At 56.5% G+C, this 57671-nt stretch carries 52 protein-coding genes (2 of these 52 cut by a window edge); 31 read left to right on the top strand and 21 right to left on the bottom strand.

All coding sequences use genetic code 11. The features are described 5' to 3' along the window. Positions 1 to 415, top strand: the 3' portion of a protein-coding gene (locus ACR0LL_RS12950; RefSeq protein WP_480483884.1) for a hypothetical protein. It extends 416 nt beyond the left edge of the window; 415 of the gene's 831 nt are visible here — the last part of the coding sequence; the start codon falls outside the window, past its left edge; its stop codon occupies positions 413 to 415. Then, entirely contained in the window at positions 412 to 1440 is a 1029-nt protein-coding gene (locus tag ACR0LL_RS12955; RefSeq protein WP_480587320.1) for an endonuclease/exonuclease/phosphatase family protein, read from the top strand. The genes ACR0LL_RS12950 and ACR0LL_RS12955 overlap by 4 nt, the downstream gene beginning before the upstream one ends. Here the strand turns inward: ACR0LL_RS12955 and ACR0LL_RS12960 are convergent. Next, positions 1437 to 2339 (bottom strand): Rossmann-fold NAD(P)-binding domain-containing protein, encoded by a 903-nt coding sequence (locus ACR0LL_RS12960; RefSeq protein ID WP_480587323.1) that lies wholly within the window; start codon positions 2337 to 2339, stop codon positions 1437 to 1439. The genes ACR0LL_RS12955 and ACR0LL_RS12960 overlap by 4 nt on opposite strands. A gap of 84 nt (positions 2340 to 2423) precedes the next feature. On the opposite strand from ACR0LL_RS12960, the gene ACR0LL_RS12965 reads away from it, so the two are divergent. Then, complete coding sequence (locus tag ACR0LL_RS12965; RefSeq protein ID WP_480587326.1) at positions 2424 to 3317, top strand: LysR family transcriptional regulator; 894 nt, start codon at positions 2424 to 2426, stop codon at positions 3315 to 3317. A 3-nt stretch (positions 3318 to 3320) separates the two neighbouring features. On the opposite strand, the gene ACR0LL_RS12970 is transcribed toward ACR0LL_RS12965, so the two are convergent. Beyond that, complete coding sequence (locus ACR0LL_RS12970; RefSeq protein ID WP_480587328.1) at positions 3321 to 3848, bottom strand: redoxin domain-containing protein; 528 nt, start codon at positions 3846 to 3848, stop codon at positions 3321 to 3323. 91 nt (positions 3849 to 3939) lie between these two features. On the opposite strand from ACR0LL_RS12970, the gene leuB reads away from it, so the two are divergent. Next, positions 3940 to 5043 (top strand): 3-isopropylmalate dehydrogenase, encoded by a 1104-nt coding sequence (gene leuB, locus ACR0LL_RS12975; RefSeq protein ID WP_209507247.1) that lies wholly within the window; start codon positions 3940 to 3942, stop codon positions 5041 to 5043. Positions 5044 to 5118: 75 nt separating this feature from the next. Here leuB and ACR0LL_RS12980 read toward each other — a convergent pair whose 3' ends face one another. After that, the gene (locus ACR0LL_RS12980; RefSeq protein ID WP_480587331.1) at positions 5119 to 7293 is read right to left on the bottom strand and encodes a transglycosylase domain-containing protein; all 2175 of its coding nucleotides are present in this window, start codon (positions 7291 to 7293) and stop codon (positions 5119 to 5121) included. Positions 7294 to 7552: 259 nt separating this feature from the next. On the opposite strand from ACR0LL_RS12980, the gene ACR0LL_RS12985 reads away from it, so the two are divergent. Continuing rightward, positions 7553 to 7891 (top strand): P-II family nitrogen regulator, encoded by a 339-nt coding sequence (locus ACR0LL_RS12985; protein ID WP_209507249.1) that lies wholly within the window; start codon positions 7553 to 7555, stop codon positions 7889 to 7891. Between the two features lie 33 nt (positions 7892 to 7924). Further along, complete coding sequence (locus tag ACR0LL_RS12990) at positions 7925 to 9250, top strand: ammonium transporter (RefSeq protein ID WP_480587333.1); 1326 nt, start codon at positions 7925 to 7927, stop codon at positions 9248 to 9250. A gap of 73 nt (positions 9251 to 9323) precedes the next feature. On the opposite strand, the gene ACR0LL_RS12995 is transcribed toward ACR0LL_RS12990, so the two are convergent. From ACR0LL_RS12995 to ACR0LL_RS13010, 4 genes are all read right to left on the bottom strand, one after another. Continuing rightward, positions 9324 to 10508 (bottom strand): amino acid aminotransferase, encoded by a 1185-nt coding sequence (locus ACR0LL_RS12995; RefSeq protein ID WP_480587336.1) that lies wholly within the window; start codon positions 10506 to 10508, stop codon positions 9324 to 9326. Next, entirely contained in the window at positions 10508 to 11362 is an 855-nt protein-coding gene (sseA, locus tag ACR0LL_RS13000; RefSeq protein ID WP_480488175.1) for a 3-mercaptopyruvate sulfurtransferase, read from the bottom strand. The genes ACR0LL_RS12995 and sseA overlap by 1 nt, the downstream gene beginning before the upstream one ends. 93 nt (positions 11363 to 11455) lie before the next feature. Then, entirely contained in the window at positions 11456 to 11725 is a 270-nt protein-coding gene (locus ACR0LL_RS13005) for a CBU_0592 family membrane protein (protein ID WP_480587339.1), read from the bottom strand. Beyond that, on the bottom strand, positions 11722 to 12285 hold the full coding sequence (locus tag ACR0LL_RS13010; protein WP_480587342.1) for a helix-turn-helix domain-containing protein: 564 nt from the start codon (positions 12283 to 12285) through the stop codon (positions 11722 to 11724). The genes ACR0LL_RS13005 and ACR0LL_RS13010 overlap by 4 nt, the downstream gene beginning before the upstream one ends. A 108-nt stretch (positions 12286 to 12393) precedes the next feature. On the opposite strand from ACR0LL_RS13010, the gene ilvD reads away from it, so the two are divergent. Continuing rightward, positions 12394 to 14226, top strand: a complete 1833-nt coding sequence (gene ilvD / locus ACR0LL_RS13015; RefSeq protein ID WP_480587345.1) for a dihydroxy-acid dehydratase — start codon at positions 12394 to 12396, stop codon at positions 14224 to 14226. 127 nt (positions 14227 to 14353) lie between these two features. Here the strand turns inward: ilvD and ACR0LL_RS13020 are convergent, their stop codons facing one another. Next, positions 14354 to 15172, bottom strand: coding sequence for a sulfotransferase family protein (locus ACR0LL_RS13020; protein ID WP_267364226.1), 819 nt, complete (start codon positions 15170 to 15172; stop codon positions 14354 to 14356). Between the two features lie 143 nt (positions 15173 to 15315). On the opposite strand from ACR0LL_RS13020, the gene ACR0LL_RS13025 reads away from it, so the two are divergent. Next, positions 15316 to 16893, top strand: coding sequence for a DUF5928 domain-containing protein (locus ACR0LL_RS13025; protein ID WP_480587348.1), 1578 nt, complete (start codon positions 15316 to 15318; stop codon positions 16891 to 16893). Between the two features lie 316 nt (positions 16894 to 17209). Further along, positions 17210 to 20809 (top strand): flavoprotein, encoded by a 3600-nt coding sequence (locus ACR0LL_RS13030; RefSeq protein WP_480587351.1) that lies wholly within the window; start codon positions 17210 to 17212, stop codon positions 20807 to 20809. Here ACR0LL_RS13030 and ACR0LL_RS13035 read toward each other — a convergent pair. The 3 genes from ACR0LL_RS13035 to ACR0LL_RS13045 all read right to left on the bottom strand — a co-directional run bounded on the left by ACR0LL_RS13035 (position 20806) and on the right by ACR0LL_RS13045 (position 26267). Beyond that, positions 20806 to 21969, bottom strand: a complete 1164-nt coding sequence (locus ACR0LL_RS13035; RefSeq protein ID WP_480587354.1) for a hypothetical protein — start codon at positions 21967 to 21969, stop codon at positions 20806 to 20808. The genes ACR0LL_RS13030 and ACR0LL_RS13035 overlap by 4 nt on opposite strands. Further along, entirely contained in the window at positions 21966 to 25265 is a 3300-nt protein-coding gene (locus ACR0LL_RS13040) for an ATP-binding protein (RefSeq protein WP_480587357.1), read from the bottom strand. Before ACR0LL_RS13040 ends, ACR0LL_RS13035 begins: the two co-directional genes overlap by 4 nt. A 96-nt stretch (positions 25266 to 25361) precedes the next feature. Beyond that, positions 25362 to 26267, bottom strand: a complete 906-nt coding sequence (locus tag ACR0LL_RS13045; RefSeq protein WP_480587360.1) for a LysR family transcriptional regulator — start codon at positions 26265 to 26267, stop codon at positions 25362 to 25364. A gap of 103 nt (positions 26268 to 26370) precedes the next feature. On the opposite strand from ACR0LL_RS13045, the gene ACR0LL_RS13050 reads away from it, so the two are divergent. The 5 genes from ACR0LL_RS13050 to ACR0LL_RS13070 are packed head-to-tail and all read left to right on the top strand — an operon-like array spanning position 26371 to position 32137. Then, on the top strand, positions 26371 to 27813 hold the full coding sequence (locus ACR0LL_RS13050; protein WP_480587363.1) for an aldehyde dehydrogenase family protein: 1443 nt from the start codon (positions 26371 to 26373) through the stop codon (positions 27811 to 27813). Beyond that, entirely contained in the window at positions 27813 to 28787 is a 975-nt protein-coding gene (locus tag ACR0LL_RS13055) for a membrane dipeptidase (protein WP_480587366.1), read from the top strand. The genes ACR0LL_RS13050 and ACR0LL_RS13055 overlap by 1 nt, the downstream gene beginning before the upstream one ends. 4 nt (positions 28788 to 28791) lie before the next feature. Further along, positions 28792 to 30480 carry a hypothetical protein gene (locus tag ACR0LL_RS13060; RefSeq protein ID WP_480587369.1) on the top strand — a complete coding sequence of 563 codons (1689 nt, stop codon included), beginning with the start codon at positions 28792 to 28794 and terminating at the stop codon, positions 30478 to 30480. Further along, positions 30477 to 31106: a DUF3726 domain-containing protein gene (locus ACR0LL_RS13065; protein ID WP_480587372.1), complete on the top strand. Its 630-nt coding sequence runs from the start codon at positions 30477 to 30479 to the stop codon at positions 31104 to 31106. The genes ACR0LL_RS13060 and ACR0LL_RS13065 overlap by 4 nt, the downstream gene beginning before the upstream one ends. 11 nt (positions 31107 to 31117) lie before the next feature. Next, the gene (locus ACR0LL_RS13070; RefSeq protein ID WP_480587375.1) at positions 31118 to 32137 is read left to right on the top strand and encodes an Ldh family oxidoreductase; all 1020 of its coding nucleotides are present in this window, start codon (positions 31118 to 31120) and stop codon (positions 32135 to 32137) included. A 41-nt stretch (positions 32138 to 32178) separates the two neighbouring features. Here the strand turns inward: ACR0LL_RS13070 and ACR0LL_RS13075 are convergent, their stop codons facing one another. Next, entirely contained in the window at positions 32179 to 33486 is a 1308-nt protein-coding gene (locus tag ACR0LL_RS13075) for an aminotransferase class I/II-fold pyridoxal phosphate-dependent enzyme (protein ID WP_480587377.1), read from the bottom strand. Positions 33487 to 33582: 96 nt separating this feature from the next. Here ACR0LL_RS13075 and ACR0LL_RS13080 point away from each other — a divergent pair, with 96 nt between their 5' ends. Next, positions 33583 to 34461, top strand: coding sequence for a LysR family transcriptional regulator (locus ACR0LL_RS13080; protein WP_480587380.1), 879 nt, complete (start codon positions 33583 to 33585; stop codon positions 34459 to 34461). 261 nt (positions 34462 to 34722) lie between these two features. On the opposite strand, the gene ACR0LL_RS13085 is transcribed toward ACR0LL_RS13080, so the two are convergent. The 4 genes from ACR0LL_RS13085 to ACR0LL_RS13100 all read right to left on the bottom strand — a co-directional run bounded on the left by ACR0LL_RS13085 (position 34723) and on the right by ACR0LL_RS13100 (position 40108). Then, positions 34723 to 35151, bottom strand: a complete 429-nt coding sequence (locus ACR0LL_RS13085) for a phasin family protein (RefSeq protein WP_480587383.1) — start codon at positions 35149 to 35151, stop codon at positions 34723 to 34725. Between the two features lie 143 nt (positions 35152 to 35294). Further along, entirely contained in the window at positions 35295 to 36419 is a 1125-nt protein-coding gene (locus tag ACR0LL_RS13090) for an ABC transporter permease (RefSeq protein WP_480587386.1), read from the bottom strand. Next, positions 36420 to 39116, bottom strand: a complete 2697-nt coding sequence (gene rbbA / locus ACR0LL_RS13095) for a ribosome-associated ATPase/putative transporter RbbA (RefSeq protein ID WP_480587389.1) — start codon at positions 39114 to 39116, stop codon at positions 36420 to 36422. After that, positions 39113 to 40108 (bottom strand): HlyD family secretion protein, encoded by a 996-nt coding sequence (locus tag ACR0LL_RS13100; protein ID WP_480587392.1) that lies wholly within the window; start codon positions 40106 to 40108, stop codon positions 39113 to 39115. The genes rbbA and ACR0LL_RS13100 overlap by 4 nt, the downstream gene beginning before the upstream one ends. 265 nt (positions 40109 to 40373) lie before the next feature. Between ACR0LL_RS13100 and ACR0LL_RS13105 the strand changes: the two genes are divergently transcribed. From ACR0LL_RS13105 to ACR0LL_RS13115, 3 genes are read left to right on the top strand one after another with little or no spacing between them, the layout of a single operon-like run. Continuing rightward, complete coding sequence (locus ACR0LL_RS13105; RefSeq protein WP_480587395.1) at positions 40374 to 40811, top strand: hypothetical protein; 438 nt, start codon at positions 40374 to 40376, stop codon at positions 40809 to 40811. After that, complete coding sequence (gene tnpB, locus ACR0LL_RS13110; protein WP_170779991.1) at positions 40808 to 41158, top strand: IS66 family insertion sequence element accessory protein TnpB; 351 nt, start codon at positions 40808 to 40810, stop codon at positions 41156 to 41158. Before ACR0LL_RS13105 ends, tnpB begins: the two co-directional genes overlap by 4 nt. 20 nt (positions 41159 to 41178) lie before the next feature. Continuing rightward, a complete protein-coding gene (locus ACR0LL_RS13115; protein ID WP_480587398.1) occupies positions 41179 to 41421 on the top strand; it encodes a hypothetical protein in 243 nt (80 codons plus the stop codon). A 415-nt stretch (positions 41422 to 41836) separates the two neighbouring features. On the opposite strand, the gene ACR0LL_RS13120 is transcribed toward ACR0LL_RS13115, so the two are convergent. Beyond that, a complete protein-coding gene (locus ACR0LL_RS13120) occupies positions 41837 to 42559 on the bottom strand; it encodes a DUF1989 domain-containing protein (protein WP_480587401.1) in 723 nt (240 codons plus the stop codon). A 252-nt stretch (positions 42560 to 42811) separates the two neighbouring features. Between ACR0LL_RS13120 and ACR0LL_RS13125 the strand changes: the two genes are divergently transcribed. From ACR0LL_RS13125 to ACR0LL_RS13175, 11 genes are all read left to right on the top strand, one after another. Continuing rightward, on the top strand, positions 42812 to 43549 hold the full coding sequence (locus ACR0LL_RS13125; protein WP_050687546.1) for a BtpA/SgcQ family protein: 738 nt from the start codon (positions 42812 to 42814) through the stop codon (positions 43547 to 43549). A gap of 12 nt (positions 43550 to 43561) precedes the next feature. Beyond that, positions 43562 to 44182, top strand: coding sequence for a phosphoribosyltransferase family protein (locus ACR0LL_RS13130; protein WP_050687554.1), 621 nt, complete (start codon positions 43562 to 43564; stop codon positions 44180 to 44182). 52 nt (positions 44183 to 44234) lie between these two features. After that, positions 44235 to 45167: a ribose-phosphate pyrophosphokinase gene (locus ACR0LL_RS13135; RefSeq protein ID WP_050687556.1), complete on the top strand. Its 933-nt coding sequence runs from the start codon at positions 44235 to 44237 to the stop codon at positions 45165 to 45167. Between the two features lie 73 nt (positions 45168 to 45240). Then, a complete protein-coding gene (locus tag ACR0LL_RS13140) occupies positions 45241 to 46125 on the top strand; it encodes a LysR family transcriptional regulator (RefSeq protein ID WP_050687558.1) in 885 nt (294 codons plus the stop codon). Positions 46126 to 46272: 147 nt separating this feature from the next. Then, positions 46273 to 47412 carry an ABC transporter substrate-binding protein gene (locus ACR0LL_RS13145; RefSeq protein ID WP_050687560.1) on the top strand — a complete coding sequence of 380 codons (1140 nt, stop codon included), beginning with the start codon at positions 46273 to 46275 and terminating at the stop codon, positions 47410 to 47412. Between the two features lie 82 nt (positions 47413 to 47494). Further along, a complete protein-coding gene (locus ACR0LL_RS13150; protein WP_050687562.1) occupies positions 47495 to 48358 on the top strand; it encodes an ABC transporter permease in 864 nt (287 codons plus the stop codon). Further along, positions 48355 to 49155, top strand: a complete 801-nt coding sequence (locus tag ACR0LL_RS13155; RefSeq protein ID WP_050687564.1) for an ABC transporter permease — start codon at positions 48355 to 48357, stop codon at positions 49153 to 49155. Before ACR0LL_RS13150 ends, ACR0LL_RS13155 begins: the two co-directional genes overlap by 4 nt. Continuing rightward, entirely contained in the window at positions 49152 to 50237 is a 1086-nt protein-coding gene (locus ACR0LL_RS13160) for an ABC transporter ATP-binding protein (RefSeq protein WP_050687565.1), read from the top strand. The genes ACR0LL_RS13155 and ACR0LL_RS13160 overlap by 4 nt, the downstream gene beginning before the upstream one ends. 4 nt (positions 50238 to 50241) lie before the next feature. After that, positions 50242 to 51135 carry a polysaccharide deacetylase family protein gene (locus ACR0LL_RS13165; protein WP_050687567.1) on the top strand — a complete coding sequence of 298 codons (894 nt, stop codon included), beginning with the start codon at positions 50242 to 50244 and terminating at the stop codon, positions 51133 to 51135. Continuing rightward, positions 51132 to 51575: a nucleoside deaminase gene (locus ACR0LL_RS13170; protein WP_050687569.1), complete on the top strand. Its 444-nt coding sequence runs from the start codon at positions 51132 to 51134 to the stop codon at positions 51573 to 51575. Before ACR0LL_RS13165 ends, ACR0LL_RS13170 begins: the two co-directional genes overlap by 4 nt. A gap of 27 nt (positions 51576 to 51602) precedes the next feature. After that, positions 51603 to 52631 (top strand): GlxA family transcriptional regulator, encoded by a 1029-nt coding sequence (locus tag ACR0LL_RS13175; protein WP_050687621.1) that lies wholly within the window; start codon positions 51603 to 51605, stop codon positions 52629 to 52631. A 7-nt stretch (positions 52632 to 52638) separates the two neighbouring features. On the opposite strand, the gene ACR0LL_RS13180 is transcribed toward ACR0LL_RS13175, so the two are convergent. The 4 genes from ACR0LL_RS13180 to ACR0LL_RS13195 form a co-directional block, all read right to left on the bottom strand. Next, positions 52639 to 53592: an IS481 family transposase gene (locus ACR0LL_RS13180; protein WP_050687571.1), complete on the bottom strand. Its 954-nt coding sequence runs from the start codon at positions 53590 to 53592 to the stop codon at positions 52639 to 52641. A 135-nt stretch (positions 53593 to 53727) separates the two neighbouring features. Next, the gene (locus tag ACR0LL_RS13185; RefSeq protein WP_050687573.1) at positions 53728 to 54960 is read right to left on the bottom strand and encodes an aminopeptidase P family protein; all 1233 of its coding nucleotides are present in this window, start codon (positions 54958 to 54960) and stop codon (positions 53728 to 53730) included. Positions 54961 to 55429: 469 nt separating this feature from the next. Further along, on the bottom strand, positions 55430 to 56062 hold the full coding sequence (locus ACR0LL_RS13190; RefSeq protein WP_050687576.1) for a tyrosine-type recombinase/integrase: 633 nt from the start codon (positions 56060 to 56062) through the stop codon (positions 55430 to 55432). A 402-nt stretch (positions 56063 to 56464) separates the two neighbouring features. Continuing rightward, positions 56465 to 56926 carry a hypothetical protein gene (locus ACR0LL_RS13195; RefSeq protein ID WP_480587412.1) on the bottom strand — a complete coding sequence of 154 codons (462 nt, stop codon included), beginning with the start codon at positions 56924 to 56926 and terminating at the stop codon, positions 56465 to 56467. A gap of 197 nt (positions 56927 to 57123) precedes the next feature. On the opposite strand from ACR0LL_RS13195, the gene ACR0LL_RS13200 reads away from it, so the two are divergent. Both ACR0LL_RS13200 and tnpC read left to right on the top strand, forming a co-directional pair. Continuing rightward, positions 57124 to 57318, top strand: coding sequence for a helix-turn-helix domain-containing protein (locus tag ACR0LL_RS13200; protein ID WP_480587415.1), 195 nt, complete (start codon positions 57124 to 57126; stop codon positions 57316 to 57318). A 192-nt stretch (positions 57319 to 57510) separates the two neighbouring features. After that, on the top strand, positions 57511 to 57671 hold the start of the coding sequence (tnpC, locus tag ACR0LL_RS13205) for an IS66 family transposase (RefSeq protein WP_480587418.1). Its footprint extends 1501 nt past the window's final position; only the first 161 of its 1662 coding nucleotides appear in the window; its start codon is at positions 57511 to 57513; its stop codon lies beyond the right edge, outside the window.

Below are 57671 nucleotides of genomic sequence, written 5' to 3' on the forward strand. Positions count from 1 at the left end.
CACGGCCAGCGTAGCTTATGTCGCGGCATTGGTCACGATTGTCAGCTTTGCCTATGCGGTCAGGGTTCGGGGTTGGCCAACCGGGAATGGCGCCTTCAATGTTTGGACAAACCTGCCGCTGTTTGACCCTACCAAAGGGGGCGATGTCGTTACGCGCCTTCAACGGGATGGCCGCCTGAACATCTGTATCGGCATTCTGCTGCCATTCCTCATTCCGGCGATAATCAAGTTGATGAGCAGTGTGATCGCCCCGATCTCTCTCGGGAACCCACAGACCTTGATCTGGACCATGAGCGCATGGGCCTTCCTGCCCGCCAGCATGATCATGCGCGGCATGGCGACCCTTAGGATCGCGGGCTTGATCATGGAAAAACGCCGCGCTTATTCGACCAGCGAGTCAACACAGGCCGCATGATCCGCACCCTATGTCTGCTATTGCTGCCCTTTGCGGCACAGGCAGAGGTCGTGCGTATCGCCACCTATAATACCGGGCTCAGCGAAAAAGGTCCTGGCCTACTGCTTCGCGACATTCAACGCGATGACGCGCAGGTTCTGGCCGTTGTTGACGTTATTGCATCGGCACGCCCTGACATAATCGCCCTTCAGGGTATCGACTGGGACCTAAACAATACTGCTGTAATCGCCCTGACCAGGAAACTGCGCAACGCGGGGCTTGATTACGGATATTACCTTGCCGCACAACCCAATGCCGGGCTGGAAACCTCGCTTGATCTGGACGGTGATGGCAAGACCCAAGGCCCCGGCGACGCCCAAGGCTGGGGGCAGTTCACAGGTCAAGGTGGGCTGGCGGTGTTGTCGCGATACGAAATCATCACCGCTGAGGTTCAGGATTATTCCGAGCTGTTGTGGCGGAGTTTACCGGGCGCCACCCTGCCCGGCGTAAACGGGCACCCCTTCCCGTCTGACGCGGCACATCAGATACAACGCCTGTCTTCGACCGCACATTGGGTTGTACCGATCGAAACCCCTTATGGGCGGCTCAATCTCATGACCTTTCATGCGGCGCCACCCGTTTTCGATGGGCCCGAGGATCGAAACGGATTGCGCAACCAGGATGAGATCCGGCTCTGGTCCGTTTTACTGAACGGTGAACTGGGGCCAGTTCCCGAAGGTCCCTTCGTAATCGCCGGCGATGCCAACCTTGACCCAACGCGTGGAGAGGGCCGTAAACAGGCCATTCAGTCCCTTCTGGCCCATCCGCGTTTGCAAGACCCGCTGCCTAAAGACCCGTCAGGTTCGACCTCAACGGTCGCGTGGAAGGCCACGGGTGAAATGCGCGTGGATTATGTGTTGCCGTCGGCCGACCTGCGCATTTCGGATGCCGGTGTAACGTGGCCGGAAGAAGGCACCAAGCTATACGAATCCGCCCTGCGCGCCAGCAGGCACCGATTGGTCTGGATTGACGTCACCCTGCCCTAAGGCGTGACCGACTCTCCGTTCGCATAGGGCAAAGCCACAAGGGTGGGTGAGATCGCAGAACGCAATGCATCATCCAGATCTGTCTGATGCACAGAACCCAGCAACTCGGTCAGGTACGATCCGTCCAACTGATGTGGCACCTGCCACAGGTACCGCATTTCAATCAGGTGTGAGGACACGCGCCAGAATGGTCGCGCCAGCTGCAATGGCCACCATTGCATCGGCTTCACGGATATGTCCCGTCCGGTCACTCTCGTCAGAGACTGCGCGATCTCAGCTCCGGTCAGGGTGTAGCCAGCAAAAGGAACATCGCAGAACCGCGGCAGATCCTTTCGGATTTCACATAGCGCTACGGCAGCTTGGGCCAGATCAGGCAGATAGGCCCAGGCGTGCAGAGCTTCTGGATCTCCGGGATACACGAATTGATTGCGCGACAGATGCTTGATCATGACCTGATCGAACCAGTTTCCAGATGCCTCAGTGTCAATGAAATCGCCTGCTCGCAGAAGGATCGTTCTGACGGTTGAAGCGCGATACGCCTCCTCCATCTCGATCCGGATACGGCCAAGCGGATTGGTGGCCAAGTGCGGTGTAATCCCGGACCATGGGCCTTGCGTGCCCGCTCCAAAAACATAGACGTTTCCGGGAACCAGTACGGTGGCTCCGGTCTCGGACGCGGCGTCTATCACACGTCTGGTCAGGTCGGGCATTTCACGCAACCAATCAGGATAGAGCGGGTTCCACCCGTTTACGATTACATCCGCCCCTTTTGCCGCCAGGGAAAGAGAACCGGACCCGCGACGGAATGTCTGCACGTTCCAACCCGCATTCCGAAACGCCTTTGCAGCATTGCGCCCAAACCGGCCCGACGCGCCGAGTATCAGAGCAGTTTGTGTCATTGATGCCTCCTGTTTCAGACCAATCTATCCATTCAATGCACGTATGGAATTGCCGGGAAATGTAGAATGTGTATTCAATTATGAATGGATAAAGCACTGACACATGCGGATTGGTCTCTGATCCAAAGCTTTCTGGCCGTGGCCGAAACAGGATCCCTGTCTGCCGCTGCACGGCACCTTGATCGCAGCCAACCCACATTGGGGCGGCAAGTACAAAGCCTTGAGACCGAACTGGGCGTATCCTTGTTCGACCGCCACGCGCGCGGCCTGAAACTAAGCGTGGCAGGTTCCCAGCTCTTGCCGATGGCGCAGCAAATGCACAGCGCCATGACTGCCTTCAGCCTTGCCGCCGCAGGGCAGTCGCAGCAGCTTGAAGGCTCGGTCCGCATCACCGCTTCGGTCTTCGCGTCGCATCATCTGCTGCCTCCGATTCTGGCGAATATCCGAAGGCAGGAACCCGCCATTCAACTTGAGCTGGTCGCCACCGATACCACGGAAAACCTGTTATACCGCGAGGCAGATATTGCCGTTCGCATGTATCGCCCCGCGCAAATGGATATCATTTCGCGTTATCTGGGTGAGGTGCCGTTATGCTTCTGCGCGGCCACGACCTATCTCGACCGTAAGGGACGCCCCAAGACACCCGAGGAACTTTTTTCCCACGACCTTGTGGGGTTTGACGCCAATCAGGAAATCATCAAGGCCATGCGCGAAAAAGGATGGCCCGCAAGCCGCAACAGTTTTGCGACCCGCTGCGATCTGCAAAGCGCCTATTGGGAACTGATCCGCGCGGGATGCGGCATTGGCTTCAGTCAGGTCCAGATGGCCGAAGCCGACCCGGATGTCGAAATCTTGCCGCTGGATGTTGAAATCCCGGTTCTGCCCGTGTGGTTGGCTGCGCCGCAGGCCATGCGCCAGACCCCACGTATCCGCAGGGTCTGGGATTTGCTGGCAGAAGGGCTCAAAGCCAGCCTCTGAGGATCAAAGTGGGCCCGTATACGTTCCGCGCGCCGGGTAGTTATTGCCCAAAGTGAACTTCAGACCACCCGCGATATCCGACATCGACGGACGTCCAAAAGGCGTGGTCTGCTGCCACCCAAAATAAAGCGTCCGGTCAGGTGCGATGTAAAAATGTCCGGGCTCTGCGAACAGGTCTGGTTCGGCACTGCCTTCGCGCCTGGTCGAGATGTTCAGCCCCCAACCCTCCCGTGCCTCAGACAGGGGCAGGCTGTGGCCTACACGCAGGCGGGAAACATTGGCTTTTGCTGCGGTTTCAGCGGCACGTTCGGCAGTATCGGTGGTGATCATGATAACCTCGACACCCAGCGCCGCGAAATCGTCCAGCGCCGCCTCGGCCTCGGTCATCTGCCTGATGCAGATCGGGCAATGCGATCCGCGATATTGAATCACCAGCGTTCCGTTTTCGCCCTTGTTGGTCTCGAGGTCGAAACTGCCATGGGCGACAGTTTCAATTTTCAGCGCAGGAACCAGATTTCCGGGTGTCAGCATGTGTTTTCCTTGTGTTTTGACAGGTCTGTCTCATTGACCCGATGCTGCGCAGACGCTAGGGCCTGTGCAACAAAACGCAAGGAGACCCTTCATGCCCAACCCCTCGCTCCTCATCCTGCCCGGAGACGGAATTGGCCCAGAAGTTATGGCCGAAGTGCGCAGAATCATCGATTGGTTCGGTGCCAATCGTGGTCTTCAATTTGACGTGAGCGAGGACCTGGTGGGTGGTGCCGCCTATGACGCCCACGGCAAGCCTCTGTCCGATGAGACCATGGCAAAGGCGCAAGAGGTTGACGCGGTTCTTCTGGGCGCCGTCGGCGGTCCGAAATACGACGATCTGGATTTCAGCCTGAAACCCGAGCGTGGCCTGCTGCGCCTGCGTAAGGAAATGGACCTGTATTCGAACCTGCGCCCCGCGCAGTGTTTTGACGCGCTTGCCGATTTCTCTTCGCTGAAGAAAGACATCGTTGCCGGTCTCGACATCATGATCGTGCGCGAACTGACGTCGGGCGTCTATTTCGGTGAGCCGCGCGGTATCTTCGAGGAAGGCAACGAACGCGTCGGCATCAACACCCAGCGTTACACCGAATCCGAGATTGAACGCGCCGCGCGCTCGGCTTTTGAACTGGCAATGCGCCGCAACAAAAAGCTGTGCTCGATGGAAAAAGCCAACGTGATGGAATCGGGCATCCTGTGGCGCGAAGTCGTCACCCGCGTCGCTGCGGACTACCCCGAAGTTGAGCTGAGCCATATGTATGCCGACAACGGCGCGATGCAGCTTGTACGCGCACCGAAACAGTTTGATGTGATCCTGACCGACAACCTGTTCGGTGACATCCTGTCCGACTGCGCCGCGATGCTGACCGGGTCGCTGGGCATGTTGCCTTCGGCCTCTCTGGGCGCGCCGATGGCTAATGGTCGGCCCAAGGCAATGTATGAACCCGTCCATGGCTCGGCCCCGGATATCGCGGGTCAGGGCAAAGCCAACCCGATCGCCTGTATCCTCAGCTTTGCTATGGCCCTGCGCTACAGCTTTGATCAGGGCGAAGAAGCGGATCGTCTGGAGGCCGCGATCGAGAAAGTATTGGCCGATGGTGTACGCACCGGCGACCTGCTTGCAGATGAGGGCGTTCAGCCTGTATCAACCACTGAAATGGGCGACGCGATCCTTGCGGCCTTGGATGCCAGCGTCTGAAACACGAAACAGCGAAATGACAAAAGGCGGTGCCCGATGCACCGCCTTTTTTCGTTTTTTCCCTCAGAGAAGGCTCTAGTTTCCGCCAAAAATATTCTTCAGCAGATTGTTGATATCATCGGCAAAGCCTCCGCGCTTTCGACGCGGTTGTGGCTGTGCGACCTGAACCGGCGGCGCTGGTGCCATCATCGGCAAGGGTGTCGGTGTCATCCCTTCGGTGACACGCAGCATGGTTTCTCTCCAGATTTCCGCAGGCAAACCTCCGCCGGTCACACCAGATAGGGGCGTGTTGTCGTCATAGCCCATCCAAACACCGGTTACATAATCCGCAGTAAACCCGATGAACCACGCATCCCGCGCCGCCTGGGTCGTGCCTGTTTTGCCTGCCACCTGCCAGCCGGGCAACTTGGCCCGTCCACCTGTGCCCTCGGACACCACACGTTCCATCATCCATGTCAGCTGTTTGGCAGCCGCGTCGTTGATTACCCGTTCACCGATACCGGTTGTCGTAACCATGACAGGTGCTTCATCACCCAGTAGCTTCAACTCGGTCAGGCCATAAGGTTCAACGGCAGAGCCGCCGTTCAGAATACCTGCATAAGCCCCCGTCATCTCAATCAGCGTGCTTTCCGACGCGCCCAGCGCCAAGGCCGGACCTTGCGCCAGATCGCTGGCAATGCCGAAACCACTGGCCACGGTGCGGACGTTATCCAAACCCGAAATCTCGGCAACTTTCACCGCCGGAATATTCAGCGAGTTCTTCAACGCATCCGCCAGTGACACGCGCCCGTAGTACTTGTTGGTATAGTTCTTGGGGCACCATTGACCGGACCCGGGAATGTCCACGCAGTAAGGTTCATCCATCACCGTATCCAGCGGTGAATAGCCGAGTTCCAGCGCGGTGGCGTAGACAAAAGGTTTGAAGGACGAACCGGTTTGGCGCTTGGCGATGGTGGCCCGGTTAAACACCCCGGCAACCCGTGTTTCTCGGCCGCCGACCATGGCTCTTACCGCTCCGTCCGCGGACATGACCACGATGGCCGCCTGCGCCTTGGAGCCTTCGCGCACCTTTTCCTGAAAGATGAATTGCAAAGCCTCTTCCGCAGATCGCTGAATCCGCTGATCCAAAGTCGTCTGAATCACAACATCTTCGGTTGTGTTGTCGCCAAAATAACTGGGAAGTTCCGAAACAACCCAATCTGCGAAATAGCCGCCCGCTCGGGCAGCTGCAGCTTCAGACAGTTGCGCCGGGCGCGTACGCGCTTCGCTGGCTTGTGCGGCGGTCAGATATCCCTGATCCTCCATCAGACCGATCACCAGCCGCGCCCGATCCTGAGACCGTTGCAGGTTGTTGGTCGGTGCATAGCGTGTAGGCGCAACCAGCAGACCAGCCAGCATCGCGGCCTCTGCGGGCGAAACCTCGGCGGCAGATTTTCCAAAGTAGCGCTGGCTTGCGGCTTCGAACCCACGCGCGCCTGCGCCAAGAAAGGCGCGGTTCAGGTAGATCGTCAGGACCTCGTCCTTGGAGTATTTCACCTCCATTGCCAGCGCATAGACTGCCTCCTTGGCCTTGCGCCACAAGGAACCCTGACGGCAGTCGGCCTCATACGCGGCCTCGGAATCCCAATCGCTGGGATCATAGGGAACACCCAGACACAGCAGTTTCGCGGTCTGTTGCGTGATTGTCGATCCGCCATGCCCGGACAAAGGCCCGCGGCCTTCTTTCAGGTTGATGCTGACCGCGCTGGCGACACCACGCGGGCTGACCCCGAAATGCCGGTAAAATCGTTTGTCTTCGGTTGCGACAACCGCGTTTTTCAGATGTGGAGACACGGTATCGGCCGTGATCACGCCACCAAACTGATCGCCACGCCAGGCAAAGACCTTGCCGTCACGATCCAGCAAGGTCACAGAACCCCGCGCGCGCCCATCCAGCAAGGCATCCACATCCGGCAACGTGGCGTAGACGATACCCACCGCCAGCGCGAGCAGCATGGCCGAAATCGCACCGACACGCCAGGTCAGGCCCCAGATCAGCCGCCAGATCCACCGGAACAAACGGCGAAAGATACCACCGCCTTTGCCCCCTGATGACTTGCGGGTTTTCCTGCGTGTGGTTTTGCGCGTGGCCGTTTTGCGCGCCGTCGATTTCTTGCCCGCCGCGCTTTTGGTCGTCGCCGGTTTTCGGCGCTTTGAAGGGTACCGTCTATCCGCGACCAATGTCGGCTTGCGGCGCTTGGACTCAGTCATGCTCAAACTCTGCCCGGTTATACTTTTTGGTCACCATACCTCGACAACCGCAGTATGTAGAGGTCCGAATTTCCGGAATTTCCCCTCTCTATAGTGCTCAATTATTAGTCACAATGCCAAAGTTGTGCAAAAATTGTGCAACTTCGCATTATTTTCCGACAGGTTTTGGCCCCGAAAGCGTTTCTTACTGCGCCGCGGCGCGCTTTTTTTCTGCAGGTGCAAACAAGCCGGTCCCACCGGACAATCAGAGGGGAAAGACGTGAAACTGATCATTGCGACAATCAAGCCGTTCAAGCTGGAGGAGGTGCGCGAAGCACTGACCGAGGCTGGCGTGCGCGGCATGATGGTAACCGAGATCAAGGGCTTCGGCTCACAGTCCGGTCACACCGAAATCTATCGTGGTGCCGAATATGCGGTGAACTTCGTGCCCAAGATCAAGCTTGAGATCGTGGTGCCTGCGACAATGGCCGACCAGATCGTCGAGACCATCACCAAAACCGCCAAAACCGGCAAGATCGGTGACGGCAAGATTTTTGTCCTCGATGTCGAACAGGCGATGCGTGTGCGTACCGGGGAAACCAACGAGGACGCGCTGTAAGTGCGCCCACTCACAATCATTCGAGGACTTACAATGAACCTGATGAAATCTCTCATCCCTGCCGCCGCCATTGTTGCGCTGCCGCAGATGGGTCTTACGCAAGAGGCCGCCGCAACCGGCGAAGCGGCACAGCACACCCAGTATATCTTTACCACGCTGCTGTTTCTGATGGCGGGCTTTCTTGTTTTCTTCATGGCCGCAGGTTTCGCCATGCTGGAAGGCGGTCTGGTACGATCCAAAAACGTTGCCATGCAGATGATCAAGAACGTGGCATTGTTTTCATTTGCCGCAATCATGTACTGGCTGATCGGGTTCAACCTGATGTATCCCGGCGACGGTTGGTCCATCACGGGCTGGCTTGGCCCGTTCTTTTCGACCACAACGCTTGATGCGGTTGGTGTTGCACCAGAGGATGCGGCACTGGACTATGCTTCGGTCGGTTCGGACTTCTTCTTCCAGCTTGTGTTCGTGGCCGCGACCGCATCCATCGTTTCCGGCGCCGTGGCGGAACGGATCAAGCTTTGGCCCTTTCTGATCTTCGTCATCGTGCTGACAGGCATCATGTACCCGATTTCCGGTTCGTGGAAATGGGGTGGCGGCTGGCTGGATGCCAAGGGCTTCTCGGACTTTGCCGGTTCGACCATCGTACACTCGGTCGGTGGCTGGGCTGCGCTGGCAGGGGCCCTTATCCTGGGTCCGCGGATCGGCAAGTACAAAGATGGCAAAGTTCACCCAATGCCCGGCTCTAACCTGGCGCTGGCAACCCTGGGAACGTTCATCCTGTGGCTGGGTTGGTTCGGATTCAACGGCGGCTCGCAGCTGGCGATGGGAACAGTGGGCGATGTATCGGACGTGTCACGCATCTTTGCCAACACCAACATGGCGGCTGCTTCGGGCTCGGTTGCAGCGCTGATCCTGACTCAGGTTTTGTACAGGAAGCCCGACCTGACGATGGTGCTGAACGGCGCGCTGGCGGGTCTGGTCTCGATCACGGCCGAACCGCTGGCCCCAACCCTGTTCGGTGCCCTGTGGATCGGTGCCGTGGGTGGTATTATCGTGGTCTTCGCGGTCCCGATGCTGGACAAGTTCAAGATCGATGATGTTGTCGGTGCCATCCCGGTCCACCTGTTCTGTGGCATCTGGGGCACCATTGCCGTCGTCTTCTACGGTGACGCAAGCCTGGGCGCGCAGCTTCTGGGTATCGCTGCATACGGCGTTTTCACCTTTGTCGGCGCACTGATCCTGTGGACGATCCTGAAATCCACCGTCGGCATCCGTGTCAGCGAAGAGGATGAGATCAACGGCCTCGACATGGCGGAACTGGGAATGGAAGCATACCCCGAATTCTCGAAAGGCTAAGCCTTGCCGCCACCTGACAAAAAAAACCCGGGCGTTCGCGCCCGGGTTTCCGTTTCGAATGTCGCGTCGGCGTCTAAACCCCGACATCCACAATTGCTTTGGCCAAAATCGGCACAGTCGCTGCGTTCAGCCCGGCAATGTTTAGGCGACTGTCACCGACCATGTAGATACCGTGTTCAACGCGCAGTTTCTCGACCAGTTCCGGTGCCGCCCCAAGACGCGAGAACATGCCGCGGTGCTGGGCGATGAACCCAAACCGGTCGGATCCGGCCAGACACTGCAACTCGTCAGCCAATTGCTGGCGCAGGCCCAGCATGGACAGGCGAACCTCTTCCAGCTCAGTTGCCCAATCTGCCCGCAACGCCTCATCCATAAGAATGGTCGTCACCACACGCGCGCCGTGGTCCGGCGGGAAGGAGTAATTCTGGCGATTCAAAAACGCCAGAGTGGCCTGATTCAACGCCGTTTCAGCCGCGTTGTCACTGACGGCCATCAGCAACCCGGTGCGCTCGCGATAGACGCCGAAGTTTTTCGAACATGACGCCGCAATCAGACATTCCTTTACCGATGAGGCCACCAGCCGCACGCCTTGCGCATCCTCTTCCAGACCGTCACCAAAACCCTGATAGGCAATGTCGATCATCGCAACGAGGCCCAGTGCATTGATCAGGTTCACAACCTCCTGCCATTGCACCATGTTCAGATTGGCACCGGTCGGATTGTGACAGCAGCCATGCAGCAAAACCACGTCACCCGCTTTGGCGGTTTTCAGGTCTGCGATCATCCCATCGAAATCGACGCCCCGGGTCTCTTCATCGAAGTAACGATACTGAACGGTTTCCATCCCCAGGTAATTCAGGATCGACAGATGGTTGGGCCAGGTCGGGTTCGACACAAACACACGTGCCGAAGGGTTCGCCATCCGGATCAACTCGAACGCCTGACGGCAGGCGCCGGTGCCTCCGGGTGTCGCCACTGCGGCGATGTTGCCACGCGGCACCGAAGTACCGAAAATCAATCCGATCATCGCATCCGCATATGCCGGATCACCGGCCAGACCGGTATAGGCCTTGGTTTCCTGTTCTTCCCAGATACGCTGTTCGGCGGCTTTCACCGCGCGCATCACCGGCGTCACGCCTTCGGCATTCTTGTAGACACCAACACCCAGATCGATCTTCTGATCACGCGGGTCTTCGCGGTACATCTGCATCAGCGCCAGAATCTTGTCGGCGGGCTGCGGTTTCAGGTTCTCGAACATCAGTTCTCTCCGGTTGCGACGGGCAGGGTTGGGAAGGCACCCCATTCAGCCCAGGAGCCGTCATAAAGCGAGTGGTCTTTCTTGCCCATGCGTTCCAACGCAAGGCTGAGAATGGCGGCCGTGACACCCGAACCGCAAGAGGTGATAGCCGGTTTAGACAGATCGACGCCTGCAGCCTCGAATATGGCGCGGCAGTCCTCGGGCGACTTCATTGTTCCATTGGCGTTCAACAACTGCCCAAAGGGCACATTGCGCGAGCCCGGAATGTGGCCCGAACGCAGCCCTTCGCGCGGCTCGGGTGCGGTTCCGGCAAACCGGTCGGCCGAGCGGGCATCGATAATTTCGTGATCTGCCAGTTTGGCGGCGGCGGAAACTTGCGTGACATCGCGGACAAGCTGGTTTTGCACGCGAACAGTCATGTGACGGTCGCGAATGACCGGAGGCAGATCCTCGATCTCGCGCCCCTCGGCCTGCCACTTCGGCAACCCCCCATCCAGAACCGCGATGTTTTCCTGCCCCATCAGACGGAACAGCCACCAAACGCGCGCAGCAGACATCAGCCCGGCACCATCATAAACTACAACCTGATGACCATCACCGACACCCATGGCGCGCAGGCGCGACATGAATTTTTCGACCGGTGGCGCCATATGAGGCAGGTCGGAACGGTGATCTGATATCTCATCAATATCGAAGAACCGTGCTCCGGGGATATGCCCGGCATCATATTCGGCCTTGGCATCACGGTTTTGCGCGGGCAAATACCACGACCCGTCCAGAATCCGCAGATCCGGGTCTTTCATATGCGCGGCCAGCCATTCGGTGGATACGAGGGTTTTCGGATCGTCCTGCATCAAAGCCTCCCCTAAGCGAGCTTGGGGTTTCCCTATACCCCGTGGCATGGGCGTTCAAGGCTGGATAGCGCTAGCGCTTGCTAACCGCTGGATTTATCGCGCCTTACGCAGGCGGAAATGCTGGATGATGCCGATGAAGCTGATCACAATCCAAAACCCTTCGATCAGCATCGAGGCCAGATTGAAATTCTCAAGCAGCGAAAAGACGATCAGGACAGACCCCAGCAGGTTGATCACCGGAAAGGCCAGGTCATCGGAATTCATCATCCGCATCTGCGTCGCGAAATACGCCGCCACCACGATCAGCGCCCCAAATGAGCCGATGGCATCCACGATGGTAAGTGTGTCAAAGATAGCCGTCATATCTGGGCCGTGCCATTTTGAGGAGATTCAGTGTGTTGCGCATAGTGATGCATGTTTAGAAACGCGGCTCCTTGCGAACCGGCGCGATACCCGTGCGGCAGGTCCGCAGCAAAGCGCAAACCCTGCCCGGCCTGCAAAGGCACCCAATCCTCGCCACGCAGAATTTCCAAAGTACCGCTGAGGACAAATACTTCCTCGGTCACCCCGGCGGCATGAGCCGGGGATTCGTGGCTTTGGTTCGCGGCAAGGTTCACGTGAAAGGTCTCGGCTCCCAGTGCGGGATCGAAGGGAAAGACGATCTTGACCTCGATACTGCCGGGAAAGGTTACAGTCTGAAAGACCGATGGATCGCCTAGCGTTGTATCGATCAGCCCGCTGAGCGGTATCTGAAAGCCTTTGGCGATTTTCCAAAGCGTGGCGATCGTTGGGCTCGATTCGCCGCGCTCAATCTGACCTAGCATGGCTTTGCTGACCCCGGTCATCTCGGCGACTTTAGACAGGCTCAACCCCGAAGCTGTCCGTACATCCCGTAATTTCAGCGTAATGTCGTCCATAGCCATACCCGCGCCCTGCGATTTACCTTGTACGTTATAACGCACATGTGCTACGTGCGCTATAACGTACGAACCCCGAATTATGCAACCCGAGGCAACAGGGAAAACAGCATCATGCCAATGTACCGATCCAGAACCTCTACCCATGGCCGCAACATGGCTGGCGCACGTGGCCTTTGGCGGGCCACAGGTATGGGTGACGACGATTTCGGCAAACCGATCATCGCCATCGTCAACTCGTTCACGCAGTTTGTGCCGGGTCACGTGCATCTGAAGGACCTGGGCCAGATGGTCGCGCGCGAGATCGAAGCCGCAGGTGGCGTGGCGAAAGAGTTCAACACCATCGCCGTGGATGACGGCATCGCAATGGGCCATGACGGGATGCTGTATTCGCTGCCCTCGCGCGAAGTGATCGCGGATTCGGTCGAATATATGGTCAACGCCCATTGTGCGGATGCGATGGTCTGCATTTCGAACTGTGACAAGATCACTCCCGGCATGCTGATGGCCGCCATGCGCCTGAACATCCCGGCCATTTTCGTCTCGGGCGGTCCGATGGAAGCGGGCAAGATCGACATCGCCGATCTGGAGGCCAAGAAGATTGACCTTGTGGACGCTATGGTGGCCGCTGCGAACGACAAGTTCACTGACGAACAGGTTCAGCACATCGAGGAAAACGCCTGTCCCACATGTGGTTCGTGTTCGGGCATGTTCACCGCGAATTCGATGAATTGTCTGGCTGAGGCACTGGGTCTGGCCCTGCCGGGTAACGGCTCGACTCTGGCGACGCACGCAGACCGCAAAGAACTGTTCCTTGAAGCTGGCCGCCGCATCGTCGAGATCACCAAGCGCCATTACGATCTGGATGAAAAAGGCTTTCTGCCCCGTGAGATTGCCACCTTTGATGCGTTCGAAAATGCCATGAGCCTTGATATCGCCATGGGTGGATCGACCAACACGGTGCTGCACCTGCTGGCCATCGCGCATGAGGGTGAAGTTGACTTCACCATGGCCGATATGGACCGCCTCAGCCGTCGTGTTCCCTGCCTCTGCAAAGTCGCGCCCAACACCGAAAATGTGCATATGGAAGACGTCCACCGTGCCGGTGGTATCTTCTCGATCCTGGGTGAGCTCAGCCGCGCGGGCCTGCTGCACAACGAATGCAGCACGGTGCACTCGGCCACGATGGGCGAGGCGATTGCCAACTGGGACATCACCATCGCCAACAACCCCAAGGCACAGGAACTGTTCAAGGCCGCCCCCGGCGGTGTGCGCACCACACAGGCGTTCAGCCAGTCGAACCGGTTCAAGGAACTGGACACTGATCGCAAGGGCGGCGTGATCCGGTCCAAGGAACACGCGTTCAGTCAGGACGGTGGTCTGGCGGTTCTGTTCGGTAACATCGCCCGCGACGGCTGCATCGTGAAAACCGCTGGTGTGGATGCCAATATCCTGCAATTCACCGGCTCGGCTTACGTGTGCGAAAGCCAGGATCAGGCAGTCAGCGATATTCTCACTGGCAAGGTGAAAGAAGGCGACGTGGTGGTGATCCGCTATGAAGGCCCGCGCGGCGGTCCGGGGATGCAGGAAATGCTGTACCCGACATCCTATCTGAAATCGAAGGGTCTGGGCAAAGCCTGCGCCCTGCTAACCGACGGGCGATTTTCGGGCGGAACATCCGGTCTGTCGATCGGCCATGTCTCACCCGAGGCGGCTGAAGGCGGAGAGATTGGTCTGGTCCAGAATGGCGACACGATTGAAATCGACATCCCCAACCGCTCGATCAATCTGGCCGTCTCAGATGAAGAGCTTGCCGCCCGGCGCGAAGCACAGGACGCAAAAGGCTGGGTGCCTGCTGCGCCGCGCAAACGCAAGGTGTCTACCGCGCTGAAGGCCTATGCCAAACTGACCACCAGCGCGGCAAAAGGTGCCGTACGCCAAGTCTAAACTGACACATAACCGGTCTGCTGACGCGGCAGACCGGTAAGCCGATCATGCACAGGCGCTCTCGGGCCAACCAGAGCAGATGTTTCGCAAGAAACGTTGACAGTGGACGAGGCATCCAGCCTTAAGATCAATCGCCCAGCTTGGCGTGAATTTCGTCCAGATCGATTTCGCCGATCGGCATCTTGTTGGCCGGGTTTTCGAAATCGTATTTGAACAACTCGAAATCCTGCTTGTAGATCTCATAGACCAGATGCATCGAAAGGTCGTCGAAATAATCCTCGACCGGATGTGCGCGCTTGGGTCCATGGCCTTCGGATTCGTTGAACCGGGGTATTTCGGACAGCGAAATAGAGTGCTTCAGCTTGGTATTGTCCAAGACACCCTGCATCCCGTCGTTAAACGCTTCGGTCCAGAAGATCCGATCATAACGGCCACCGTTCACAATGAAGGTCGACACGTGACCAGACATGGCCGACCAGTGAATGTCCGGGTCCATCGGGCGTCGCCAGCGGATGGTATCCCGCGCAAACAGCAGGAACCGGCGAAAGCTGGCGATTTGGTCAAACTCTCCCTTGCCATCGTCACCGCCCACCTCGATCCCGTAATTGTAGATCAGCGTCGGCACCAGATTGCCACGATACCGTTTGCCGTTGCGCTGGATCCCGCAGATCTTGTCGAAAAACGAGCTCAGAATACGCGTGTATGGGTTGCGCACACAGGTAAAGGAATACGAGGCATGATCGCGCACATTTTTGGAAATCAGATCCTGGCTCTGATCAAAGGCCCATTTGTGCATGCCATCCTTGGCGTCATGAATGTCACCGTCAAAGAACTGGCCGTGATCCGAATAATACATGATCTGCCCAATGGTCGAGCAGGCGCATTTGGGCACGACGCGGTACACCATGCTTTCGCTCTCGGTCATCCAGGTACCGGGAAAACCCATCTGCTGTGCCTCCTACGCTGGTCTGGTCTCAAACCGATATGCCAGCTTTTGATAACAAGGAACCAAAATTATTCTGTTTATTCAATCGCTCATCCTCAGTATCACGGTTGAAACCGGGCAGAAACGGAAATTACCTAACCTCGATGGCGAAGATTGCTTATATATTGCTATGCCATAAGGACCCTGATGCAATCATTGCACAGGCTGAACAGCTGACCGCTGCGGGCGATTGCATGGCTATCCACTTTGACGCCCGTGCCAGCGCCGAAGCCTACGGGCGCATTCGTTCCGCGCTGGATCAAAATCCGAACGTGACCTTTGCCAAAAGGCGTATCAAATGCGGCTGGGGAGAATGGTCGCTGGTGCAGGCCACGCTGAACGCCTTGCAGGCCGCCGTCGAAACCTTCCCCCGCGCCACGCATTTTTACATGCTGTCCGGTGACTGCATGGCGATCAAAACGGCAGAATACACCCATCGTTTTCTGGATGATCACGACAAGGATTTCATCGAAAGCCACGACTTTTTCGAAAGCGACTGGATCAAGACCGGCATGAAAGAAGACCGGCTGATCTATCGCCATTATTTCAATGAACGCACCCAGCCGAAACAGTTCTACGCCGCATATGAAACGCAGAAGCGTTTCGGGCTGACGCGGCGAATTCCCGAAGACGTTCAAGTGATGATCGGCAGCCAATGGTGGTGTCTGCGCCGCCGAACGGTCGAGATGATTCTGGACTTCCTGCGACAGCGCAGGGACGTGATCCGGTTTTTTGCGACCACCTGGATACCCGATGAAACCTTCTTTCAAACGCTGGTACGCCATCTGATCCCGAAGGGTGAAATCGAAAACCGTACACCGACATTTCTGATGTTTTCGGATTATGGAATGCCCGTCACGTTCTACAACGATCACTATGACATGCTTCTGGGTCAGGACTATTTGTTTGCCCGCAAGATCAGCCCAGAGGCGCATGAGCTGAAAGAGCGTCTCGGCTCACTTTACGCGAGTGAGGGCATCGACTTTTCCATCTCGAACGAGGGGCGCAGTCTGTATGCGTTTCTGGCCGGCCGGGGGCGCATCGGGCGCCGGTTCGGGCAACGTTTCTGGGAGGCCGGAAGTGTTCTGGGCCCCGACCGAGAGCTGTTTGTGATCGTGTGCAAGAAGTGGCATGTCGCCAAAAGGCTGGTCGATCAGATCGCGTCTGAAACAGATATCCCCTGCGTCGAATACCTGTTTAACGAAGAGGAAACTCAACTGCCTGATCTGGGCGGTATTGAAACGACGCTGACCAAGCGCTCGCGCCATCGGCGGGCCGTTGTACGAATGCTTTTCGAAAGTTTCGGATCAAACCAGTTGGTTCTGTGCCTCGACCCGGCCAATCTGGACGTAGTTCAGGATTTCAGCGGTGATCAGGCCAAAACCCATGTGCTTGAGATCGAATGCGAATATTCGGACGAATACCTGATCGGACATGCGCGCCGCGTCGGCTTGGCGGGGGACAACAGCCCGGTCGAGACTGTTTCCCATCTGCTGCCGACACTTCGCAATGATCTGAGTTACGAGTCCCAACAAATCCGCGCCGCCGGTTTGGACAATTACCTGCGACTGCGGGAAACCGCCCAGCGCGCCGAAAACGTAGCTGTCATATCCGAATTTCTAGGGGTGGACGAAGAAAAGGCCAGCGCGGTTATGCGGCTGGACTACCTGTTCGCCGATTAAACGGAAGATCAGCTTGAAATCCGACAGCTTTTCGGCCCCCTTCGGTGCATAAGGTGCACCGCATATTTGCCTGCCGGAGCGGGCCGCCTAAACCCAACATCACTGCCATCGTGATTTTTATTCAAAAATCGGATACTGTGCAGCCAATTGGGCCAATTTGCTTATACTTTTTCTTTGGCAGGGCGGCTCTGGCCAGTGAAAGGCAAAAACAGACCCGCCCTTAACTCAGAATGACGGGTATCTGCACATCGCAAAACCCGAAAGCCCCGGCTGGCCGCACTTAGACATTTGAAACGCAACTCCGGGGGGAACAGTTGTGCTTATAGATCAAATTGAAACGTCCAGATCATATATCCCAAATGACGCAGACTGGAAGCTGATATACAAGGTTCTGCCGGGCGAGGCCAAGATTGCCGACCCGTCAGTTATTAACCCTCATTTCGAATGTATCGAGGTGACCGACAACACGGTTCTGCCAGCAAGCGGCATGTATGTTGTTCTGCGCGGTGTGGTTCAGTTGCGGCAGAATGGAAATCCTTTGGCCAGCGCGGATGTCGGTGACTATTTCTATGAAGAGCACCTTCAGATATCGGACATTCCCGTCAGCCTCGAAGCGCTTGCGCTGGACGGATCGCGGCTGGCTTTTCTGTCCAGCGAGAACTGGCGTCAGATACCAGAGGAAATCCGGCAACCCTGCTTCGCCACGATGTTCGGCGATCTGGTCAGTGTTCAATTGCAGAATTTCCAGCAGCCGATCAATTGTTGCAGCGTGACGGCTGCCGCCCTCAGCATGTCCGCGTTGGGCTTCAGTTGCGAAGTGAACGACATTTTCCGTGAATGCGCGCTGCCTTCGTCTTTCGTCGTCAATGACGGTATCTCACTGGGTGAGCTGTTTGACGTCGCGTGTACCTACATTCATTCGCAGGGCCTGCGGGACAGGGTTCAGGTTCAGGCCTATTTCATGGACGAGGACACGACAAACGTGCAGCTGTTGCTGGATGCGATTGACGAGTCCAACCGGCTGGGTGGTGACAACGATATTCTGGTGGCGAATTTTCAGGTCGGCGTCGCCCATGGCAAAGCGAATATGCCGGGCGGGCATTTTGCCGTCATCGCCAAGTGCAACCCAAGCACTGGGCTGGTGCACATGATGGACGTACATCCTGAAAAATACGGCAAGCTTTGGGTTACAACCGCAGACCGGCTTTGGAAGGCGATGTCGGACCGTGATGGAACCTCGATGCGGTCGCGTGGCATTTTGCGCTTCTCGGCGCGTGCCGCGGTCAAGACGCATCTGAAGACATTCAAGCAACGATGCAACTATGTCGACAGTACACTCTATCTGGCAAAAGACCCAAAGAAACGGCGCAACCTGTTCCGCCGCGCCACTCCGAACATGAACTCCTTGGGTGTTTTGGTGGAAAGCCTCGCCATTCACGGCGACGACAAGGTGGACGAAGACGAGCTGCTGCGGGCCACCGAAGCCTCTTTCACGGATGTTGTCTCACGGGTGGCCACGGCCGCGGACATGCACGACATGGCCCAGAAATACCTGAACGGGTCCGAAAACGTGCACTTGAGCAGTTCACTTCGCAGTTTCGGAACGCGCGAGGACACATCGATCGATACCCCCGAAGACTGGTTCAAGATGCAACTTCAGGGCCTGGACGCCATTACGGACCGTCACCTGATGATCAATATCGACTTTAATCGGGTCACCGGGATCGAAGCCATCCGCCCACCAGTAAACGTTTACCGGGAAACCGCGTTGCTCGAAGAATTCTGGTGCCTCTGTATCGCATATGATGAAGCAACCGACCTTGTGACGATCGTCGACATGAGCCCCGCAACGTCACAGGTCTGGCAAGCCCCTCGCGGCAACATCTTCCGCGGCCTGCGCGATCTGGAAAACCCGGCGTTGCTGGTGATCGAAACGGTTGAGCCGCCCGAAGACCCCGGAGATGTCGCCAGCATTATCCGGAACAACCCTATGGTTCTGTTTTATGAAGATGAAGACCCGTGGTCCTACATGCTCAGAAGTGTTCTTTCGAACATCGGTGCGACCAGCGTAAAGCAGGTGGATGTGGGCGGTCGCGACCCCAACGCGATAAAGATGCGACGTCAGCTGATATCTTTAGGTGAAAAACCCAAAGTTCCCTACCTGTTTTTCCAAGGCCAGTGCATCAGCAAAGGCGAAAAGCTGGAAGACATTGTGGACATGATCAAGGCGGGTCACCTTCAGGACCGCATGATCGAAGCGGGTCTTCCCGTTTCCAAGCTTGAAGAGACACCCAGCCTGAACAAGAACATGTTCGGCTATCCCAAAGGTGTGATGAACCAGGTAAGCAGCGGCAAACGCAACGTGCTGCTTTGTGCCTGCGGATCATCAGCGGCAGACAAGATACCCGAACTGGTTGAGCGCATCGTCGACGCCGGACACAATGTCAAACTGATCCCTTCCACTTCGGCCGAAAAGTTCTTTCGGGACTTCGGCGCTGAACGGATCGACGCCAAGATCACCCATAACGACTATTACCGCGACGATGATGAATGGAACTTCCGTTACATGGAATTCGACATGCCGGTGCGAGCGTCTCATCTGGCGCTATGCGACTGGGCCGATTGCGTGATCGTCGCTCCTATCACCTGCAACACCATGGGCAAAGTGGCAAACGGGATCGCCGATAACCTTCTGACCTCGGTCTTTGTGGCATGGCAGTACCAGAAGAAGCCCGTGATCCTGTGCCCGGCCTGTAACACGAATATGTGGAACAACATCACCACCCAGAACAATGTCGCAAGACTTAAGACACTGGGCATTGATTTCATAGGTCCCCGGGAAGGCCGGCTGTCAAACGGTCGGATGGGGATTGGCATGATGGCCACACCTGACCAGATCATGGAGGCACTGGGCGAGGCATTCGAAGAACTGGACGACCAAAAATACCGTGTGTGCAAATGGGCCCGAGAGGCTGCCGCCGCTGATGATATCAATGAATGGAAACGTGTGTTCCGCGCCATCGATGAAGGTGTCGTGGGCATCAATATCGTGGACGAGGCCCACGGCGATTCATTGCTGCATTATGCGGCTGGTGGCGAAGGAGAATTGAACGAAGGCGGTCACGATCTGGGCAAGCCAGACTATGAAGCGGCACAGGATTTGATTGACCGCGATATCGACGTCAATATCGTCAACGACCACGGTTTCACGGCATTGCATGTGGCTGTGATGAACAAAGCCCCAAGGATGGTCGACATCCTGTTGCGCGCCAAAGGCATGGATGCAACCTCATGCATTGAATTTGTTCAGGGCATGGATATCACACCCGAAATCCGGACCATGCTGGATGCTTGGGCGCGGGATCACAATCTTACGATAAAAGATGCGGAACAGGGACGTGACGAAACCTTTATTGCCGTTCAGGAACCCACCTATCTGTATTTCACATACGGCTCCCTGAAACAGGGGTTCCCGAACCATGAGGCTCACAGCCGGGTCTTGAATGACTTTGTCGGGCCTGCCCGCACGCGTCAACCAATGCCGCTGATCGTTCCAAATGAACCCTTCTGCGACAATCCGAATTGTGGCTTCCTGCACCGAATGGCGACCCTTGTCGATCAGCAGGGCATGGGCAAACAAGTAGGCGGAGAGGTTTACCGGGTGACGGAATCGGGCCTGCACGAACTGGACAAACTGGAAGGTTATCATGGTCCGGGCTCACCCAAGAACGTCTATATCCGCAAAAAGATCAACGTGATCGTGGATGGGGTGATGAAACCCGCTTACGCGTATGTGATTGCCGAGCCTGAAAAGTACATGCAAAACTGGCGTGACGGCAAATCCGAAGTCATCAGCGACTACACGCTGGATATGGCGCAGGGTGAACCCAAGCCCGGATTTGAGCCAGCAATCTAGTTTTCCGCTGTGGTGACTGGTGGCGGTTCCAGGCTTTCCTTGGAACTGAGATTATAGGCCGTGATCACCACCATACACAGCAGCACGAACGGCCAGAACCCGGCCTTGGGAATAAGGTTGTCCCGATAGTGGATAATTCGAAACGACGACTCTACGTCAGACGCAAACAGGTACGTATTGACCGAAACTGCCAGCAGCATGAAGTACATAAGGAAAAAGAACGACTCCATGTAAATCACGGGAGAGCCCGCGAACCCTTCGCGCAACTGCACATGGGCCAGCAGGATCACGAAAAACAGAACCGAGCAGGTTCCGATCACGCTGGAGGTGCTGAAGTCATGCCGATCGGCGAGCCCCTCACGGCGCGTGATGGTCATCAGCGCCCCGAACAGCAGCATTGTCACGACAAGCAGCGGGACCATGTGCACGATAAACGCGTTTGCGAAATTGCGTTTGATGACGAAGTTATAATGTAGCTCGGGCATGATGGTTTGATAGGCGTTCTGTGCGATGCCCAACGTCGTATCCAGGTTTGACAGCTTATAGTCGAAATATGTGTTCTCACGTTCCCACGTGCCCATCACGATCTGACTGTCGATGCCGAAAATATCATCCGGCCCGGTCGCGGTATAAGCCTCAAGGTCGGGAACCAGCGCAACATTGATGTCAAAAGATGCAGGCCAGAAGCGCACCCAGACCGTCTTGTGATCAAAGGGGTAACGGGTGTAGTCAAAGCTCTGACGAAGGGTTTGTTCAAAGTACCACCCGATCAGTAGGCCATCCTTTTGCGGTAGCCGATAGGCCTCTTCGATCAGACCATTTGCTGTATCGACCGCTTCGGGCAGAAGGAAACCGAACTCACCTTCGGCTGGGCGGATCCTGTCATGTTCACCGTCGATGTAGTGCTGCCAGATGTAGCCAGTGACCTGAACATCGCTGGCACCAAGAAAGCTGAACGATTTGATGAAGATCCCCGTTTTGACGCGGTAATCTGGTGCCGAGCCCAGCTCACCCAGAAAGGCATCCACTGATGCCTGATCCGGAAGCTGCGTTGGGTCGCCCTCAAAATGGTTCAAGTCGATCCAAAGCCTGAGCAACAGACCGGCCAGCCCAAGGGTCAACAAGCCAGAAATCAGCCACACCTTTCTTTCGACGCTCATTCAGCCTCCTGCCGTGTCACCTGATCAACCAGAAACCCCACTGAACCCAGAAGGGATTGCGTGATACCCATAGCGGTAAACTGCGTTGTCAGATCGGCGTACCCCCCGTGTTGTTTGGGCGGAGTGTTTTGCTGTCCGCTTTCAGCCAGCAGGCGTGTTTGACGAATGGACAGATCGACCATTGGCAAAGGCTCGGAGGTCGTGAAGGCTGCAAGCCCATCCGCATATTCAAGAGCTGAGTCCCAATCGCCGCGCGCCAGCATGACGGCGCAGGCGTCCGAGTAAAAATGCAAGTGGCTGTGCCCCACACATCCCTCGGCAATGATTTCAGACCCCAGGTTTAACAAGCGCATTTGCTCATCAGGGTTTGTCTCGGCCATTGCCAGAGCCGACAGAGCTTTGGGTCCTACAAAGTTCCGCCCATGTTCAAGCGCGATTTCAACCGCGCGACGACCGGCCGTACGCGCGCGGTCTGACTGTCCGGCATAAACCTGTGTTCGCGCCAGATGTTCAAGGGCCTGCGCCTCGAGTCTTTTTGCCCCGACGCGTTCCGCAATTTCAGCTGAAACACTGAAAGCGTCCAGCGCCTGATCGAGGTTGCCCAGAAAGGTCTCGGCCACGCCCAGGCAGGTCTGTGCAACGCATTCCGGAACAAAGGCAAAGTACTTTTGCGAGACTTCAATAGCCTCGATGGCATCCGCCTTGCCCTGTGCGACCTCCCCGGTGTAGCTGCGCGCCACGCTTAGATTGTGCAGATTGGCAGCCAGATCGCGGACCAGCCCTTTTTCGCGCGCCCGCTCAACAGCCTGCGTGTAAAAGCCTGTCGCTGTCTTCATGGTGGCTTTCATGAAGTTTGCATCACCAAATCCGCTTAGCGCCCCTACCTCAAGGCGGGCAGAGCCAAGTTTGCGGGCAAGCGTCAGGGCGCGTTCATTGGCGCTTAGCGCTTCCTTGTCCCGACCCAGTGGGAAATAGACATTACCGCGCACGTAGTTGATCTGAGCCACATCCCGCTCTGACCCGCAACGCTCGGCGGCGGATTCAGCCAGATCGAGCGCCTCTAGCGCGTCCTGATACAGGCTGGCTTGCCGCGCAGCCTGCGCAAGCCCGATATGCGCGCGGCTTATTTGCTCATCGGTTTCGGCAACACGGGCAGCTTCCCGAAATTCACGCAGTGCGTCGCCGGACAGACCCTGAAGCCTGTGCGTTTCAGCCCGTGCGCAAAGCAGATCGAACCGGACACCTGCAGGGGACGGCAGTTCCAGGGCACGTTCGATCAATGGGCTGGCATCGTCGAACCTGAAGGCCTGGATCAGTTTGTCCGCCGCTTCCAAATACGCCTGTGCGGCGTTATTCGCCCCTGCCCGGTCCAAATGTTGTGCGCACAAGGTCGCATCGCGATCCTCGAACCACTTGGCGGCCTGCCTGTGCAGGCGCGCACGCTCGGATTTGACCAACGTTGCATAGGATCCATCTCTGATCAGCGCGTGGGCAAACATGAGGTCAGGCCCCGCCTCTCGGACCAGCGCGGATCGGATCAGGTTGGTCGTATCCAGATGCCCTTCACCCAGAATAAAGTTCAGCACTTCTGCAGAGAACCGTTGCCCCAGTACCGATGCTGCCTGAATGGCGGAGCGGCTGGTTCGATCCAGTGCATCCAGTCGGGACTGAACGATCCCCTGAATACTGCCAGGCACGCTTTGCTGTGTAAGCACATCCGTATTGCGCAACAACTGCTCAAGAAACAGCGGATTGCCCCCGGCGCGTTTGACGCAGGTGTCCAGCAACTCGGGGTCGATGGCCGTGAATTCTTCGACCAACAGTCTGGCCTGTTCCTCGCCCATCGGCGCCAGTTCCATCTTGGATACCAGCGCGCCATCGGTTGCCATTTGCCAATCCCGGTCAATCGGGTCGCCTTCGGCCCGGCTGGTCATCATCAACACGCAAGGGATATCCCGCGTTGCCGCCGCAATATGAGAGCAGATCATCAGGGTCTCGGGCGAAGCCCAGTGGATGTCCTCGATCTGGATCAGCAGGGGGGCTTCCTGGCTGCAGGCCGACAGCAACTCTTCAATGACCTGCCGCCGTCCGCGCAGGCGGGTCTTGTTGTCCATCACCGCAAACACCTCGGCCAGTCCCGAATCCTGCTCCAGTTCAAGCAGCGCATTGAGGTGCGCGGCGTTCGGCGGGCTGACCCAGCCCCTGGCGATTGTCTCCCTGGCCGCTGCGGCACCCGTTTCCGCGCCGTCTGACGGGCCAAGACCCAGAATGCTGCGGGCGACCATCTGAATGGCCGAATGCCCTTCGCGCGCGCCGAAATCCATCACGACGCCGTTGTGGATCGTGTAGGACTGGCCGGATGCCAGTTCAGCGACTTGCTCGGACAAATGGGTTTTCCCGATCCCGGGCTCACCCAGAATCACATGGACTTCACCCTTGCCGTGGCGTTTGCATCGGTCGAATGTGGCCGAGAACACCGACAGCTCCCGCTCGCGCCCGATGAATTTGTGACGCCGTGTGCGAATGTTCCGGGCCAATCGATCCAGACGCCAAACTTCGACGGGATCATTCAGCCCTTTGATGGCCTTCACACCAATGGATTCGCCCACGAAAAGCGGCCCCAATGCGCGCTGAATGTCATGTGAAACCAGTGTCTCACCCCCAGCGGAAATATCCGTAAGGCGGGACGCCAGATTCACCCCATCCCCTGTAACGGTGTATTCCGTATGCGACTGACTTCCGGTCGTACTGGCAATGACCTGACCTGACGCAATACCGATGTGGCAGGAAAGCGGCGGCGACAAGGTCGGTAGAACTGCATGTATCTCGGCAGCAGCACGCGCCGCCCTTTCGGTGTCATTGGTATGCGAAATCGGCGCTCCAAAAACGGCCATGACCGCATCACCGATATGCTTGTCTATTCGACCACCATACTTTTCGACGACATTGTCCACTTTGCTGAAGAATTGATTCAGCAGCGCATGCAGATCTTCTGCATCCAGCTCGCTGGATAGTTTCGTGAATGCGGTCAGATCGGCAAACATCACTGTAACCTGTCGGCGCGCGGGCTCGAGCTGCGCGGCAGGTTCAGGCTCTACTGATGTTTGGCTGGCATCAATCTGTTCAATGGCGCGCAGTAGCCGCCGCCGATCACCGACGGCCGTCACCCCGATTTCGATCAAATCCTCGGCCGTCAAATCAGGCAGGATGGAGAAATCGATTTTGTTGTCTGCGAAGGCCTGCGCGTACTCGTTTAATCCAATTGCGCTCAGCCAGCCCCTCAGGTCCTGAGACATGTTGCCCCTCTGAAGTCCCCCGCTTCATCCTGGAACCTAGCATGTGCACCGCTTCGAGTCTGCTAGAACCAAATTAATTTGTGATTTTGAGCAGGGTTAATCCGGTACTCGTTCTTGTACCAAGCCAGCATTTCCAAAACCGCTCGTCAGGACATACGAACAGCACGTCTGGGTGATCTCGCGAAAGCGGGCTCTTTCCCGGCGGTAAAGATATACCTCTCGCTTGTCTGGCAAATCTGAAATCGGGCGAAAGGCGACCGCATCCGGGATGAATTGCGCGACGGTCTGCGGCAGGACCGTGATCCACTCGCCTGCCCTGACCGTTGTGATCAGCGAGTGCGTGTTGTGAATGGTGACCTCAGCCCGGTCCAGAATCTTTTTGAACGAGGAGGATTCAATAATGTCGCACAAGGCGTTTCGCACGAAGGGTGCCGCCATCAGGTCACAGATTTCGGGCGGTTTGGCCCGTGTCATAAGCGGATGATCGGATGCTGCAACCAGTCCAAAACGATCCTGAAAAAGCGGCTCGGCACTGACCCCATTCAGGGGATGATGGCCAGATGCAATGCCGATATCCGCCTTGTCCCCGGCGACGGCGTCCAGAACCTGTTGCGAATCCCCGTCTCGCAACTCGATCTTCAACCCCGGAAAGCGTGATGTCATATGTCCCAGCAAGGCGGGAAAGACCAAGGCCCCCACCGACGGCACGGATACGATACGGATCAACCCATGTTCCGCCTGCGCCGCCATTTCTATATTCTGAACAGTCTGATCAAAATCGCGCACCTGTTTGAGAGCAAGGTCCAGAACCTGCTGACCCAGCGGCGACAGGTGATTTTTCCGTTCACCTTCAAACAGTTTCTTGCCCAGATGATCTTCAAACTGCTTCAGCATCATTGAGACGGCGGATTGTGTCCGACCCAGACGGCTGGCAGCCTCGGCAAGGTTTCCGGTTTGGGCCACGGTACAAAAACACCGCAGCATCTCGACTTTCATCGCCATACTTCAAACTTTCTGAAGTTTCCTAAAGTTATTTGAGTTTGACTGATGTTAGCCGAAAGTTCCATCCTGACCCAAATCGAAATTTGCGAATTTGGGGCCTGACGTGACCAAACTGAACCTGATTGCCGGCGAATGGCTGGCGGGCGAAAGCGAAATTGAAAACCGCAATCCTTCGGATCTAAGCGATCTGGTTGGCATGTTCACACAGGCCAGCGCCGATCAGCTTGATGCGACGCTGGATCAGGCGCGCGTCGCGCAGGCCGAATGGGCTGCCTACGGGCTGGAGCGGAAACAGGCCGTCCTGAACGCCATCGGCAACGAGTTGATGGCCCGCGCCGAAGAGCTGGGTACATTGCTGAGCCGCGAAGAAGGCAAGCCGCTGGCCGAAGGCAAGGGTGAGGTTTACCGGGCCGGTCAGTTCTTCACATATTACGCCGCCGAGTGCCTGCGCCAGATCGGTGAGAACGCCGATTCCGTACGCCCCGATATCGAGGTGGATGTGCGCCGCGAAGCTGTTGGCGTTGTCGCAATCATCAGCCCGTGGAACTTCCCCACTGCAACGGCCTCGTGGAAGATTGCCCCGGCGCTGTGCTATGGCAACGCGGTTGTGTGGAAACCTGCCAACATCACCCCCGCCTCGGCTGTGGCCCTGACTGAAATCATCGAACGGCAGGATATTCCGAAAGGTCTGTTCAGCCTTGTGATGGGCTCGGGCCGTTCGGTCGGGCAACGTCTGGTGGAAAGCCCCAAGGTCAATGCGATTTCCTTCACCGGATCGGTGCCCGTGGGCAAAGGCATCGCCGCCGCAGCAATCCAGAACCTGTCCAAGGTTCAGATGGAAATGGGATCCAAAAACGCGCTGGCGGTGATGGACGACGCCGATCTGGATCTGGCAGTGACGCTGGCACTGGGCGGGGCCTTTGGCGGGACCGGTCAGAAATGCACCGCCTCGTCGCGGCTGGTGGTTCACGCGGGCATCCACGATGCCTTTGTCGAGAAACTGGTTGCCGGTGCGCAGGCAATGAAAGTGGGTCACGCACTGGAAGCAGGCGTGCAGATGGGTCCCGTTGTCAGCCAGCAGCAGTTGAATGAAAACCTCGCCTATGTCGATCTGGGCAAGTCCGAAGGGGCCGAGCTGGCCTGTGGCGGTCAGCGCCTGGAGATGCCTCATGACGGGTTCTACATGTCGCCGGGCGTGTTCCTGAACACCACCAACGACATGCGCATCAACCGCGAAGAAATGTTTGCGCCCCTGACATCCGTCATCAAGGTCGGCAGCTATGACGAGGCGCTGAGTGTGGTCAACGACACCAATTTCGGCCTGACCTCGGGCATCGTGACCAAATCGCTGGCCCGCGCCACCCATTTCCGCCGCAACGCGCGCACAGGCGTGGTGACGGTCAACCTGCCCACCGCTGGCACCGATTACCACGTGCCTTTCGGTGGCCGGGGCGACAGCTCGTATGGTCCACGCGAACAGGGTAAGGCAGCGGCTGAATTCTATACGACGGTCAAAACCGCCTATATCAGCGCAGGCCCGGTCTGATGCGGATCGATGGGCTGCAATACGCCAATTGGTCGGAAAAGATCTTTCGGCAATTGCGCGAAGGGCGCGTGGACGCGATCCACGTCACCATCTCCTATCATGAGAATTTCCGCGAAACGGTTCTGAATTTCGAGAAATGGAACCGTTGGTTCGAGCAATATCCGGATCTGATCATGAAAGGCCGGTGGGCCAGTGATATCGACACAGCCCGTGAAACAGGCCGGACCGCCGTGTTTTTCGGGTTTCAGAACCCGTCGCCCATCGAAGACGACATCGGGCTGGTTGAAATCCTGCACGATCTGGGCGCGCGGTTCATGCAACTGACCTATAACAACCAATCCCTGCTGGCGACCGGTTGTTATGAGGCCGAAGACACCGGCATCACCCGAATGGGCAAACAGGTGATCAAAGAGATGAACCGCGTGGGCCTTGTGGTGGACATGAGCCATTCGGCTGACCGGTCAACAATCGAGGCGGCTGAACTCTCAGACAGGCCCATCGCAATCACGCATGCCAATCCGCACGAATGGTCCCCGGCCTTGCGCAACAAGCGAGATGATGTCATCCGCGCCGTGACGGAAAACGGTGGGATTCTAGGTTTTTCGGTCTACCCTCACCACCTGAAGGACAAGTCTGACTGCACGCTGGGAAGCTTTTGCGAGATGATCGCCCGCACTGCGGACAAATACGGGGCCGAACATCTGGGGATCGGCACTGACCTGTGCCAGGATCAGCCTGACAGTATCGTTGAATGGATGCGTGTAGGGCGGTGGACAAAAGAAATCGACTATGGCGAAGGCTCGGCCTCGGCTCCAGGGTTTCCACCAATGCCGGGCTGGTTTCAGGACAACCGAGACTTTGGAAACATCGAACAAGGGTTACGCGCGACCGGCCTGAACGATGACGAAGTGGCCGGGATCATGGGCAGGAACTGGTATCGGTTCTTTGCCGAGAACTTCGTCCCACAAAGGTAGCCAAATGGAACCACACGCGCAGACAGAGATCGCCAGACGTGACCCCGCTACGGTCATGCGGCTGTCACGGCTGGGATCATTGCATCAATGCCGGCTCAGCTTTATGCGGCAACTGACACGCCGCATGGCCGATGAAAACTGGAGCTTTTCGCGACCTGCGTTCGAAATTGACGACAAAGGTGTCGGCCATGCGGTCTATACCGCACAAGGCCCCGATCGCGCCTATTCGCTGGTTGCATTTGCCCATGACCTGCCTGCCGATCAACGGTCAGACCGGGTTATTGCCGAAGCCTGGGACGCCACCTTTGCGCTGTTCGATGGTATCCCGACGCCAGAAGACATTGATCGGCTGTCGCGGAACGTACCGCTGCAAGAGGCAGGGCGTGTCAGCGAAACCGAATTGTCACTGTCACGCGCCAACCGTTCCGTGCGACTCTGGGCTCATGTGGTGGATCGTCTGGCTGCGGGCCAACAACCGGACCTGGAACAGATTTATCAGGTCGGCTATCTGATGAGGACCACGGCTGTTTACGGGTCGGGCAAATTCGGCGCTGCGGATCGTGAGAAAACGGCGGACCGGGATGAGGTCAGCGGTCCCTTCCAGATCGAAATGATGTCGGTGTACCTGACCCGGGTTTTTGTACGCGATCTGGTGCAATATATGGCGCAGACCAAAGGTGGGGATCAAACCGCCGAGCTTGATCCTGAAATCGCACGCTGGCTGGGCATCGGAAATTCCACGGGACTGGGAATGGCGCCGTTCATCGTGAACCATCCCGTTCTGTTCAACAACTGGATCATGGCGCGGGAAGAGGCCATCTCGCGCGTGCGGTCAATTAAGACAGCGACCGAAAAAGACGCGCGCGTCTTTCGCGACGTATTCGCGCGCAGCAAACAGTCAATCGCGTGGTGGCAATCCGAACATCCGATACAGGTGGAAAAACTCGCTGCGCTAAAGGACGACCTGAATTCGATCGACGTATTTCTGGCTACAGACGACCTGACACGAGACCATCCGTGGGATCGCATGATCCGATGGTCGGAAACCGCGCTCAGCGAAGAAGGCCAGGAGTTGCTGGCCTCGCTGATCCTTGAGCCTTACGGAGATGTCGTGGATGGGCTGTCCAGCTGCATGGCGGACACAAACACGGCTGCACAGGTTATTGATGGAACAATGCCGGTGTCAGGGGTGCGTACCTTGATCCGGAACAGTTTTGAGTGGGCGCTGGATCTTGATTGGAGTGATCCGAAAAACTGCGCGCGCGCCTGGTACGTTTCCGAAGAGAAACTTGAACCCCGACTGGGTGAACGGTTTGAAGAACCAATTGCGGACTATGAACAACCGCTCGCGCCCGCGCGTGATGCGGCGATGGCATTCAGGGCTCTGCAAGACTGGCCGGATGATGCGCCGATAGCAGAGTTTCTTTTGCGCCACCCCGAGCACCGCCACACCGTGCGCCGCGCCCAAATCAGCCGTATCGCGCCATATGGTGAGATCCATGACAACACAATCGGCGCGAAAGTGATGCCCATCGATATGTTGCGCGCAAAGCTGTCATTCTTTGGCGCGACGCATTTCGACCCTCGTTCAGATCGCTGGGTCCGCATCTGCATGTATGCCGGCGCCCCCTACCCTGATGAGCTAAATACCGTGAACGCAGATTTGTGGGTTTATCCGGAGGTTGCACAATGACTTTTTCATTGAACGAAGTCGAAGCAACCGCCAAACGCGCAACCCGCGGGGCCGGATATGCCTGGGGCGTGGCGGAAGAGGCTGCGAAGGCCACCCGTTGGCTAAGCGCGCAAGGGTTCGACGGGCCCGCTATTCTGGCCCAACTGCTCAAACGTGAATATGCGCCCTGTCTGGAACGCCACATTCCTGTGCTTCAGAACGGAGTATGGGTTGGCGAACAAGACCTGTGCCCCCTGATGACCGGAGCTGTGATATCGGATTCCCCGACCGTCCTGTCCCAAGGCACCATTGCGATTTCAAATCTCGCAGCACCGCTACTGTTGCTGCCCTTTGTCGCTGCGGGGGCCAAAAAGCTGGGAACGACAGTAGAAGTGGCCTTCGACGGGTATTCTGCGACAACTGATGGTGTTCATCTAAGCTGTGCAGACAGCAATTTGGACCGCGCTGATCATGTTGAGATTGCTGAGGGCGGCCACATTCAAAACGGTCGCCCCCTGCTAAGCCGTGCCGCCCCAAATGCAGAGGCGTGGCAGATCCTCAACTCCATGGCGCACCGTACATATGCCCCTGCAACTGAAGAATCCCGACTGCTTGGCGCTGGTTCCGGCCTGTCGGACAATGACTGAAGGATCATCAGATGACCGAAACCCAAACCCTGTCGCTTGCCGAAATCGAAAAGCTGTCCTTCACCGCGTTGGTTGCCGCTGGCACAAGTGAAGAAAACGCGCGCCCTCTGGCCGTGGCCACTGCGGCAACCGAAGCGGATGGGGTGGCCAGTCATGGTCTGGCTTATATCCCGATCTACTGTGAACACGTACAATGCGGTAAAGTCGACGGTCAGGCAGTACCGACGCTGGAAACCCCGCGCCCCGGCCTTATCCGCGTAGACGCTGCGACCGGGTTCGCACATGCAGCCATTGAAATGGGCTTTGATGCATTGATCCCGGCGGCTCGTGAACAGGGCATCGCGGCCCTTGCGATCACCAACAGCTACAATTGCGGTGTGTTGGGTTATCACACGTATCGACTGGCGCAGGCGGGTCTGGTTGGTCTTGGATTCACCAATGCACCTGCATCCATTGCACCTTCGGGTGGATCGAAGCCCGTTGTCGGCACCAACCCGTTCTCTGTTGCGGTACCGGGTCCAGACGGGCAACCCGCCTTGCTGATTGATCAGAGCGCCAGCACCATCGCCAAAAGCGAAGTGATGAAACACGCCAGAGAAGGCAAGGCCATCCCGGTCGGCTGGGCACTGGACCCGGACGGAAACCCGACAACAGACCCGAATGTCGGTCTGAAAGGAAGCATGGCCCCATCCGGCGGGTACAAAGGTGTGGGTATCGCTTTGCTGACTGAAATCATGGCGGCCGCTTTGACAGGATCTACTCTTGGGCTGCATGCCTCTCCGTTCTCAGGGACAGTCGGGGGTCCACCGAAAACCGGGCAGTTCTTCATCGCTATTGACCCAGTGGTTTCGTCAAATGGGCTTTTTTCAACCGCAATATCGGATCTGGTCGCGTCGATCAGAGATCAGGACGGCGCGCACCTGCCCGGAGATGGGCGCCGTGCATGTCGCCTTGCCGCAGGTCAAAAAGGTGTCGCCGTCAACACTGCTACATTGGCCAGGATTGACGCGATAATTCAGGAAAACAGTTAAGAGCAGCCACCAGACCGGGCGGATGTGGTGGCCGCTTGCGCCTAGTTCACGAAATGCAGCGTGTCGAATTCACTGCGCCAGGCAGAGACTTCCGAAGCGACAGGCGCGTCGTCCAGTCCTCGCGTGATCAAATCGGCGAGACGATCAGCATCTCGAGAGGTCATGCCCCAGCGAACCAATTCAGGAGTGCCAATCCGCAACCCATTCAAGTCCCCTTCAACCGGCTTGACAGGTAAACCGATGCCGCACGCAAGAAACCCGCTTTCGCGAAGCTTCTTCGATGCCGCCTGCCCTCCGCCATAGGGCTCTGCCAGAACCGCGAATTGATGCGAATTGGTGAAGCCTTCCGCACCCTCAAAGACGCGAACACCCTGCGCATCCAACGCTGCGGCCAGTGCTTTTGACAGTGCGATCATCTCGTTCGCGTACGCCTGACCAAAGTCTTTCCAATCCAGCATGGTAACCGCAAGCGCGGCCGTTTTGGCGGCATCGAAATTGGCCGTCATCCCGGGAAAAGCAATTGCATCCAATGATTTGGCAATGTCGACATCATTCGACACGATCAATCCACCTGCTGGTCCACCAAGGCTTTTATAAGTGCTCATGGTCATGAAATGCGCGCCCTCATTCAACGGGTTCGACCATGCACGCCCCGCGATTATCCCGCACTGATGCGCGGCATCGAACATGACTTTCGCTCCAACTTCGTCCGCAATGGCCCGCACCTCGGCAACAGGGTGTTCAAAAAGGTTCAGACTTCCGCCGATCGTGATCAGCTCGGGGCGCTCGGCCCGCGCCAGGTCGCGCAGTTGGTCCAGATCGACTGTGTAGCCATTTGTGTTAACCGGTGCCTCGATCGTGCGCAGCCCGAACAGCCCTGCACAGCCCGCAGTATGATGGGTCACATGGCCGCCGATCTTTGCGGGTGGCGCAATGATTGTATCCCCCGGCTTACAGGTCGCCATGAAGCCATAAAGATTTGCAATTGCGCCCGACGGCACACGAACCTCTGCAAATCGGGCATCAAAGACCTCTGCACAAAGCTCGGCCGCGATGACTTCGATTGCTTCGATTGCTTCCAGCCCCATTTCATATTTGTCACCGGGATAGCCCAGCGAAGGCCGCGACCCGATGCCCGACGACAAAAGCGCCTCGGCCTTGGGGTTCATGACATTGGTCGCGGGGTTGAGGTTGAAACACTCTTCCTCGTGAATACGGCGGTTTTCCTCTGCCAGATGCACGATCCGGTCCAATAGGTCGCCAGACGATGCCGATGCTGTCTTTGTCGCGATATTCTGAACCAATGTTTCGCTTGCGGTGGGCACCCAGTCTCTATGTGCAAGTGTCATCTGACATCCTCCTGTTTCGTCCACTGTGACTGCTGCTGCGTGACTTCGCAAAGCAGATTTGTTATTTCTTGGCGTAGAAAAACTTAGGCTATGGTGATGAGCGTTTCCCCAAAGCGTCCCAAAGGGCCCCCACTGAACGCAATGCGCGCTTTTGAGGCGGCGGCGCGCAACGTCAGCTTTGTCGCCGCGGCTGAAGAGTTGAACGTCACACCGGGTGCAATCTCGCAACACGTCAAAACGCTGGAAGGCTGGGCCGGTGCAGCACTTTTCCGGCGCAACGCGCAAGGCGTAGAACTCACGTCCGAGGGGCAGTCGCTTGTCGCTGAATTCACCAGGGCTTTTGACCAATTGGCCGACGCGGCCCGTGCGCTGCGCAACCTTAAACCCAATGCAGATTTTCAAATCGCTGCTTTACCGGCCATTGCTCAGCTCTGGCTTCCCAAAAGGCTGCGCCAGATCCGATCTCAATTTCCTGACATCAGTTTTTCCGTCACTGCGCTGGAAGCGCCGCCGAGCCTGGGGCGCGAACTGTTCGACCTGTCAATCTTCTTCGCTCCACCGGACGACACGGCCAATCAGGTGGTCGTATGCCCGGACGAGATCGTGCCGGTTTGCGCCCCGGCGCTTAAGGACCAAGTTTGCCGCGCAAACGGTTTTCTGGGCGTACCGTTGCTGCACGATCTGGTGTGGAACGAAGATTGGACCAAATGGGCCCAACACTCTGGCTATGACCTGCATAGTGCCAAGGGCGGTGCTCAATTCTCCCTCTACAGTCTGGCCGTAGAGGAAGCGAAGGCGGGCGCAGGTATACTGATGGGGCACCTGTGCCTGATCGAAGACGCCTTGGCCACAGGCGAGCTGACAGTTGCGCACACCAAATTGTTCCCAACCGACCGATCTCTGGTTATCCAAATGCCACAACGAACCCGCAGGAGACCGGAAACGGACCAGATTATCGCATGTTTGTCCCGTTGACCCAAATTTTCCCAGACCCCAGCGCGGGATAAGTGGGAACTGAAAGGGGGGCGAAAGATTGCCCAAAACACCGGGCACTTATCTTCGTCAAACTCGAACGCTTGATCCCAACTTTGCATGTTCAATCATGTTTGGGTACACACGAAAAACTGTCAGAGCGCTTCCGCAATCGTGGCCACTCGGTTTGGCCAGCGACACGTGGAGGGTTACAGTGCACCGCGCCCGTCGAAGAAAGGCTGCGTCAAACGGGTTTAGTCGGTCTCAGCTTTTGGCTTTGCCTGCGACCTTGGAGGCAGCTTCCATGTTTTCGCCGATGATGTCTGCTTCTGTTTCGCTTATGTATTTTGCGCAGCGCGACACCATTTCGAACCATTCACGTGCGTCTTCCACCATTCGTTCCATGGAATGGCGTTGCCATTCGGCGACGGCTTGCATCGTTTTGCTTGGATCTGGGTTTTCGCCAAACGTAGCTTCCCGGGCAGTTTGCAGCGCGGTGCGTGCAGCCTCATGGCGGCGCTTGAACCAGAGGCGGGAGTATTCCTCCGCCTCGCTCAGCAGGTGGTCCTGCGCTTTCCAAAACTGCTCGATCTGCGGCGTCACCACGGAGTTCATGGACATCATGCCCTGCATGGATTTCAACACGTCGGTAAGGGCTTCCTGTGTCTCGATTTCGGCTGATTTTGTGGGCATTTGAACTCTCCCTGGAAAAGAAGACGGTGATTAATTTTACCACACCCAAAGGTGCACTCACATTAACCGAGATCAAATTCACTGGGTAATTCGCGCCGTCGTTTCACAATACGCCCGTCCACAACATACACGGTCGGTTGATATCAACTCATCTGGGCGACTGACCGTCTGAACATAACCAGACTTGTCATCAACAGGGCCAGACCCAACACAGCCATCCAAACGAATTCCGGCCAGACCGTTTCGATTCCAGCACCTTTGAAAACAATTGCTTGGCTGGCTGACATATAGTGGCGCGATGGCAGAAACAGCGTTCCGGCTTGCAACCAGCCTGGTTGCCCTTCGACGGGTGTTTCTCCTCCGGACAGCATCAGCATTGGCAGGACAATCAGCATGACCAGAAGCGCAAATTGCGCCATTGAGCGCGCGATCGTCGCCAGAAATACCCCAAGCGCCGTGGCTGTAAACAGAAAAAGTGCGGTTCCAAATAGGAACAGTATCTTTGATCCGGCAATACGAATGTCCAACGAACCCTGCATGACAAAAGTCAGCGATATCCCCGCGGCGATCAGAACAACGGCCGCATTGGCCCAGATTTTGGCCATCGCAATGTCGAGCGGAGTTAGCGGCATGGCGAGCAGATGCTCAATTGTTCCATGCTCTCTCTCCCGGATCATGGCAGCGCCGGTCAGGATGGTCGTGAGCCACATGATCTGACCGATCAGCGCAACGATGCCCGCAAAACGCACCGTATCTCTGTTTGGGTTGAAGGCACTTCTCAGAATGACATTGATTGCGGGAGGATCTACGAGGTCAACACCAACTGCAAAGCGATGGATTTCAGCGCTCAATATACTGGTGATGTAATTGGCGCCGATACCTGCCTGCTCCATAGCCGTGGCGTCTATCAGAACCTGTATCTCTGGTGTGCTTCTGGCACGCAGGTCTTTTTCAAAACCTGGAGGAATGGCAACGATGAAGATAAACCGCCCGGCATCCATGTGCGCTGGGCCGGTCCCCGGTTCAATTTGCACGACCGGTTGAAACTCCGGTGGGAAAAACGCAGTGGCAAGGGTGCGCGATAATGGAGAGTTATCCTCATCTGAAAATGCGATTGAGGCGTTATTCACCGAGCTTGCAACGCCTGTTGCTTCCATGATCGGAGCCAGCGTGAATGACCAGACCAGCAAGGCCATCATCACCCAATCGCGGCGCAGGCTCATCATTTCCTTCAATCCCAGCCAGAATATGCAAAAAAGGCGCTGCATTCACTTCTCCTGCGCGCGCAGGCAAAGGGCGGCGGCGAGTGTCAGCACTGGACCGAAACAGGCAAGCGCAAGAATGTCCGGGGCAAGTGATTCCCACCCTAAGCCCTTGGTGAACGCGCCGACGTTCAGGTGCAGAAAATAGGAAGATGGCCAGAGCGAGCCGATGAACTGAGCCCCCCCTTCCAAAGTGGAAACGGGCTGCAACAGGCCCGAGAACTGGATGGTCGGCACAACCGAGGCGATGGCTGTCGCAAATGTCGCTGCCACCTGGCTGGATGTCATTGTGGCAATCAGCAATCCATAGGACGTCGTTGCCCAGATATACAAAAACGCACCAACCGCTAGCGGAATGGGATCGCCTTTGAGCGGCACACCGAAGACGAAAATGGTCATCGCTGCCAGCAACAGAAAGTTTGCAAAAGCAATTGCAATATAGGGAATTTGCTTACCAATCAGGAATTCGAGCCGGGTTGTCGGTGTTACGTAGAAATTCACCACAGATCCCAGCTCACGCTCACGCGCGACACTGACCGCCGTCAAGACGGCCGGCAACATGATAAGCAAAATCGCCGGCATGGCCGGGGCCATTGCTGCAATGCTTTCAAAACTCTGATTGTAGCGAAATCGCGGTTCTATCCGGGCAATTTCGAAGTCCCGTTGCCCAGTGTTTCGGGCGTGTTCGTCCAGAAAGGACTGATGCAGTCCCGCGACATATCCTTCAACGGTCTCGCCTTTAAACGGAATGGCACCATCGACTGTCGCGAGGACTTGTGTCGGCTCGCCTGTGCGCAGCTTACGACCGAAGTTCGGTGGCAACTCTAAGACCAGTGAAACGTCTCCTGCCTGGAGCCGGTTGTGGCCTTCCATAGCGCTTTCCAATGGCGGCGTGGGTTTGAAATAGGACGACCCCGCGAACTCAGTTGCATAGGCACGGCTCTCAGGACCCTGAGAAAGGTCTAGAACGGCAAAGTCCAGTTCATCAATGTCAAGCGTGATGCCAAAGCAGAAAACCAACATCAAAATGGCTGACCCAAGAAACGCAAAGGCAAGGCGCACAGGGTCGCGCGCCATCTCGACGGCCTCGCGTCGCGTATAGGCCAGTGCGCGCCCGACACTGCCACCGACGTGTTTGGAATTGGTGGCCAAATCAACTCTCGGTGCTTCAACCGGCGCCGGTCTTTCTGCCGCCTCCAGAATTGAGATGAACGCAGCCTCAAGGCTGTCGGCGCTTTCAGCGGCGATCAATTCGGCTGGTGTGCCTTCTGCCAAGACCTGGCCTGCGTGCATAAACGAAACACGGTCACATCGTTCTGCTTCTGCCATGAAATGGGTGGAGACAAAGATCGTTACCGCGTCTTGTCGGGACAACTCGACGAGCAAGGCCCAAAACGTATCTCGCGCCTCTGGGTCCACTCCGGATGTCGGCTCATCCAGTATCAGCACACGCGGGCGATGGATGATCGCAACCGCCAGCGATAGGCGCTGTTTGATCCCAAGGGGCAGGGCGGCCGCAAGAGTGTCACGATGAGCGCCGAGTCCGAATCGTTCCGTCAGTTCCGAAATGCGCGCGTCGCGGTCAGGGATTGCGAAAATCCGGGCATGCAACTGAAGGTTCTGGTACACTGACAATTCACCGTACAATGAAAACGCCTGGCTCATGTACCCAATCTCGCGGCGCACCTTTCGATCCCTGGCGTCAACGGGTTTGCCGAATAACAATGCCTCGCCTGAGCTTGCAGGCAACAAACCGGTCAGCATTTTCATCGTCGTGGATTTTCCGCATCCGTTTGATCCCAGAAACCCGAAAATCTCTCCGCGATTGATCGAGAAATCAACGTTGTTCACGGCGGTGAAATCGCCAAAGCGCCGTGTCAGCCCGCGTGCAGTAATCACGGGATCCGTCTTGATCTGTCGAACGGTTGATTGACCCGGCGCTGAACCAAATGCCTCGTCTGCCCGCAAGCGTCGGTACGCAGTTTCGAAGTCCTTGTCGGCACGCTTCAATTCCGCGGGTTTACCCTGAAAGATGACGCGACCTGCGTCCATCGCGACGATCCAGTCAAAGCCTTCGGCCTCCTCCATATAGGCTGTAGACACAAGGACAGAGAGCTTGGGGTTTTCCGTTCGGATAGCGTCGATCAATGCCCAAAACTGTCGACGCGACAACGGATCAACCCCGGTTGTTGGCTCATCCAGAACCAGGAGTTTGGGGTCATGAATCAACGCACAACACAGGCCAAGCTTCTGTTTCATTCCACCAGAAAGCCTGCCCATCAGGCGATCCTCAAATGGTGCAAGCGCGGTCGCTGTCAGCAATGCGGTGATCCGGGCGTCACGCTCGTCGTGCCCCTGTCCGAAAAGGCCCGAGAAGAACTCCAAATTTTCGCGGACCGACAGTTCTGAATAGAGATTCCGACCCAAACCTTGCGGCATGAATGCGATCGCAGGGCATATGCGTCTACGATGAGTGGGCTCATCAATCGCACCGCCCAGAACGTCGATTGATCCGGATTGAAGCTTTTTTGCACCGGTGATCAACCCAAGCAATGTGGACTTGCCCACCCCGTCTGGGCCAATGAAGCCGACAAGCTGTCCGGTTGGAAGGTCCAAGGTTACAGAGTTCAACGCGATGTGTTTTCGATACCTGTGTGTGACACCGGCAATTCGAAACTCTGACGAGGCGACTGTGGCATTCATTCGAACAGCTCTTGCGGGATGGGCTGTTCAAGCGCCTCGGGCCATGCGCTGGTGGGATCGATCCGTATCACGGCAATGCCGCGCAGGCCCGTTTTTACGTGTTCAATCCGGCTTTCAACCAGGTCCTGGGGGATACGAACGCGGACACGAAAGACCAGTTGCTCGCGTTCATCCAGAGTCTCGACTTGTTTGGGCGTGAATTGCGCTTCGGGAGAAACAAAGCTGACATATGCAGGTGTGGCGTATTCGGGTAAAGCATCAAGCACGATGCGAGCTTCGGCTCCAATCGGCAACAGCCCGGCTTCGCGCGCAGGAAGGAAAACTTCCATATACACGTTCTCGAGACTGAGAAGGGTCAGGATCGGTTCACCCGCTCCGACGACCTCGCCCGGCTCTGCCAATCGATAAAGAACGCGACCCGGCATTGGTGCCAGCAAGGAACTGTCTTCGATTAGCGCCTCAATCCTGCGCACCTCGGCTTCTGCAGCGGCAATCCGGCTTTCTGCGGTTGCAACTCGGGCTTTGGCGGCACCCAACACAGCAGACGCAACTTGGTGGATGGTTTCACGTTCCTCAAAAACTGTCTTAGAGATATTGTTCCCGGTCAGTAGCGCTGTAGCACGTTCAAGTTCCTGCGCCGCCCGACGTTGCTCACTTTGGCGCTGCAGAACCAAGGCTTCAGCTTCTGCTTTTGTCTGGCGCGCCAAGGCTACCTCAGCTTTTGCCCGGTCCAGCGCTGCAGACAGTTCGTCTATATCCATCCTGGCAAGTACATCACCGGCGGCGACCATGCCGCCTTCAGGTGCCAGAACTTTGGCAACACGCCCGGCGATCGTTGGCGCAATCTCAACCTGCTCTGCCTCAATCCTTCCATTACCCTGTACGAAGCCACTCGGCAATTGATCGCCGTCTTGGGAGATGACGGAGTAAATAACCGCGCCAGCAACCACGATGACTACCAGAGCAAAAAAGATGGGCGATCTCTTCTTCATAGCTTTTGCCAGATCGTTGAATGCGACGGTCAGTCTAGTGCGTGGCAGGATTGGGGACTTTGCGATGGATCAAGCGTTTCCAAAGCATGCTTGGGGGAACGACATATCCTGTCTGTCGGAATGGACGTGTCCTGTTTTCGTACCGCCAGGTGCACGTTCAGCCTCTGTTGCGCATTCATCGTAAGCGTTGCATCTGACCCCCAAGATAGCACCTCATCAGCCAACACCTATAAGTCTATGATGCCTCAAAAAGGATACAGTCATCATGAATTCTCAAGCTTTAGGTGAACTGGCAAGTGACCAAAAAATCGAAAAAGTCTTCCACGCCTATGGTTACTCAATTCCCGTTGGGAAAGACGGACGTCGTCTGTGGACCCGGAGGTTTAAAGATGAAATGGGTCAGCAAATGAAGTCTGGCCGTTTATCTGTTGGTGAAGTTGCAAAGACCTGTGGTGTAAAGCAGGAGACTGCAGCCAGGTGGAAGAAAACGTCCGAGAAAAAGGCGTCAGGTCCGCATTCCACGTTAAAACCCAAATCCAAACCATCGTTTGCTGAGATTAAAGTCAGCTCTTGTGAGCAAACTGTCCCAGTCGCGTCAGAAAACATCGTCTTCAAGCGTGGTAGCTGCGAGGTCCTATTTCCCGCCAGTTACCCACTTGGGAAACTGGCGACACTGATCCGAGCATTTGAGGGCGAAGTATGATTACACCGTCCGGGAATTTTAAGTTCTACGTAGCGACCGAACCTGTGGACTTTCGCAAAGGTATGGATGGTCTAGCGTCTATCGTGCTGAACGAATTTGACCTTGACCCCTTTAGTGGTGCTGTGTTCATTTTTCGCTCCAAACGTGCAGATCGGCTCAAACTCATTGTTTGGGACGGAACCGGGCTCGTGATGACGTATAAGCGCATCGAGAGCAAAGGCTTCGTGTGGCCAAGACTTCGAAACGGCATGATGACCATGAGCAAAGCGCAGTTTGAAGCGCTTTTTGAAGGTCTCGATTGGAGACGAGTTGTTGGCGCCAGACCGTTCAAGCCTACTGCTGCATGAGTTCTAACAAGGCGTTGGTAATGGAAGAGAAGATTGCAAACCGAATTCACGACTTGGTCCAACAACTGCGTGAAGTGACCGGCGTTCTCGATGACGACGCTATCGTTCGCGACGCACTAGAGTTTCACCTCGCCAGTCTTAGTGACAAACAGAGCCTTCGTGAGCGCATAAAACTGATACAAAGGAAAGTTGAGGCTCTTGGTGAGCTAGATGAGAACTTTGATTTCCGGGAGTTTCGTAACGAAATGTCGGACGACGAATAGTTCCGAATTGATCGAATAGCGCGCAACCCCATCAGATAGTAATCCAAAAAAGCGGACGATCGGTACGGTTCCTCTTATGCCTGGAACGCGGACTTTGCCGACATTGATGTTTAGCCATGTTGCTGACGCAGCATTTGTTTTCTCTTGCAGCACAACCATCGCTGCGTTGCGGCCGCGAGCCGCGGGAGCGGACATTCAGAGTTCGTCGGGCCCCAAAAATCTGTTCCACTACCGAATGACGGAGGGGAGCCCGTAGTTCCAACCCTGTACCTTGCTCGAACAACCGCTAGACGTCGCCACTTCAAGGTTAACGATCGCCATCGGAGCTGAGATCTTTCCCCGTAAGCTCCTGACACAATGACAGCGCAACTTCGGCGAGGGTATCAATCAACTGCTTTTGAATTGGTCGGATACGTCAGGTGTCCGCGACGTAGAACTTCAGAATGTCTGGCGCGACACCCACGCCGTTGACTGGCGTGACGTCTTGAGGGCAGGCGGACATGACGGCGATGACGTCCATATCGGCGCGGAAGGTCACTTGGTCATCCGGTTTTGACACGGGTGCGACGAAACTTGTGCTGCCGTCGGCTTGCACAGGGACGTTCATCCAAAGATTGAAAGGGGCGGGAACAGCTGGCGCTTTGAGGCCAATGGCCATCAGCGCCATCCGCAGATTATCAGCGCAATTGTCGTGGTATTCCGTGCAGCCCAATTGCTGGTACCGGGCATGATCGCAGCAGGCGATTATCGTGTCATGCACACCATCGGATGTGTCTTCCGTGATTGTCATCAAGGGGCGACGCAGGTTGGAGGTCACACTGTCACCTACTTTGGGGAATATCGAGCCTAGGGCTGTGTGCAAATGCTCCATCGAAGAATACTCACCCACATCATCTGCTGCAAAAATCCAGAAATCGCAGACTTGATGGCCGCTGGGGTTCATCACGGTTAGCTGTTGACCTGCGCCGACGCGCACCGCCACGCCGCATCGCGCGTCGATTGTGTAGGTGTGGTTCATTCTGGGTGTGCCGTCAGCGGAAACGGCAATCTCAAGACTGCGGTTGGTACCATCGGGTCGGGAGGGGTCGAACGAGGCCATGGGCACGGGCTTTCGTGGATTATGTCTGGGTAGTTGCATTGTTTGGCGAGGGGCCATTCGCAAAGGAGCATAGACAGTTCTCGGCATATTGGAATGAAGCTTACGTGCTTCTCGTCGGAGACGTGCCGAAGATTAGCTCCGCTTTGACATCGGCTGGTTTTGCAAAGAACCGCAGGCGTTCTCATCGAGATGCATTCATTTCCAAGCTAAATGAACTAATAAGCACAATAAATTTTCTAAATTCCATTGCCGATGATAGCGTCCTCGCAATAACCGGGATTGAGAATTGAGATGGATCGACACGACTTCAAAAAGACCTTTGGCGCAACTGGTCCTGTCATTCTTCCTGTCATTCATGTGCTTGACAGCGAACAGGCCGAGCGGAACATCAAAGCAGCCATTGCTGGCGGGTGTCCGGGGGTTTTTCTGATCAACCACGACTTCGAGAAAGAGAAACTAGTCCCGATCATCAAGGAGATGCGGCAGGCGTTCCCGGACATTTGGCTCGGGGTGAATTTTCTGGCGGTCACCGGCAAGTTTGCCTTCCCAATTCTGGGAGAGATGCAAGCTGAAGGGTGCAAGGTCGATGGTTACTGGGCCGATGACGCACGTATGGATGAACGCCGTGCGGAAGATGATCAGCCCGAAGCAGATGAGATCGCGGCCATCCGCGAAGGAAGCGGTTGGACCGGGCTTTATATCGGCGGCACCGCATTCAAAAAGCAGCGCGACGTTGATCCAGCACAGTATGGCAAAAGCGCGCGCATCGCGACGCACTACATGGACGTCGTTGTGACCTCCGGCGTGGCGACTGGCCACGCAGCCGATGTTGGCAAGATCGACACGTTTCGCGCGCATTGCGGCGACACGGCACTTGGCCTTGCATCCGGCATCACACCTGAAAACGCAGCGCAATATGCAGATGCGGTTGATCTTTTCATGGTCGCGACCGGCATCAATTTTGACGGCGATTTCTACAATATTGATCCTGAGCGCCTGAAGCGGCTCATGGACCTCACACAGACATAAGGGAGAGAAAAGATGGCTCAAGACAAAGGACCCAGAGACGACCGTTGGTACTTCTCGCTGATGGCCCCGAACACCAAAGGCGACAAGTTTGCATGGCTTGACCCGACCTCAATCTACATCAACGGCAAGGCGTATCATGATCTGCTGGATGATCTGGTGGCTGATCTAGATGCCGATGAGATTGACGTCGTCGCGGGCCTTGATGCGATGGGCTTTGTTCTGGCGGCGGGCATCGCGGCCCGTATCGGGAAGGGGTTTCTGCCCATTCGCAAACCCGGAAAGCTCTGTGTGGATACAGACAGCGCGTCTATGACCAACTACTCCGGTCAAACCCAGTCGATGGAAATGCGCACGCCCGCCTTTGCACCCGGAACGCGGGTTTTGCTGGTGGATCAGTGGGTTGAAACCGGCGGCACGATGCATGGTGCTGTCCAGCTGGTTGAACAGCAGAAGGGCAAAGTTGCGGGCATGGTGGCGATTGTCATGGAAGAGAATGACAATACGAAGTCCTATCGCGAAAAGTACAAGGTCGTCACCGCGATCCAGCCCGGCACCGAATGGCAGCGCCAGGCCAATGCGCAGTATCTGGAAAGCTTCAAGACCTACAAACCCGAGATGGCGTTCCCGGTCTAAGGCCTGAACCCGGCGCACATCCAATCAAACTCTGACCAGAGGGGCTCGACAGATGAAATTGATCTGTGGAAACAGTAACCGTCCGCTTGCTGAAGCGATTGCCGCGCATATGCGTGTCCCTCTGGCTGAGTGTAACGTGCGTCGGTTTGCCGACGAAGAAGTCTTTGTCGAGATACAGGAAAACGTGCGCGGCGATGACGTCTATGTCATCCAATCAACGTCCTATCCAGCCAACGACAACCTGATGGAGCTGCTGGTGTTGATCGACGCGCTGCGCCGATCCTCTGCCGGGCGGATCACCGCCGTGATCCCCTATTTCGGCTATGCCCGTCAGGACCGCAAATCAGCCCCGCGCACGCCGATCACGGCAAAGCTTGTGGCGAACATGATCACGCAGGCGGGCGCGCATCGGGTGCTAACTATGGATCTGCATGCAGGGCAAATTCAGGGTTTCTTCGACATTCCCACCGACAATCTTTACGCGGTGCCCGAAATCGTGCGGGATATCGAAAAGCAAAAGGACCGCGACAATGTGATGGTCGTATCCCCGGACGTAGGCGGTGTAGTGCGCGCACGCGCTTTGGCGAAACGTCTCTCGACTGGCCTCGCAATTGTAGACAAGCGCCGCGACAAGCCCGGCTCGTCTGAAGTCATGAACATAATCGGGGACGTCTCTGGCAAGTCCTGCATGTTGGTCGATGACATTATCGACTCTGGCGGTACGCTCTGTAATGCCGCGACGGCGCTGCTCGAAAATGGCGCGGCGGAAGTTTCTGCTTACATCACCCATGGGGTCCTGTCCGGCAAGGCTGTCGACAGGATCAATGCATCTGATCTGACGTCCCTGGTCATCACCGACACAATTTGCGCTACCGAAGCGGTCACCGCATCATCGAAAATTCGCGAGATTTCGATTGCGCCAATGTTCGCCAAGGCGATCACACGGATCGCGAATGGAGAGTCCGTCAGCGTCTTGTTCGAATAGAGGGTGATCATACGATTTGCATAAAGCAACTTTATCGTTGTTCGCTATACATTTTCAGCGCTAATGTTCTCGTATGGGCGCGGTCAACCTTTCAACAGAGCTCCTCAGAGCTTTCATCACTGTCATTGAGGTGGCAAGTTTCACGCGCGCGGCCGAGATACTTGGTCGGACGCAACCTGCCATCAGCCTGCAAGTGAAGCGCTTGGAAGAAGCGGTTGGCTATCCGCTCATTGCGCGGAAGGGCAAAGAGATATCGCTCACGGAGCGGGGGGAGGCTCTGGCCATACATGCGCGCCAGATTCTGCGCCTGAACGATCTGGCAATGGCGGAGTTTGAGCAGCGTGATCCCGCAGCAAGATTGCGGGTGGGGTTGCCTGTGGACTATGCGGTCAACACCCTGCAAGCCTGTTTGACGGACGTTGTCCGACAATTCCCCGATACACAGATCGAAATTCGATGTGATCTGTCCAAGCATCTGCTGGCGGCCATGCGGAGCAACGAAATCGATATCGCCGTGGCATTGTTCGACGGGGACGACCAGCAGTTCCTATTCCGCAACTGGAAAGAACAACCAACCTGGGTTGGCGCCAACGGGTTCGAGATCCCGGAACATGCTGACATCCCCCTTGTCGCGCACCCCTTTGGTTGTGTGTACCGCGACCGTATGGCTACCGCTTTGAAGTTGGTGGGAAAAAGCTGGCGCATCGCTTACTCCAGTCCCGGCATTGGTGGCGTTCAACGCGCGGTCCAGGATGGCCTTGGCCTTTCGTGCCTGACTGCTCCGACGGTCCAAAGCGGCATGCGCACTTTTTCTGAACAAGACGGCCTGCCGGTTCTTGCCCCTTTGCACATCGGGCTTTTCGCACGACAGGCTCAGTTGGGTGCGGGCGGATACGCGGCCATGGATGCCATGATCAACACCTTGGAGCAACGCTCATCGAGCGCTATTGACGCATAACTGCTCATTATGAAGGCATATCAACGATAAATTTCCTAAAAGTCTCATTTTACCATACCATTCTACAAAAATCAGACTGAACACTATGGTTCGGCGAAAAATCAAATGCTCTTTTGCTGGGAAAGAGTGACCAACCGGGAGACACAAATGTACAGACCAACCGTAACTTCATCACTATTGGGCTTGAACCGCCGCCAACTGCTGAAAGCTGGCGGCGCAGCCGTTCTGACAACACCATTTGTCAGCCGCGCCTGGGCGGCAACGACCGAAATCAACATGCTTGCGTGGTACGGCCATGGAGAGGCTGATGTGGTTGCGGAGTATGAGGCTGCAAACAACGTGAAGTTCGTGCCAAAGTATTATGCTGGTGGCGACAACATGCTGGCGCTGATCGCCCAATCCCCTCCGGGCACTTACGATCTGATCCTGTCTGACGCAGAATTCGTGCAGCAGCTGAACGCAGCTGGCTACATCGAAGAAATGAACCCGGCAGATTATCCGCTGGATGACATGCTGCACGAAGACTTCTCGCAGTTCCCCGGCCACTGGGCGGACGGCAAGATGTATTCCATGATCCTGCGCGGGGGGCACTTGGGTGTTTCCTACAACAAGAACTCCGTGACAGCGAAAGAAGCGGAAAGCTATTCCTGCTTCTGGAAGCCGGAGCTTCAGGGCAAAGTGGGCCATTTTGACTGGCACCTGCCGACCCTAGGTCAGATGAGCCTTTATGATGGGAATGGCGCTGACCTTTGGAACCTGAACGACGATCAGTGGTCCAAGGTTCAGGAGACCACCATGAGCCTGCGCTCGCAGGTTGGCGGCTTCTTTGACTATGGCGGCACGTTCAATGGCCTGAAAAACGGCGAGATGCAGGCGATGGTTGGCATCGGTGACTGGATCACCGGCGTTCTAGAAAAAGACGGCGCGCCTGTCGCGTCCGTGATCCCGAAGGAAGGCGGCATTCAGTTCACTGAAAGCTATTCCATCGGCAAGGGCAGCGAAAAGGCCGAAGAGGCCAAGAAGTTCATCCAGTACATGATGTCCCCTGCAGGTCAGGTGAAATCTGCACAGATGGCGGCCTATCCCGGCTTCTGCGTGACCAAGGCTGGCCGCGCCGCCCTGATCGAGGCTGACATGGCGGAAGCCAAGCGGTCGCACCAGGTCGATGGTGATCCGCAAGATCCGATCGCACTGATCAAGGAAGGCCGGGTCCATTACCGCGACATTCCTCAGCAGCAGACGCTGGAGGACTGGAACGACTTCTGGTCCGAGTACAAGAGCGCCTGATCTAGGGCCCAAAGAACCAAAAAAGGGCGGCCAACAGGTCGCCCCCTTTTTCCCTTAAGACGCGAAAGCCCTGCACAGCCCCATGTCTTCCAATCCTGAAAATCGCCCAAGCCTTTATGCGCTGACGTGGCGTTTGCCGATCATCTTCTGGCAGCTGATCTTCTTTGTCGGGCCGGTTCTGTTCATGGTCGCGATGTCGTTCTTCCTGGTGAAGAACTATCGCATGACCGAAGCCTTCGAGTTCGTGAACTGGTCGCGGATGCTGACGCGCGGGTTCTTCTGGGACAGCTATTGGTACACGATAGGCATCGCCACACTGTCCACCGTCTGCGCGATGTGTATCGCCTTTCCGGCAGCCTTTGCATTGGCCTTCCGCGCTTCTGAAAGCACGCGACGCTGGGCGATCTTTCTGCTGATCATTCCGTTTTTCACCAGCTATCTGGTGCGCACATTTTCATGGTTCGTGATTCTGTCCGAAAGTGGCGTGGTAAATGCCGTGCTGGGCTACATCGGCCTTGGCCCCTACACCATGCTGAACACCAACTTCGGCACGCTGGTGGGCTACATGACTCTGACCCTGCCGCTGGTGGTCATACTGCAAACCGTCACGATGGCCAATATCGACAAAAACCTGATTGAGGCGGCGCGCAACCTTGGCTGTTCGCCCCTGCGCACGATCTGGCAGGTGATCATTCCACTGTCCAAGACCGGGCTGATCATCGCGGCGATCTTCTGCTTTATTCTGTCCTTTGGTGACTTTGTGGCACCCTTCTATCTGGGCGGATCGCAGGAACCGACCCTGCCAATCCTGATCCTCGATACCACCAAGTCCGGCCAGCAATGGCCGCGCGCAGCCGTTGTCGCGATCATGATGATGGTTACGCTCTTTGCCATCGCCTTCACCGGCATTGCTTTGGCCTATCGCAAGGGGAAGGGCGCAAAATGAAACAGAGCCGATCCCTCAACTTTATCCTTGGCATCTATGTCGTCCTGATCTTCGCCTTCGTATTTGCGCCCATCATCTTCAGCATGATCTTTTCCTTCAACTCGCAGCGCTTCCCGACGATCCCGTTGGGTGAGTTTTCGACCGAATGGTACGCTAAGGTCCTGGCCGATCCGGACATCTGGAAAGCCGCGCGCAACAGCCTGATCGTCTCCTGCTCAACGGCTGTGATCGCGACATTCCTAGGCTTTTGCACGGCCTATTCCGACTTCCGGTACAACTTCCGATTCAAAGGCCCGTACCTTGCGCTGATCCTGCTGCCGCCCACGATTCCGCTGATCATCATGGCGCTGGCCATGCTTGCGTGGCTGTCCAAGATCGGGATGTCCGGGCAGCTTTATTCGATCATCATTGCGCACAGCGTGCTGACAGCACCTTTTGCCATGGCTGTGATCCGCCTGCGGCTGAACCAAATGGACCCGGACCTCGAATCCGCTGCATGGAACCTGGGCGGATCGGAATGGCAGACCATGCGGCATGTGATCGTGCCGTTCTGCAAGCCTGCCATTTTTTCAAGCCTGTTCCTGACGGCCGCTGTCTCCTTCGACGAATTTGCTGTGTCATGGTTTGTCTCTGGCCTGAATTCTACGTTGCCCGTGGTCGTTCTCGAAATCGTTCAGGGCAATATTGACCCGCAGGTCAACGCCATCGGGACATTCGTCTTCCTCACATCAATGACGCTGGTTGTGCTGGCACAGCTCTTCTTCGCCAGCCGCCAAATCAAGGGCCTGCACGCATGAGCAAACCGCTGGTTGTCTTTGACAAAGTACAAAAGCACTTCGGCAATTTCGTTGCAGTTAAAGAACTGGATTTCGAAATCCGCGAAGGTGAGTTCCTCGCAATCATGGGGCCATCCGGCTGCGGCAAGACCACAACTTTGCGCATGTTGGCTGGCCTCGAAGCGCCGACGCACGGCGAGATTCGCCTAAATGATCGAGTGATGAATGACGTTGCCCCGCACGAGCGCGACACGCCTTTGGTTTGGCAGTCACTCGCGCTCTTCCCATTCCTGACGGCGCGCGAAAACGTCGAATTTGGTCTCAAGATGCGTGGCGTTGACAAGGCGGAACGCAAAGAGCGTGCGATAAAGTGGCTCGACAAAATGGGGATCCTCGAATTTGAGAACCGCCATATTTCGACCTTGTCAGGTGGCCAGAAGCAACGTGTTGCACTGGCTCGTTCGCTGGTGATGGAGCCACAGATCCTGCTCTTGGACGAACCATTGTCAGCTCTGGATGCTCATTTGGTAATTCGCATGCAGGCCGTCCTCACGGACCTTCAGCGCGAGTTGGGGATTACCTTTGTCTACGTGACCCACTCCCAGTCCGAGGCCTTTGCGATGGCCGACCGCGTCATCATCATGGGCAAAGGCGAGATTGGTCAGATCGGCACGCCCAAGGAAATCTACCGCGCCCCTGCAAACCAGTTCGTCGCCGAGTTTGTGGGCCGCAACAATATTCTGGCAGGCAAAGTCAAATCTGTTGACGGCGGTACGGCGCGCATCACAACCACCTCTGGCGAATTCACAGTACCCACGAACGAGGTGCAGCTGGTCGAAGACCACAACGCCAGCTTCGTGATCTCCGCCGATCTGGTGCACATCGCATCAGAAGAACCCGTCGGCGGGAACAAGGCGTATTGCAAGCTGATTTCTGAAGAATTCGTCGGCTCCATGGTCACCCTGTTCCTCGAAGACGCGCAGGGCCATGAATTCAAGGTCCAGATGCAGGAACGCGAACTGTCCAAGTTCGATCTGCACTCTGGTGATGAAATCTGGCTGTCGTGGGACACGCAAAGCGCCCACGTCCTGAACGAAAGCTGACGATGTGATCCGCAACCCCATCCCCTGGCCCAATGGTGCCAAATGCGCCGTGGCAATTACGTTCGACATGGATGCGGACAGCCTGATCCACATCGCCAAGCCCGAAGACAGCCACGACCGGCTCTACCCCATTTCAATGGGCCGCTATGGCCCTCTGGTCGCGCTACCCCGCATCCTCGACACCTACCGGTGTCTGGGCCTGAAGCAATCGTTCTTCATCCCCGGCTGGTGTTTGGAGACCTACCCGGATGTGGCCGAGGCGATCCTGAAAGACGGGCACGAGATCGGCCACCACGGATACTTGCACGAAGACCCTATAAAGACACGCGGGGAGCAGCGCGAGTGGTTCGAGCGCACGCTCGATGCGCATATGCGCATCTGCGGGCAAAAGCCGCGTGGTTACCGTGCACCGGTCTACAACATAACGCAGGAAGTCGTCGATCTGATGATCGAACACGGCATTCGCTATGACAGCTCAATGATGGCCGACGACATTCCGTACCGTTTGGACACGGCCAATGGATCTCTCTACGAAATGCCTGTGCATTGGGGTACCGACGACTGGCCCCCCTTCGCGCATTACGACGAGATTGGGTACATGATGCCAGTTGCAAGCCCGTCGCACGGGCTCAGCGGTTTCTGGGAGGAATTCGAGGCGCAGTATGACGCCGGTGGTTTCTTTATGCTGATCATCCATCCTTTTCTCACAGGGAGATTGGCGCGGTGGAAGCAGGTTGAAGCATGGATTGCCAAAACGCAGGAAACCAAAGACGTCTGGTTTGCCACCCTTGACGAGATTGCCGATCATATGGACCAGTTGCAGGAGAATGGCACCTGGATGCCAAGCGTTGAACGGCTGCCCTACTACGACGGGCCAATCCTGGGGGACAAGACATGAACGCTGACGACACACGCTTGCTGCGCATCGCTTACGACGAGGCCAAAGCCGGGTTTGAAGAAGGCGGGTGCCCGATAGGTTCAGTGCTGGCGCGCGGCGGCGAAGTCGTAGCCCAAGGGCGCAATCAACGTGTCCAAAAAGGCGACCCGATTGCCCATGGCGAGATGGATGCGTTGCGCAAGGCCGGCCGCCAGAAGACCTATCGCGACACGACGCTTTATACGTCGCTCAGCCCGTGCATGATGTGCACCGGGACGATCATTCAATTCGGCATCCCGCGCGTGGTGATCGGCGAAAACACCAACTTCGGCGGGAACGAAGAGTTCCTACGCTCGAAAGGCGTTGAAGTGATAGTCGCAGATGACCCCGATTGCATTGCTCTGATGCAGCGCTTCATCGATGAAAAACCGGAGCTCTGGGCAGAGGACATCGCGGAGTAATCGCGTCCTGTGATCAAAAACGAGAGCATGACTGTAGATCGGCCGGATCTCGTGCCCGCGGGGGCGTTCAGCTATCCGGTCAAGGATCCCAAGGCAACCCGGTGGTTCGGGTTCCTGCTGTTGCCCCAATTCACTTTGCTCGCGTTCAGCGCTGCTCTGGATCCTCTGCGCATCGCCAACCAGCTGTCCCAAAAACCACTCTATGGATGGCTGGCCATCTCAGATGACGGCAGGGCTGTTTCGTCATCCTCCGGCATCGATATTGATGTGCATGGCAGCCTGGACGATCTGAACCCCGATACCTACCTCTTTGTCTGTTCGGGCAACAATAGTATTCAGGCGGCCTCCGACGATGTCTTGGGGGGCATACGCCGCCACGCCCGGTTTGGCGGCAAGCTTGGCGGCATCTGCACCGGTGCTGCGACCCTCGCGCGCGCGGGTTTTCTCAGGGACAAGACTTTCACCCTTCATTGGGAAAACCAGCCCGGATTTGTTGAGGCATTTTCCGATCTGGAGCCCACACCACAGAGGTTCGAAAGGGACGGAAGTCTGCTGACTTGCGGTGGTGGTGTTGCGGCAACTGAAATGATGATTTCGATCATCGCCGAAGACTATGGCGAAGACTTTGCAATCGCCGTTTCGGATATGTGTTTGAACGGCCCCGATGTCGCGACCCGCAGCGAACAGCGCTCCTCAATCGCCAAGGCCATCAGCTCTCGCAATCCTCGTATCCTTGCTGTTCTGCGGGCCATGTATGACAATATCGAGGACCCGCTGACGCTCGATGAACTTGCCACAAGCGCGGGTATTTCGCGCCGTCAGATTGAACGTCAGTTCAGACAATTGCTGAACGAGGCTCCGGCGCAAACCTATCGCAACATCAGATTGGAACGCGCGCGCACATTGCTTACAGAAACCAACCTGAGTGTCATGGAAGTTGCCATGGCGTCAGGGTTCAACTCGAACAACGTATTCTCACGGCATTACAAAGAGCGATACGGCGAAACACCCTATGGGCACCGAGGGCGGCTCAAAACGGTGGGCAACAACAAATAGTGTCGCGCTAGATGTGGAACCTCAACAGGTTGTTCCGATCAAAGTCTAGCCGGCTGATGGGTGGTTTTGATTTTAGCGCCGTGTGTGGGCGGTGCCAATTGTAGAGGTGGGTCCAGACCGGCAGATCGGCGGCGCGGTCGTCTGAGGTCTGATAGACTCGGGCGTAGGCCCATTCACGCAGAGCAGTCTGGATGAACCTCTCGGCTTTTCCGTTGGTTTTGGGCGTGTAGGGTTTGGTGCGGATGTGGCGGATGCCAAGCTCGGCACAGGCGGCCTTGAAAGCATGAGATTTGTAGCACGACCCATTGTCTGTCATCACCCGCGCAACCTTCACCCCGATGGACGCATACCAGGCCACCGCCGCATTCAGGTGCGCCACCGCGCTCACCGCCTTTTCGTCGGGATGGACCTGGGTGAAGGCCAGGCGCGAGGCGTCATCGACACAGACATGCACATGTTCCCAGCCGATCCCTCGGCTGTTCGACTGGCCTGTCCTGTCGCCCGTGATGCGGTGCCCGGCGCGCTCAAACTTGCCAAGACGCTTGATATCGAGGTGGATCATGTCGCCGGGATGATCGCGTTCATACCGGCGTACAGGCTCGGCAGGCTCCAGATCGCGTAGCCGCGAAAGGCCCGCCCTGCGCAGAACCCGGCTGACCGTCGCCGCCGAAACGCCGGTCCTTGCCGCAATATGTGCCCCGGTAAGACGCTGACGGCGCAAGGCGATGATCCGGTCTGCCACGTCATCAGGCGTAGGATTGCGCAGAGAATAAGGGCGTGAACTGCGATCCTGCAAACCTTCGCGCCCCTCCTGTTCATACCGCCGCCACCACTTCGTGGCCGTCTTGGCAGAGCAGCCGCAGATCGCCCCAGCCTGCGCAAAACTCATCCCGCATGCAATCATCCCCACTAGCCGCTCTCGACCCAATGGCGTCAGTCTGGCATTCTTGTGCACGTTCATTCGATCCCTCCGAACAAGGTTGGTGCTTGGTAACTCCAACCAACTCGGTCTGGATCGAATGGACAACCTGCTGAAAGCTCACAGCTAGAGCCGGTATGAGCAGCTGTAGCCGCTCATACCTTGGATCAGGACTGTTTACCCGACGACGTTGTGCTCCGGTCCGTAGGGGAAACCGGTGATGTTCTCGTTACCGTCTTCGGTGATGACCAGAATGTCATGCTCGCGGTAGCCGCCTGCGCCGGGCTGGCCATCAGGAATCGTCAGCATTGGCTCCATCGAGATCACCATCCCCGGTTCAAGCACAGTGTCGATATCTTCCCGCAGCTCAAGCCCTGCCTCACGGCCATAGTAATGCGACAGAACGCCAAAGGAATGGCCATATCCAAAGGTCCGGTACTGCAGCATGTCGCGCTCCGCAAAGAAGTCGTTGATCTTGTGCGTGACCTCGGCGCAGGACACACCCGGCTTGAGCAAGCTCATTCCGTATTCATGGGCAGCGACATTCGCTCCCCAGACCTTGAGGCTGGCCGGATCCACCTCCTCGACGAAAAGTGTGCGCTCGAGCGCCGTGTAGTAGCCCGAGATCATCGGGAAGGTATTGAGGCTGAGGATGTCACCGCGCTCTAGTTTGCGGCAGGTCACAGGGTTGTGCGCGCCATCGGTGTTAATGCCAGACTGGAACCAGACCCATGTGTCGCGGATTTCAGAATCTGGGAACCGTTTGGAAATCTCCAATTCCATCGCATCGCGTCCGGCCATGGCAACGTCGATCTCGCGCGCTCCGGTTTTGATCGCGTCCTTGATGGCATATCCACCAACGTCCGCTGTCGCGGCACCTGCTCGGATCAGTTCGATCTCTGCCTCAGATTTGTGCATGCGCAACCGCATGGTTGTCGGCGCGATGTCTTTCTTGACAGAGGGTGCCAGGAATTCATCCATCAAGCCCAGTTGTGTATAGGAAATGTGATCCCCTTCGAATCCGACTACCTTACCGGACCCCGTCACAGACTGGATCGCACGCCAATAGTTGTTCCGCTGCCAATCAGTGTAGGTGATGTTGTCACCATAGCCACGACGCCAGGGCTGTGCCGCGTCGATGCCTGCGCTGAACGTGACGGTTTCGGTCGCTGTGACCACCTGAGCGTAAGGCCGACCAAACGCACAATACAAAAAGCCCGAGTAGTAGGAGACGTTGTGCATTGAGGTTAACACGCAGGCATCAATGCCCTCATCGGCCATGACCGCACGCAGCTTGGTCAAGCGTGCTTCATATTCGGCGTCGGCAAAAGGCAGCACCTTTTCGCCTTGGTGAAAACGGTAAAAATCTGGGCGCTGTCCTGCAACGCCAAACTCGGATATTCCGGACATCGGTATACTCCTGTTCAGGCCGAGTGTGACGAGGAGGAGCGTGCTTCATACCGGTTGCACCTTCCCTCACCACAAGAGCGGCAAAGCAAGATCCCGGCGTTCAGGATGGTTGGATAGGGATGCTCTAATCGGAATTCGGTTAGTGACGACGCCATCGTCAATCCCATGGTGCACTAATAGACAAAAAGCATCGCCCAATCAAGAATGTTCACCGCCGAACTTCTGAAAAGACGCAAGCTGTTAGCTGACTTTGGACGCGTCCTCTTGCACGCTCACCCTGACGACGACGGGAACGTCCCACAACCCTGCGGATTCGACCAAACCCAGATTTTGCAGCCGCAGGGAACAGCCGCAATGCCCGCTTCGACCGCAGCATCCGTGACTATGGGTTCGCATTTCGTTTTCGACGTCGCGTGATCTCAGATCTCTTATGATCTGGCGAACGGTAAGCACCGTTCGCCAACATTGCTTAGATATCGATGCGCTCCGCAATACTCAGAGCATCTTCCAACTCAACGCCTAAATATCGCACCGTACTGTCAACTTTTGTGTGACCAAGCAGAAGCTGCACCGCGCGAAGGTTGCCAGTCTTGCGATATATCTCGGCAGCTTTGGTCCGACGGAGCGAATGAGTGCCGTAACCGCTGGGTTCCAGTCCAATTGCAGTCACCCAATCACGAACAAGTCGAGCATATTGCCGCGCGGAGATGTGAGGTCGGTCATGAAATCGGCTGGGAAACACGAAAAGGCGGCCGATCATTTCAGGCGATCTAACCCAAGCAGTAACCGTTTCTCTCGTGTTTTCAGTCAGTTCAAACCGAACCGGCTGATTGGTTTTGCTTTGGATCACCGACACTCGTTCGCGAACGCGATCATCTCTGACCAAATCGGTCACGGCGAGTTTGACTAAGTCGCACCCTCGCAACTTGCTATCAATCGCGACGTTGAACAGCGCGAGGTCGCGAAGGTAGCCTGCAATCTCGAGCCGAGCGCGGATTGCCCAAACTTGTTTGGGAAACAGCGGCCGTTTCTGGCCGATTATCCGCCCTTTGTTCCAAGCTTTGCGTTTTGGGGTGACTGCGGGAAGTTGGACTCGTGGCATAACATGCCCTCCAATCCTCCCTCCAAACCCAGACGTCAGCGCCGCGCTGACGTCTGGAGCATAGCATCGGGTCGACACGCTGTAGCCCATCGATGGTGTTTAGCTTTTTTGCCTTGGTTTTTTGACGTGGGAAGCTCCGCGACCTGATCCTTGAATGCCACACCAAAGCTCCAGATTGCGCGAATGGCTGCTTCTTACACCGTGTTGCAGCATCAAAACCTTCGCCAATGCAGCACAATCCGTGCTGCGAGCGCACGCAGCACAAAATAAGGACTTCCGGTGTGGGCTCTTTGCGGTCATTTTCTGCGCCCTGAACGAAAGGGTACTTTCGTTACCCAAAACGCTTCGTTCCCATCCTGCAGAACGGATTGAATGATAGTAGTAGAGGTTGGCTGACAATAGTTACCGCCGCCTTCGGTTAAGCATCTCATGGTATCGCTTCGTGAACGTCGCGCGATCCATTTCCAGTCGCTTAGCGGCCTCGGAGTAATTTTGCTGTGTTTCGCGGAATGCCTCGGCCAATTCCGCATCGGAAGGATGTTTCGAAGGTCGGCCCATGTGGGCCGGAACCCCTAGCCTTCGTCGCTGAGCCTGTATCCACTTTGCATCGACGCCGTGCCTTCGGGCGATTTGGACATCTGAATGCTCCTGCTCGAAATCTTCTCTCAGCAGTCTGTCAAAATCAAATCCAAACCGCTCAAGCGCCTCCAACAAAGCGCCCCTACGCGCGGGAAAAACCTCTTTTAGCGCGCGCAACGATCCGGTCCGTTTGATCGGCTCTAGAAACTCCTCGGCGCTTGACGGAATACCGGTACCATCCCGAACGAGATATACGTGATCATCGAAGATCCAAAGCGTTCTCATTTCACTCCTGCTGAAAAGTCCGGTGAATCGTGCAATAAGACTGTTTGGATGTTTTCACCGTAGTTTCAAGCAAATAACGCCAACTCGGGCGCTTTTTATTGATCTGACTTCAGGTTTGTGATTCGACAGTTGTGAAAACCACGAATTGCGAGCGTGATGTGCCGGATTTCAAAGCCAGACACTTGAGAACGAAATTCTTGCTTCAGAGAGCTGGCAGCAACTTCAATGAGGTCGCTCGTGAGCTAGGGCTGAGCCACAGTACGGTTTTGTCAGTTAGTAACTCCCGATCGGTCTCGGCCAAAGTGCAGGAACTGATCGCCAAGAAGATCGGCGTTCATCCCGGTGAAATCTGGCCGGAGCGCTATCCCGACTACGCAGGAAAATCGAAATGAGTCCCTAAAAATCAGGGCCCTGAAAAGGTTGAGCCCGGCGGATTGGCGTCCTAACCGAGCTCTTAAAATCGTTGGTCACGATATTCCTCTTCATCCCATAGCAACCTGAGATAAGTCAAGCCCTGCGCCAACAAATTGGCGGCGCAGCGGCACAGTAGCTTTTGGGATAGCGGAGAGTTCTTCGCAAAAATTATGCGCGATCGTGTCGACAAGTTGAAAGAAGATTTAATGGCGGGAGCATATCCCGATCCATCTTTGCTTGTCGGGCAAATTGAGACTGTTTTCAGCGAGCTGTTCATCGAGATTGAGGAGCTGTCCGAAAAGCTCAAGAAATCGCTCGCGCGCAACAGGGT

Source organism: Ruegeria sp. AI2, from assembly GCF_056541275.1.

What these genes read in the sequence shown, in the direction of transcription:
- ACR0LL_RS13105 (WP_480587395.1), top strand. Translation starts at nt 40,374, where the DNA reads ATGAATTCTCAAGCTTTAGGTGAACTGGCAAGTGACCAAAAAATCGAA.
- ACR0LL_RS13075 (WP_480587377.1), bottom strand. Translation starts at nt 33,486, where the DNA reads ATGACACTTGCACATAGAGACTGGGTGCCCACCGCAAGCGAAACATTG.
- ACR0LL_RS13080 (WP_480587380.1), top strand. Translation starts at nt 33,583, where the DNA reads ATGAGCGTTTCCCCAAAGCGTCCCAAAGGGCCCCCACTGAACGCAATG.
- ACR0LL_RS13175 (WP_050687621.1), top strand. Translation starts at nt 51,603, where the DNA reads ATGACTGTAGATCGGCCGGATCTCGTGCCCGCGGGGGCGTTCAGCTAT.
- ACR0LL_RS13120 (WP_480587401.1), bottom strand. Translation starts at nt 42,559, where the DNA reads ATGCAACTACCCAGACATAATCCACGAAAGCCCGTGCCCATGGCCTCG.
- ACR0LL_RS13145 (WP_050687560.1), top strand. Translation starts at nt 46,273, where the DNA reads ATGTACAGACCAACCGTAACTTCATCACTATTGGGCTTGAACCGCCGC.
- leuB (WP_209507247.1), top strand. Translation starts at nt 3,940, where the DNA reads ATGCCCAACCCCTCGCTCCTCATCCTGCCCGGAGACGGAATTGGCCCA.
- tnpB (WP_170779991.1), top strand. Translation starts at nt 40,808, where the DNA reads ATGATTACACCGTCCGGGAATTTTAAGTTCTACGTAGCGACCGAACCT.
- sseA (WP_480488175.1), bottom strand. Translation starts at nt 11,362, where the DNA reads ATGCAGGACGATCCGAAAACCCTCGTATCCACCGAATGGCTGGCCGCG.
- ACR0LL_RS13135 (WP_050687556.1), top strand. Translation starts at nt 44,235, where the DNA reads ATGAAATTGATCTGTGGAAACAGTAACCGTCCGCTTGCTGAAGCGATT.
- ACR0LL_RS13155 (WP_050687564.1), top strand. Translation starts at nt 48,355, where the DNA reads ATGAAACAGAGCCGATCCCTCAACTTTATCCTTGGCATCTATGTCGTC.
- ACR0LL_RS13035 (WP_480587354.1), bottom strand. Translation starts at nt 21,969, where the DNA reads ATGAGCGTCGAAAGAAAGGTGTGGCTGATTTCTGGCTTGTTGACCCTT.
- ACR0LL_RS13025 (WP_480587348.1), top strand. Translation starts at nt 15,316, where the DNA reads ATGGCGAAGATTGCTTATATATTGCTATGCCATAAGGACCCTGATGCA.
- ACR0LL_RS13045 (WP_480587360.1), bottom strand. Translation starts at nt 26,267, where the DNA reads ATGGCGATGAAAGTCGAGATGCTGCGGTGTTTTTGTACCGTGGCCCAA.
- ACR0LL_RS12995 (WP_480587336.1), bottom strand. Translation starts at nt 10,508, where the DNA reads ATGTTCGAGAACCTGAAACCGCAGCCCGCCGACAAGATTCTGGCGCTG.
- ACR0LL_RS13130 (WP_050687554.1), top strand. Translation starts at nt 43,562, where the DNA reads ATGGCTCAAGACAAAGGACCCAGAGACGACCGTTGGTACTTCTCGCTG.
- ACR0LL_RS13090 (WP_480587386.1), bottom strand. Translation starts at nt 36,419, where the DNA reads ATGCAGCGCCTTTTTTGCATATTCTGGCTGGGATTGAAGGAAATGATG.
- ACR0LL_RS13085 (WP_480587383.1), bottom strand. Translation starts at nt 35,151, where the DNA reads ATGCCCACAAAATCAGCCGAAATCGAGACACAGGAAGCCCTTACCGAC.
- ACR0LL_RS12960 (WP_480587323.1), bottom strand. Translation starts at nt 2,339, where the DNA reads ATGACACAAACTGCTCTGATACTCGGCGCGTCGGGCCGGTTTGGGCGC.
- ACR0LL_RS13115 (WP_480587398.1), top strand. Translation starts at nt 41,179, where the DNA reads ATGGAAGAGAAGATTGCAAACCGAATTCACGACTTGGTCCAACAACTG.
- ACR0LL_RS13055 (WP_480587366.1), top strand. Translation starts at nt 27,813, where the DNA reads ATGCGGATCGATGGGCTGCAATACGCCAATTGGTCGGAAAAGATCTTT.
- rbbA (WP_480587389.1), bottom strand. Translation starts at nt 39,116, where the DNA reads ATGAATGCCACAGTCGCCTCGTCAGAGTTTCGAATTGCCGGTGTCACA.
- ACR0LL_RS13005 (WP_480587339.1), bottom strand. Translation starts at nt 11,725, where the DNA reads ATGACGGCTATCTTTGACACACTTACCATCGTGGATGCCATCGGCTCA.
- ACR0LL_RS13060 (WP_480587369.1), top strand. Translation starts at nt 28,792, where the DNA reads ATGGAACCACACGCGCAGACAGAGATCGCCAGACGTGACCCCGCTACG.
- ACR0LL_RS12990 (WP_480587333.1), top strand. Translation starts at nt 7,925, where the DNA reads ATGAACCTGATGAAATCTCTCATCCCTGCCGCCGCCATTGTTGCGCTG.
- ACR0LL_RS13160 (WP_050687565.1), top strand. Translation starts at nt 49,152, where the DNA reads ATGAGCAAACCGCTGGTTGTCTTTGACAAAGTACAAAAGCACTTCGGC.
- ACR0LL_RS13150 (WP_050687562.1), top strand. Translation starts at nt 47,495, where the DNA reads ATGTCTTCCAATCCTGAAAATCGCCCAAGCCTTTATGCGCTGACGTGG.
- ACR0LL_RS12980 (WP_480587331.1), bottom strand. Translation starts at nt 7,293, where the DNA reads ATGACTGAGTCCAAGCGCCGCAAGCCGACATTGGTCGCGGATAGACGG.
- ACR0LL_RS13010 (WP_480587342.1), bottom strand. Translation starts at nt 12,285, where the DNA reads ATGGCTATGGACGACATTACGCTGAAATTACGGGATGTACGGACAGCT.
- ilvD (WP_480587345.1), top strand. Translation starts at nt 12,394, where the DNA reads ATGCCAATGTACCGATCCAGAACCTCTACCCATGGCCGCAACATGGCT.
- ACR0LL_RS13070 (WP_480587375.1), top strand. Translation starts at nt 31,118, where the DNA reads ATGACCGAAACCCAAACCCTGTCGCTTGCCGAAATCGAAAAGCTGTCC.
- ACR0LL_RS13065 (WP_480587372.1), top strand. Translation starts at nt 30,477, where the DNA reads ATGACTTTTTCATTGAACGAAGTCGAAGCAACCGCCAAACGCGCAACC.
- ACR0LL_RS13170 (WP_050687569.1), top strand. Translation starts at nt 51,132, where the DNA reads ATGAACGCTGACGACACACGCTTGCTGCGCATCGCTTACGACGAGGCC.
- ACR0LL_RS13125 (WP_050687546.1), top strand. Translation starts at nt 42,812, where the DNA reads ATGGATCGACACGACTTCAAAAAGACCTTTGGCGCAACTGGTCCTGTC.
- ACR0LL_RS13180 (WP_050687571.1), bottom strand. Translation starts at nt 53,592, where the DNA reads ATGAACGTGCACAAGAATGCCAGACTGACGCCATTGGGTCGAGAGCGG.
- ACR0LL_RS13140 (WP_050687558.1), top strand. Translation starts at nt 45,241, where the DNA reads ATGGGCGCGGTCAACCTTTCAACAGAGCTCCTCAGAGCTTTCATCACT.
- ACR0LL_RS13195 (WP_480587412.1), bottom strand. Translation starts at nt 56,926, where the DNA reads ATGAGAACGCTTTGGATCTTCGATGATCACGTATATCTCGTTCGGGAT.
- ACR0LL_RS13040 (WP_480587357.1), bottom strand. Translation starts at nt 25,265, where the DNA reads ATGTCTCAGGACCTGAGGGGCTGGCTGAGCGCAATTGGATTAAACGAG.
- ACR0LL_RS12955 (WP_480587320.1), top strand. Translation starts at nt 412, where the DNA reads ATGATCCGCACCCTATGTCTGCTATTGCTGCCCTTTGCGGCACAGGCA.
- ACR0LL_RS13020 (WP_267364226.1), bottom strand. Translation starts at nt 15,172, where the DNA reads ATGGGTTTTCCCGGTACCTGGATGACCGAGAGCGAAAGCATGGTGTAC.
- ACR0LL_RS13185 (WP_050687573.1), bottom strand. Translation starts at nt 54,960, where the DNA reads ATGTCCGGAATATCCGAGTTTGGCGTTGCAGGACAGCGCCCAGATTTT.
- ACR0LL_RS13190 (WP_050687576.1), bottom strand. Translation starts at nt 56,062, where the DNA reads ATGCCACGAGTCCAACTTCCCGCAGTCACCCCAAAACGCAAAGCTTGG.
- ACR0LL_RS12965 (WP_480587326.1), top strand. Translation starts at nt 2,424, where the DNA reads ATGGATAAAGCACTGACACATGCGGATTGGTCTCTGATCCAAAGCTTT.
- ACR0LL_RS13100 (WP_480587392.1), bottom strand. Translation starts at nt 40,108, where the DNA reads ATGAAGAAGAGATCGCCCATCTTTTTTGCTCTGGTAGTCATCGTGGTT.
- ACR0LL_RS12970 (WP_480587328.1), bottom strand. Translation starts at nt 3,848, where the DNA reads ATGCTGACACCCGGAAATCTGGTTCCTGCGCTGAAAATTGAAACTGTC.